General features: G+C 72.2%; 48 protein-coding genes, 5 tRNA genes and 2 pseudogenes (2 of these 55 only partly in view). 38 read left to right on the top strand and 17 right to left on the bottom strand.

Annotated elements, in window-relative coordinates; translation table 11 throughout:
• From AB0G56_RS29890 to AB0G56_RS29870, 5 genes are all read right to left on the bottom strand, one after another.
• Positions 1–1,093 carry the start of a nitrate- and nitrite sensing domain-containing protein gene (locus AB0G56_RS29890; RefSeq protein ID WP_360975111.1) on the bottom strand. 2,210 nt of this gene lie to the left of the window's left edge, so only the first 1,093 of its 3,303 coding nucleotides appear in the window; its start codon is at positions 1,091–1,093; the stop codon falls past the left edge of the window.
• Positions 1,094–1,523: 430 nt separating this feature from the next.
• Positions 1,524–2,099: an ATP/GTP-binding protein gene (locus AB0G56_RS29885; protein WP_018567895.1), complete on the bottom strand. Its 576-nt coding sequence runs from the start codon at positions 2,097–2,099 to the stop codon at positions 1,524–1,526.
• The gene (locus AB0G56_RS29880; RefSeq protein WP_009190816.1) at positions 2,080–2,478 is read right to left on the bottom strand and encodes a DUF742 domain-containing protein; all 399 of its coding nucleotides are present in this window, start codon (positions 2,476–2,478) and stop codon (positions 2,080–2,082) included. The genes AB0G56_RS29885 and AB0G56_RS29880 overlap by 20 nt, the downstream gene beginning before the upstream one ends.
• Before the next feature lie 111 nt (positions 2,479–2,589).
• Positions 2,590–3,003 (bottom strand): roadblock/LC7 domain-containing protein, encoded by a 414-nt coding sequence (locus AB0G56_RS29875; protein WP_030382516.1) that lies wholly within the window; start codon positions 3,001–3,003, stop codon positions 2,590–2,592.
• Positions 3,004–3,012: 9 nt separating this feature from the next.
• On the bottom strand, positions 3,013–7,209 hold the full coding sequence (locus AB0G56_RS29870; RefSeq protein ID WP_360975108.1) for a nitrate- and nitrite sensing domain-containing protein: 4,197 nt from the start codon (positions 7,207–7,209) through the stop codon (positions 3,013–3,015).
• 602 nt (positions 7,210–7,811) lie between these two features.
• Here AB0G56_RS29870 and AB0G56_RS29865 point away from each other — a divergent pair.
• From AB0G56_RS29865 to AB0G56_RS29825, 9 genes are all read left to right on the top strand, one after another.
• Positions 7,812–8,000 (top strand): hypothetical protein, encoded by a 189-nt coding sequence (locus tag AB0G56_RS29865; protein ID WP_360975105.1) that lies wholly within the window; start codon positions 7,812–7,814, stop codon positions 7,998–8,000.
• Between the two features lie 244 nt (positions 8,001–8,244).
• Positions 8,245–9,030 carry a fumarylacetoacetate hydrolase family protein gene (locus AB0G56_RS29860; RefSeq protein WP_360975102.1) on the top strand — a complete coding sequence of 262 codons (786 nt, stop codon included), beginning with the start codon at positions 8,245–8,247 and terminating at the stop codon, positions 9,028–9,030.
• Entirely contained in the window at positions 9,014–10,498 is a 1,485-nt protein-coding gene (gene gltX, locus AB0G56_RS29855) for a glutamate--tRNA ligase (protein WP_360975099.1), read from the top strand. Before AB0G56_RS29860 ends, gltX begins: the two co-directional genes overlap by 17 nt.
• A 122-nt stretch (positions 10,499–10,620) precedes the next feature.
• A complete protein-coding gene (locus tag AB0G56_RS29850) occupies positions 10,621–11,352 on the top strand; it encodes an HAD family hydrolase (protein WP_360975096.1) in 732 nt (243 codons plus the stop codon).
• A gap of 92 nt (positions 11,353–11,444) precedes the next feature.
• Positions 11,445–11,516 (top strand) — tRNA-Gln (locus tag AB0G56_RS29845).
• A 42-nt stretch (positions 11,517–11,558) separates the two neighbouring features.
• Positions 11,559–11,631: transfer RNA gene (locus tag AB0G56_RS29840), tRNA-Glu, on the top strand.
• A gap of 62 nt (positions 11,632–11,693) precedes the next feature.
• Positions 11,694–11,766, top strand: a tRNA-Glu gene (locus AB0G56_RS29835).
• 21 nt (positions 11,767–11,787) lie between these two features.
• A tRNA-Gln gene (locus tag AB0G56_RS29830) sits at positions 11,788–11,859 on the top strand.
• Between the two features lie 44 nt (positions 11,860–11,903).
• A tRNA-Glu gene (locus AB0G56_RS29825) sits at positions 11,904–11,976 on the top strand.
• A 253-nt stretch (positions 11,977–12,229) separates the two neighbouring features.
• Here the strand turns inward: AB0G56_RS29825 and ndgR are convergent.
• On the bottom strand, positions 12,230–12,946 hold the full coding sequence (gene ndgR / locus AB0G56_RS29820) for an IclR family transcriptional regulator NdgR (protein WP_028425251.1): 717 nt from the start codon (positions 12,944–12,946) through the stop codon (positions 12,230–12,232).
• A gap of 188 nt (positions 12,947–13,134) precedes the next feature.
• On the opposite strand from ndgR, the gene leuC reads away from it, so the two are divergent.
• The 4 genes from leuC to AB0G56_RS29800 all read left to right on the top strand — a co-directional run bounded on the left by leuC (position 13,135) and on the right by AB0G56_RS29800 (position 16,444).
• Positions 13,135–14,565 (top strand): 3-isopropylmalate dehydratase large subunit, encoded by a 1,431-nt coding sequence (gene leuC, locus AB0G56_RS29815; protein WP_360975093.1) that lies wholly within the window; start codon positions 13,135–13,137, stop codon positions 14,563–14,565.
• 6 nt (positions 14,566–14,571) lie between these two features.
• Positions 14,572–15,165 carry a 3-isopropylmalate dehydratase small subunit gene (leuD, locus tag AB0G56_RS29810; RefSeq protein ID WP_360975091.1) on the top strand — a complete coding sequence of 198 codons (594 nt, stop codon included), beginning with the start codon at positions 14,572–14,574 and terminating at the stop codon, positions 15,163–15,165.
• 276 nt (positions 15,166–15,441) lie between these two features.
• Positions 15,442–15,672, top strand: a complete 231-nt coding sequence (locus tag AB0G56_RS29805; RefSeq protein WP_360975088.1) for a hypothetical protein — start codon at positions 15,442–15,444, stop codon at positions 15,670–15,672.
• A 136-nt stretch (positions 15,673–15,808) separates the two neighbouring features.
• Positions 15,809–16,444, top strand: a complete 636-nt coding sequence (locus AB0G56_RS29800; RefSeq protein ID WP_360975085.1) for an HU family DNA-binding protein — start codon at positions 15,809–15,811, stop codon at positions 16,442–16,444.
• Between the two features lie 108 nt (positions 16,445–16,552).
• Here the strand turns inward: AB0G56_RS29800 and AB0G56_RS29795 are convergent, their stop codons facing one another.
• Both AB0G56_RS29795 and cofC read right to left on the bottom strand, forming a co-directional pair.
• Entirely contained in the window at positions 16,553–16,756 is a 204-nt protein-coding gene (locus AB0G56_RS29795; protein WP_360975082.1) for a hypothetical protein, read from the bottom strand.
• 9 nt (positions 16,757–16,765) lie between these two features.
• Entirely contained in the window at positions 16,766–17,431 is a 666-nt protein-coding gene (gene cofC, locus AB0G56_RS29790) for a 2-phospho-L-lactate guanylyltransferase (protein ID WP_360975079.1), read from the bottom strand.
• Positions 17,432–17,585: 154 nt separating this feature from the next.
• Between cofC and AB0G56_RS29785 the strand changes: the two genes are divergently transcribed.
• Genes AB0G56_RS29785 through AB0G56_RS29775 form a run of 3 tightly spaced genes read left to right on the top strand, consistent with a single transcriptional unit; the run spans position 17,586 to position 20,678 of the window.
• Entirely contained in the window at positions 17,586–18,446 is an 861-nt protein-coding gene (locus AB0G56_RS29785; RefSeq protein ID WP_360975076.1) for a lysophospholipid acyltransferase family protein, read from the top strand.
• Positions 18,443–19,462: an NAD(P)H-dependent glycerol-3-phosphate dehydrogenase gene (locus AB0G56_RS29780; RefSeq protein ID WP_360975073.1), complete on the top strand. Its 1,020-nt coding sequence runs from the start codon at positions 18,443–18,445 to the stop codon at positions 19,460–19,462. The genes AB0G56_RS29785 and AB0G56_RS29780 overlap by 4 nt, the downstream gene beginning before the upstream one ends.
• A 58-nt stretch (positions 19,463–19,520) precedes the next feature.
• Positions 19,521–20,678: a D-alanine--D-alanine ligase family protein gene (locus AB0G56_RS29775; RefSeq protein WP_360975070.1), complete on the top strand. Its 1,158-nt coding sequence runs from the start codon at positions 19,521–19,523 to the stop codon at positions 20,676–20,678.
• Positions 20,679–20,843: 165 nt separating this feature from the next.
• On the opposite strand, the gene AB0G56_RS29770 is transcribed toward AB0G56_RS29775, so the two are convergent.
• Positions 20,844–21,329 carry a DUF3515 domain-containing protein gene (locus AB0G56_RS29770; protein ID WP_360975067.1) on the bottom strand — a complete coding sequence of 162 codons (486 nt, stop codon included), beginning with the start codon at positions 21,327–21,329 and terminating at the stop codon, positions 20,844–20,846.
• 21 nt (positions 21,330–21,350) lie between these two features.
• On the bottom strand, positions 21,351–21,584 hold the full coding sequence (locus tag AB0G56_RS29765) for an Lrp/AsnC ligand binding domain-containing protein (RefSeq protein ID WP_360975064.1): 234 nt from the start codon (positions 21,582–21,584) through the stop codon (positions 21,351–21,353).
• A gap of 218 nt (positions 21,585–21,802) precedes the next feature.
• Between AB0G56_RS29765 and AB0G56_RS29760 the strand changes: the two genes are divergently transcribed.
• Together AB0G56_RS29760 and thiD are read left to right on the top strand one after the other, a co-directional pair.
• Positions 21,803–22,768, top strand: a complete 966-nt coding sequence (locus AB0G56_RS29760) for a thiamine-phosphate kinase (protein WP_360975061.1) — start codon at positions 21,803–21,805, stop codon at positions 22,766–22,768.
• Positions 22,765–23,574 carry a bifunctional hydroxymethylpyrimidine kinase/phosphomethylpyrimidine kinase gene (gene thiD, locus AB0G56_RS29755; protein ID WP_360975058.1) on the top strand — a complete coding sequence of 270 codons (810 nt, stop codon included), beginning with the start codon at positions 22,765–22,767 and terminating at the stop codon, positions 23,572–23,574. The genes AB0G56_RS29760 and thiD overlap by 4 nt, the downstream gene beginning before the upstream one ends.
• Here the strand turns inward: thiD and AB0G56_RS29750 are convergent.
• The 3 genes and pseudogenes from AB0G56_RS29750 to rpmB all read right to left on the bottom strand — a co-directional run.
• Positions 23,559–24,012, bottom strand: a pseudogene (locus AB0G56_RS29750) (FAD-dependent oxidoreductase); the annotation flags it as partial. The gene thiD and the pseudogene AB0G56_RS29750 overlap by 16 nt on opposite strands.
• A gap of 3 nt (positions 24,013–24,015) precedes the next feature.
• Positions 24,016–25,866 (bottom strand): annotated as a pseudogene (locus AB0G56_RS29745) (BTAD domain-containing putative transcriptional regulator); the annotation flags it as partial.
• 120 nt (positions 25,867–25,986) lie between these two features.
• A complete protein-coding gene (rpmB, locus tag AB0G56_RS29740) occupies positions 25,987–26,172 on the bottom strand; it encodes a 50S ribosomal protein L28 (RefSeq protein ID WP_003993230.1) in 186 nt (61 codons plus the stop codon).
• A 267-nt stretch (positions 26,173–26,439) separates the two neighbouring features.
• Between rpmB and AB0G56_RS29735 the strand changes: the two genes are divergently transcribed.
• The 9 genes from AB0G56_RS29735 to mutM all read left to right on the top strand — a co-directional run bounded on the left by AB0G56_RS29735 (position 26,440) and on the right by mutM (position 35,978).
• Positions 26,440–28,311: a DAK2 domain-containing protein gene (locus tag AB0G56_RS29735; protein ID WP_360975138.1), complete on the top strand. Its 1,872-nt coding sequence runs from the start codon at positions 26,440–26,442 to the stop codon at positions 28,309–28,311.
• 114 nt (positions 28,312–28,425) lie between these two features.
• The gene (recG, locus tag AB0G56_RS29730; protein ID WP_360975055.1) at positions 28,426–30,678 is read left to right on the top strand and encodes an ATP-dependent DNA helicase RecG; all 2,253 of its coding nucleotides are present in this window, start codon (positions 28,426–28,428) and stop codon (positions 30,676–30,678) included.
• Positions 30,679–30,757: 79 nt separating this feature from the next.
• A complete protein-coding gene (rsmD, locus tag AB0G56_RS29725) occupies positions 30,758–31,345 on the top strand; it encodes a 16S rRNA (guanine(966)-N(2))-methyltransferase RsmD (RefSeq protein ID WP_360975052.1) in 588 nt (195 codons plus the stop codon).
• A gap of 26 nt (positions 31,346–31,371) precedes the next feature.
• Entirely contained in the window at positions 31,372–31,851 is a 480-nt protein-coding gene (gene coaD, locus AB0G56_RS29720; RefSeq protein WP_360975135.1) for a pantetheine-phosphate adenylyltransferase, read from the top strand.
• A gap of 99 nt (positions 31,852–31,950) precedes the next feature.
• A complete protein-coding gene (locus tag AB0G56_RS29715) occupies positions 31,951–33,096 on the top strand; it encodes a cell division initiation protein (protein WP_360975049.1) in 1,146 nt (381 codons plus the stop codon).
• Between the two features lie 179 nt (positions 33,097–33,275).
• A complete protein-coding gene (locus AB0G56_RS29710; protein ID WP_360975046.1) occupies positions 33,276–33,926 on the top strand; it encodes a DUF177 domain-containing protein in 651 nt (216 codons plus the stop codon).
• 2 nt (positions 33,927–33,928) lie between these two features.
• A complete protein-coding gene (gene rpmF, locus AB0G56_RS29705) occupies positions 33,929–34,102 on the top strand; it encodes a 50S ribosomal protein L32 (RefSeq protein WP_007493396.1) in 174 nt (57 codons plus the stop codon).
• A gap of 7 nt (positions 34,103–34,109) precedes the next feature.
• Positions 34,110–34,949 carry a ribonuclease III gene (gene rnc / locus AB0G56_RS29700; RefSeq protein WP_360975043.1) on the top strand — a complete coding sequence of 280 codons (840 nt, stop codon included), beginning with the start codon at positions 34,110–34,112 and terminating at the stop codon, positions 34,947–34,949.
• A gap of 123 nt (positions 34,950–35,072) precedes the next feature.
• A complete protein-coding gene (mutM, locus tag AB0G56_RS29695; RefSeq protein ID WP_360975040.1) occupies positions 35,073–35,978 on the top strand; it encodes a bifunctional DNA-formamidopyrimidine glycosylase/DNA-(apurinic or apyrimidinic site) lyase in 906 nt (301 codons plus the stop codon).
• On the opposite strand, the gene AB0G56_RS29690 is transcribed toward mutM, so the two are convergent.
• Complete coding sequence (locus AB0G56_RS29690) at positions 35,957–36,352, bottom strand: helix-turn-helix domain-containing protein (RefSeq protein ID WP_360975037.1); 396 nt, start codon at positions 36,350–36,352, stop codon at positions 35,957–35,959. The genes mutM and AB0G56_RS29690 overlap by 22 nt on opposite strands.
• 409 nt (positions 36,353–36,761) lie before the next feature.
• Between AB0G56_RS29690 and AB0G56_RS29685 the strand changes: the two genes are divergently transcribed.
• The 4 genes from AB0G56_RS29685 (at position 36,762) to AB0G56_RS29670 (ending at position 43,361) form a co-directional block, all read left to right on the top strand.
• On the top strand, positions 36,762–37,043 hold the full coding sequence (locus AB0G56_RS29685; protein WP_360975034.1) for an acylphosphatase: 282 nt from the start codon (positions 36,762–36,764) through the stop codon (positions 37,041–37,043).
• Between the two features lie 379 nt (positions 37,044–37,422).
• Positions 37,423–37,626, top strand: a complete 204-nt coding sequence (locus AB0G56_RS29680) for a hypothetical protein (protein ID WP_018567931.1) — start codon at positions 37,423–37,425, stop codon at positions 37,624–37,626.
• Positions 37,627–37,916: 290 nt separating this feature from the next.
• Positions 37,917–41,687, top strand: a complete 3,771-nt coding sequence (locus AB0G56_RS29675) for an AAA family ATPase (RefSeq protein WP_360975031.1) — start codon at positions 37,917–37,919, stop codon at positions 41,685–41,687.
• Between the two features lie 255 nt (positions 41,688–41,942).
• Positions 41,943–43,361 (top strand): sugar porter family MFS transporter, encoded by a 1,419-nt coding sequence (locus tag AB0G56_RS29670; RefSeq protein WP_360975028.1) that lies wholly within the window; start codon positions 41,943–41,945, stop codon positions 43,359–43,361.
• Positions 43,362–43,937: 576 nt separating this feature from the next.
• On the opposite strand, the gene AB0G56_RS29665 is transcribed toward AB0G56_RS29670, so the two are convergent.
• A complete protein-coding gene (locus AB0G56_RS29665) occupies positions 43,938–45,392 on the bottom strand; it encodes a cytosine permease (RefSeq protein ID WP_360975025.1) in 1,455 nt (484 codons plus the stop codon).
• Positions 45,393–45,608: 216 nt separating this feature from the next.
• Between AB0G56_RS29665 and ftsY the strand changes: the two genes are divergently transcribed.
• The gene (gene ftsY / locus AB0G56_RS29660) at positions 45,609–46,820 is read left to right on the top strand and encodes a signal recognition particle-docking protein FtsY (protein WP_360975022.1); all 1,212 of its coding nucleotides are present in this window, start codon (positions 45,609–45,611) and stop codon (positions 46,818–46,820) included.
• A gap of 120 nt (positions 46,821–46,940) precedes the next feature.
• On the opposite strand, the gene AB0G56_RS29655 is transcribed toward ftsY, so the two are convergent.
• Positions 46,941–47,336 carry a GNAT family N-acetyltransferase gene (locus tag AB0G56_RS29655; RefSeq protein ID WP_360975019.1) on the bottom strand — a complete coding sequence of 132 codons (396 nt, stop codon included), beginning with the start codon at positions 47,334–47,336 and terminating at the stop codon, positions 46,941–46,943.
• Positions 47,337–47,549: 213 nt separating this feature from the next.
• Positions 47,550–48,212, bottom strand: coding sequence for a bifunctional DNA primase/polymerase (locus tag AB0G56_RS29650; protein WP_360975016.1), 663 nt, complete (start codon positions 48,210–48,212; stop codon positions 47,550–47,552).
• A 447-nt stretch (positions 48,213–48,659) separates the two neighbouring features.
• Here AB0G56_RS29650 and AB0G56_RS29645 point away from each other — a divergent pair, with 447 nt between their 5' ends.
• The 6 genes from AB0G56_RS29645 to ftsH form a co-directional block, all read left to right on the top strand.
• Entirely contained in the window at positions 48,660–50,144 is a 1,485-nt protein-coding gene (locus AB0G56_RS29645) for a hypothetical protein (RefSeq protein WP_360975013.1), read from the top strand.
• Between the two features lie 330 nt (positions 50,145–50,474).
• A complete protein-coding gene (locus tag AB0G56_RS29640) occupies positions 50,475–51,833 on the top strand; it encodes an ammonium transporter (RefSeq protein WP_360975010.1) in 1,359 nt (452 codons plus the stop codon).
• Positions 51,830–52,168 carry a P-II family nitrogen regulator gene (locus AB0G56_RS29635; protein ID WP_360975007.1) on the top strand — a complete coding sequence of 113 codons (339 nt, stop codon included), beginning with the start codon at positions 51,830–51,832 and terminating at the stop codon, positions 52,166–52,168. The genes AB0G56_RS29640 and AB0G56_RS29635 overlap by 4 nt, the downstream gene beginning before the upstream one ends.
• Positions 52,169–52,226: 58 nt before the next feature.
• On the top strand, positions 52,227–54,902 hold the full coding sequence (locus AB0G56_RS29630) for a [protein-PII] uridylyltransferase (RefSeq protein ID WP_360975004.1): 2,676 nt from the start codon (positions 52,227–52,229) through the stop codon (positions 54,900–54,902).
• Positions 54,903–55,119: 217 nt separating this feature from the next.
• Positions 55,120–56,667, top strand: coding sequence for a signal recognition particle protein (gene ffh, locus AB0G56_RS29625; RefSeq protein WP_360975001.1), 1,548 nt, complete (start codon positions 55,120–55,122; stop codon positions 56,665–56,667).
• Positions 56,668–56,769: 102 nt separating this feature from the next.
• A protein-coding gene (gene ftsH / locus AB0G56_RS29620; protein WP_360974998.1) for an ATP-dependent zinc metalloprotease FtsH crosses the window boundary here: on the top strand, positions 56,770–57,671 show its 5' end (the start). 1,045 nt of this gene lie beyond the right edge of the window; 902 of the gene's 1,947 nt are visible here — the first part of the coding sequence; it begins with the start codon at positions 56,770–56,772; the stop codon falls past the right edge of the window.

The raw sequence follows: 57,671 nt of genomic DNA, 5'->3' as shown, positions 1-57,671 counted from the left end.
CGGTGTCGGCCATGTCCGACTCGATCTTGCGGTAGGCGTCGAACTTGAGGGTGTTGACGGCCCACCAGTTCTGGGCCGTGATGCCCTTGGCGGCGAGTTCCTGGCGGGTGGCGGGGTCGGTGCCCTTCAGCGTGGCGAGGGCCGTGACCATCTTCTGCGGGTCGGCCGGCGGGGCCACGTACTGCGGGTCCTTGCCCTTGGCCTCCTGCGCCATGGCCGCGGCCTTGGACTGGATGTCCTTCTTCTGCGCGTCCAGCTTGTCCGCGTCGGCCTGGGTGCCGCCGCCGAGGTACTCCTCGACGGCGATGTTCTCCAGGTAGGCGTAGGAGGAGAGGGCGATGCGCTGGCTGGCCAGGTTGCCGTCGTCCGGGCCCGGCTTGATCAGCAGGTGCATGCCGATCGAGCGTTCCAGCGACAGGGCGGCCTTGGTCAGCGAGATGGCGTAGACCGTACGGCCGTAGGAGGTGATGTTGCCGGTGCCCAGGCCCAGTTCGTTGGCGAACTCCATCAGCGGGTGCGCGACCTGGACGTAGCCCTCCTCGGTCTGCACGCCGTTCAGCTTGGAGGTGTAGGCGGCGGCGCGCAGCGACCGGAGCTGGGGCTCGGCCTGTCGGAACAGCTTCAGCCGGCGCTCCAGGCCGGCCTTGTGCGGCATGCTCTCGGCGGCCTGGTCGAAGGCGTCGGCGGCCTGGTCGGTGAGGTGCCGGGCCTGGGTGACGGTCGAGTCGTTCGGGCCCTTGCCCTGGAGCAGGGGAGCGGCGCTGGTGTCACGCTCGTTGTAGAGGGCGTTGGCGTAGGTCAGGGAGGCCCGGACCAGGCGCGCGGTGTTCTCGGCGTCCTGGGCGTCCTGCCAGGTGTCGATGGAGCCCTTGACCTGGAAGCCGCCCATGACGAGCCCGACCAGCACGGGTATGAGCAGGATCGCGTTCAGCCGGGTGGGCACCCGCCAGTTGCGCGGGGAGAGGCGTCCGCCGCTCGGAGCGGGAGCGGCCGCCGGCTCCGAACCGGGCACGTGCGTCGGCGCCGCACCGCGCTGCGGCGGGGTGAAGTTGCCCCGTGCCGACGGCTCGGGGCCGTTCTTGCTTCGCCTCACTCGACCAACAACCTCTCGGCGGTCGGCACCTACGTCTGTGCCGCAGTGTCTCGTAGCCCCGTCCGGCGCGGACGGACATCAGAACCGGAGGGAACCGGAGCGCTGAGGAGTACGTCTTCGACCATGGGGCAGTTCAGGCATTCCAGCACGCCGACATGCGCTCTTCCAAACAGTGGAAACCACTGATTCGAAGTGATGTAAGTCCCAGATAAAACGGTCATAAAGAGCGAGCCGCGTCAAAAAGCGGGAGAGTCATGCGCGCAGCGACACCGAATGTGCGCGACGCGTGGTGGCACCACCCGATTCCTCTGCCGAAACGTTATGAACACCGGGGCCGGCCGTGTCAAACGACACAGCCGGCTCCGGCGCTTCTACGGCAACTGCCGTACGACCCTGCCGACTTGGGCGCTATGCGAAGTGTGTCCCGGTGTTACCTCAGGCGGGCCATGAGCGCGTGCTCGACCAGCGTGATGAGCGTGGACTTGGCGTCCGTGCGGTGCCGGGCGTCGGTGGTGATGATCGGGGCGTCGGGACCGATCTGCAGCGCCTCGCGCACCTCGTCCGGCGTGTACGGCTGCTGGCCGTCGAAGCCGTTGAGGGCGATGACGAACGGCAGCCCGCTGTTCTCGAAGTAGTCGACCGCCGGGAAGCAGTCGGCCAGGCGCCGGGTGTCCACGAGCACCACCGCGCCGATGGCGCCGCGGACCAGGTCGTCCCACATGAACCAGAAGCGGTCCTGGCCGGGCGTGCCGAACAGGTACAGGATCAGGTCCTGGTCGAGCGTGATGCGGCCGAAGTCCATGGCCACCGTCGTGGTGGTCTTGTCCCCGGTGTGCGTGAGGTCGTCGATCCCCGCCGAAGCGGACGTCATCACGGCCTCGGTGCGCAGCGGGTTGATCTCCGAGACGGCACCGACGAAGGTCGTCTTGCCGACGCCGAAGCCGCCCGCCACCACGATCTTCGCGGAGGTGGTGGCCCGGCCCCCGTCAGAGCTTGCGAAGTCCACTGAGCACCCTTTCGAGCAGCGTCACATCCGGTGCGCCGCCGTTGTTCTCGTCGCCGCCCGGCTGGTGGATGGCCACCAGACCGGCCTCGGCCAGGTCCGCGACGAGGATCCGGGCCACCCCCAGCGGCATCGCCAGGAGGGCCGACACCTCGGCCACGGATTTCACCTCGCGGCACAGATGGCAGATCCGCTGGTGCTCCGGGAGCAGTCCCATCAGCGCTGCCGGGTCGGCCGTGGTGCTGATCAGCGCCTCGATGGCGAGCTGGTAGCGCGGCCGGGTCCGGCCGCCGGTCATCGCGTACGGACGAACCAGCGGCTGGTCGCCCTCGTCCCCGTACGGCTCGGCGTACGGATCATGATGGGCGGTGGGCGGGGTCATGAATCCTCCGGGCGGGACAGCAAGTCGGTCGGGCAAGCCGTCGGACGAGGCCGGTGGGGGGATTGTGGCGGCCGGACGGTGATTTGGTGACGCGGGTGGTGCCGGGGCCGGTCAGTGGAGCAGACTGCCCTGTAGTTCGGCGCGCAGGTCGGGCGTGAGGACGGCCCCCGCGCGGTCGACGAGCAGCGCCATCTCGTAGCCGACGAGGCCGATGTCGCACTCCGGGTGGGCCAGTACCGCGAGGGACGACCCGTCCGAGATGGACATCAGGAAGAGAAAGCCTCGCTCCATCTCCACGACCGTCTGCGCCACGTTGCCGCCCTCGAAGATCCGGGACGCCCCGGCGGTCAGCGAGGTCAGGCCGGACGCGACGGCCGCGAGCTGGTCCGCGCGGTCACGCGGGAAGCCTTCGGACATCGCCAGAAGGAGTCCGTCCGCGGACACCACGACGGTGTGGGACACCCCGGGGGTGTTGTCCACGAAGTTGGTGATCAACCAGTTCAGGTTCTGTGCCGCCTGGCTCATCGGGCTCAACTAACGCTCCTGCTGGTGAGTGGGGCTCGGGAAGCTGCCCGTCTGGCCGGTGCCGGCCTGACGACCCTGTGCGATGCCCCGACGGAGATTGGTCAGCCGGCCGCGTACCTCGTCGGGCGAACGCGAGACCTGCGGACCGTTCTGGTGCTGTTGCTGCTGAGCCGTGCCCGGGACGAGGTTCGCCCGGGGCACCCGGCGCGGCAGGCCGGAGGTGGTGACCCCGCCCGCGGCCGGCTGCCGTACGCGCTCGGCCTGCCGGACGAGTTCGTCGTTCGGCGAGCTGCGCCAGGCGGAGGCGGGACGCTGGGGGGCGGCGGGAGCCGGGGAGGCGGCGGACGCCTCGGCGGCCTGCGGCGCCTGCTGCTGTGGGGCCGCGGGCTGACCGCCTGCCTGCTGCTGTTCGCCGCGGAACCAGTTGGTCTCCAGCGTGTCGTACAGCGGCGTGCGGCCGTCGCCGGGCCCCGTGGCCGGCGGCAGCGCCCAACCGTCGCCCTGGCCGCGCCCCTCGTCGGGCCGCTGTTGCTGCGACTGCTGCTGCGACTGCTCGGGGGCCTGCGGGCGCGGGGCGCCGAAGTCGGCGGGGCCGGACGGCTGGGGCCGCTCGAACTGACCGGTGGACGACGGGTCCTGACGGCTCGGCAGCGAGTGCCGGCCCGGGGCAAAAGCGTCGTGGCCCGGCTGTGCGAACTGGCCGGTGGTGCCGTTGTCGTAGCCCTGGGGGGCCGGGAACTGGCCGGTGGAGCCGTTGTCGTAGCCCTGCGGTGCGGCGAACTGGCCGGTGGAGCCGTTGTCGTAGCCCTGCGGTGCGGCGAACTGGCCGGTGGAGCCGTTGTCGTAGCCCTGCGGTGCGGCGAACTGGCCTGTGGAACCGCTGTCGTAGTCCTGCGGGCCGGTGAACCGGCCCGGGTCCGAGGGGTTGTCCTGCGCGGCGCCCGGCGCGTCGTGGCGGGCCGGGTCGTGCGGGGTGTTCGGCGTGCGGGCCGCCGGGCCGAAGATGTCCGAGCGGACGAACGAGCCCGCGTTCTGGCCGGCGTCCGCCGCCGGGAACTGCCCGGTGGTCTGCGGGTCGTCGCCCTGCGGTCGCGGCGCCTCGAAGTCGGGCCGCGGGAAGGCCGACGGGCCCGCCGCCGCGCCGGGGCCCTGACGGCCGTCGGGGCGGGGCAGCACCGGCATCTCGGCCGTGGCGCCCGGTCCCTGGTGCTCCTCGATCCGCGGCATGCGGGAGGTCTGCGCCTGCTCGGCCTCGTCGTGGCCGCGCGGGGCGTCGAGGGCGGCCGGTTGCGTCGCGTTGTCGTTGCCCCAACTCGGGGTACGCGGCCGCGGGTTGCCGCCCGGCAGCTCCGCACGCGGACCACCGCGCGAGGGCAGCTGCGGCTGCCGGCCCTGCTCGCCGCCGTCCGGCCGGCGCGGGGGAAGCCCACCGCGTCCGCCGCCGAAGGCGTCCGGCCGACCGCCGTCGGCGAAGCCCTGCTGTTCACCGGTGCGCTGTCCGTCGCCGAAGGCGGGCCGGCCACCGCGCCGGCCGTCGGCGTAGCCCTGCGGGCCGCCCGCGCCGGTTCGCGCGTCGTCGCCGAAGCCCGGCCGGCCGGCGCCGGTGCGCTGTCCGTCGCCGAAGGCCTGCCGCCCGTCACCCTGCTGTCCGTCGCCGAAGCCCTGGGGCGCACCCGGCCCCCGGCCGCCGAACGCGGACCCGGCTCCTGCCGGTTCCGGACGGCCCTGCTGCGGCTGGCCCTGCTGCGGCCGGCCCGGACCCTGCGGCCCGCGCGCTCCGCCCGGCCCCGCCGGTCCGCCCGGCCTGCCGCCCGTACCGGGCAGCGCGGCCCGCGGGCCCTGACCGGCACCGACCTGGCCGCGCTGAGCGGGCCCGGGGCCGAGCCGGCCCGCACCGCCCGCGGGTGCGCCCGCGCCGAGGGGGCCGCCGCCCGCCTGGCCGTTCTGTCCGTTCTGGCGCCGCGCGGCCGCCGCGCCCGCGGCCGCGGCGGCAGCCGCCGGACCGCCCGCGGAGGGGGCACCGGGCTTGCCGGGGGCCGGCTTCTTGCCGCCCTGGGCGACGTCCACCGGCAGCATGACCAGGGCCGTCGTACCGCCGGAGTCCGACGGACGCAGCTGGATGCGGATGCCGTGCCGCTGGGAGAGCCGGCCGACCACGAAGAGACCCATGCGGCGGGAGACCGAGACGTCCACGGTGGGCGGCGAGGCGAGCCGCTCGTTGATCGCGGCGAGGTCCTCGGGGGAGAGGCCGATGCCGGTGTCGTGGATCTCGATCAGGACCCGGCCGTCGGGCAACGCGTGACCGGTGACCTTGACCTTGGTCTGCGGCGAGGAGAACGAGGTCGCGTTCTCCAGCAGCTCGGCCAGCAGGTGCACGAGGTCGTTGACGACGCGGCCGGCGACCTCGGTGGTCGGCACGGAGGCCAGCTCGATGCGCTCGTACTGCTCCACCTCGGAGGCCGCGGCGCGCAGCACGTCGACGAGCGGGACCGGGCGGGTCCAGCGCCGGCCCGGCTCCTCGCCCGCGAGGACGAGGAGGTTCTCGCCGTTGCGGCGCATACGGGTGGCGAGGTGGTCGAGCTTGAACAGCGAGGACAGCTGGTCGGGGTCGGCCTCGCGGGACTCCAGTTCGGAGATGAGCGACAGCTGGCGCTGGATCAGGCCCTGGGAGCGGCGCGAGAGGTTGGTGAACATCGCGTTGACGTTGCCCCGCAGCAGGGCCTGCTCGGCGGCGAGGCGGACCGCCTCGCGGTGCACCTCGTCGAAGGCCGCGGCCACCTGGCCGATCTCGTCCCGGGAGTGCACACCGACCGACTCCACCGACGTGTCGACGTCCTGCGGGTCGGACTCGGAGAGCTGCTTGACCAGCTCGGGCAGGCGGTCCTGGGCGACCTTGGTCGCGGTGTCCTGGAGCCGGCGCAGCGAGCGGATCATGGAGCGGGCCACGACGAAGGCACCGACCAGCGACACACCGAGGACGAGCAGGATCAGCGCACCGGAGATGATGGCGTCGCGCTCGGTGGCGCTGCGCAGCTCACGGGCCTTCTGTTCCATCTCCTCGAGCAGCGTGTGCTCGATCTTCTTCATCTGCTCGATCTTCGTCGAGCTGTCGTCCACCCAGTCGCGGTAGGAGCGCTTGGTCTGCTGGTCCAGGCCGCTGCTGCTGTCCAGGCCGCGCTTGGCGTAGGTGTCCGCCGACTGGATGGTCGGGTTGCCCTCCTCCATGGGCTTGATCAGCTCTTCCGCGCCGTCGCCGTAGATGTTGCGGAAGCTGTTGATCTCGGAGGTCTGGCTGTCGAGCGCCGACTGCGCGTACAGCCGGTCGTTCTCGGAGAGGTTGGCCGCCGAGGTGTTGTTGGCGGGCAGCGCGGCGGCGATGACGGCGCGCTGGATGGAGGCGTACTCCTTGGCGGAGGAGAACGCGGACAGCGCGCGGGTGCGCTGGATCATCTCCGGGTTGCTGGTCGCCTCGGCCATGTCCTGGGAGAGGCTGAGCAGCTCGGTGATGAGCCGGTGGTAGGCCTCGACGGTCTGGGTCGAGTTCTTCTCGTGCGCGTACGCCGTCTTGCGGATGCTGCCGAGGTGGTTCAGCTCGCTGGCGAGGCCGACCAGGGTCTCGCGGACCCCCTGGAGGTTGCCGCCCTTGCTGGCGCTGTCGATCTCCTCGGAGGCGGAGAGGAAGTTCTCCGTGGCCCGGTCGGTCTTGTCCCTGAAGCCCTTGACGGTGATGGCGCTCGCGCTGGAGGGGTGGGACAGCGGGCCGGCGGACTGGTCGCGCTCCTCCTGGAGCGCGGCGGCCAGCTCGGTGGCCTGCTTGGTCATGTCCGTCAGCAGCTTCATGTTGTCGAGCTGCTGGATGTCGTCCAGGTTCTGGTTGATGCGCAGCGCGCCGAGCGTGGTGGCCGCGATCACGGGGAGGGCGAGCAGGGACACCAGGCGGGTGGAGATGCGCCAGTTGCGCAGGGCCACGCGCGAGCCGGGGCCGACCGGGGCGGGGCTCTTGGCGGGCTTGGCCGCCGGGGCGGCGGCCGGCTTGGCCGAGGCCGAAGGGGCGGGGCCGCCGGAGCGCGCGGCGCTGCCACCGGACGGCGCCGGGCCCTGGTTCTGGGCGTGCTGGGGCGAGGAACTGACGGCCTTGGGGCCAGTCCCGCCGTGCGGCTCCGGCTCCGCCGAAGCGCTGCCATCCCTCTTGAAACGTCCCTGCACTAGCGTCGCAACCTCTGGACCAGGCGCCTTCCCACGTGAGCGGAAAGGCGGTGTCGGCGTCGTGGGAAGCGCCCTGAAAACGCTCCCCGGTGGTCGTGAGTGACCGGCGCTGGTTCCCCCTTACTCGCCGCCCACTCGGCGCTGCGTTGCGCCCCCTGCGCGCCGGTTCGATCCCGCGGCGGTCCGTGGCATTCCAGCACAGTGCAGGATCTCCAACAAGGCATGTGGGCCAGGCTGTGACCTCTGTGACAGCGCGTGAGGAGCGAGTTACGAGACGTGGAAAGTGACCTCCCCCATACCGGACATATCTCTACGAGCCGATGAGCCGCCACAGGTGTCCCAGTCGCCATGATCGGGAGCGGAATGACGGCTTCAGGGGGTTAATGTCCGTTTCTCGGGGGCGTTGGTCGGCCAGAAATTGTCCGGATTGTCGATGACGTCGTGAGCAAACTCACATGGAGATCACGGTCTCTCCACGTCTTCGGCCGGGAATTGCACGTTTAGCCTGACGCTTTACATAAGGCGTGCAACTGCCCACCCGCGCCCGCGCGGGGGTCCCGCGGCCCTCCAGGCGCCTGTACACGACAAGGTCTGCTACCACCGTGAAGACGACGATGATGTTCCGCACCATAGCCAACCCCCGACGGACCACGCTGGCGCACCTGGAGGACGCCGAAGCGCTGGAGACGCCGGAACTGCCGGAGCACTCCGTCTCCCTGCCCGCCCAGACCGCCAACCCGCGGCGCACCGTCCTCATGGTGGCCCCGGTCGCGGCCCCGGTCGCCGAGTAGCCCGCCCCCGGGCCGGCGGACGGCCCCCGCAGCGGACCGCCGCCCCCGCCGGAGAGCCCCGCGAAGGCACCGCACAGCCACCGCCCGGACACCGCAGAAGCAGGGGCGCCCCACCACGCGGGGGCGCCCCTGCGTCACGTCCGCACCTGCCGTGCCGAAGGCCGATGCGCGAGGCGCGGGCCGCCTGCCGCGTTAGCCTGGAGCGTCAGACTCCAGCCAGCTCAGTCAAGGGGCCAAGCAACCCGTGCGCATCGCCAGGTTCTCCATCGACGGGAACGTCGCCTTCGGCGCGGTCGAGGGCGACCAGCCGGACCAGCTCGTCCTCGACATCATCAAGGGCATCCCGTTCGCGGACCACGAGCTCTCCGGCACCAAGGTGCCGCTGAGCAAGGTGCGGCTGCTGCCGCCGGTGCTGCCCAACAAGGTCGTCGCCTTCGGCCGCAACTACGCCGAGCACGCCCGTGAACTCGGCAACGAGGTGCCCGACGCCCCGTTCGCCTTCTTCAAGCCCTCCACCTCGGTCGTCGGCCCCGGAGACCCCATCCAGTACCCCTCCTTCACCGAGGAACTGCACCACGAGGCCGAGCTGGCCGTCGTCATCGGCCGCATGTGCCGCGAGGTCCCGCGCGACCGCGTCAAGGACGTGATCTTCGGCTACACCTGCGCCAACGACGTCACCGCCCGCGACGTCCAGCGCCGCGAGAAGCAGTGGGCCCGGGCCAAGGGCTTCGACAGCTCCTGCCCGCTCGGCCCCTGGGTGGAGACGGACCTCGACCTCGCCGCCGCGGCCGACCTGACCATCCAGCTCACCGTCAACGGCGAGCAGCGGCAACTGGGCCGCACCAGCGAGATGATCCACCCCATCGAGGATCTGATCGTCAACATCTCCGAGGCCATGACGCTGCTGCCCGGCGACGTGATCCTCACGGGCACCCCGGCAGGGGTCGGCCCCCTCAGCGTCGGCGACGAGGTCGCCGTCACCATCGAAGGCATCGGCACTCTCACCAACAAGGTTGTCAAGCGTGGCTAGCGCACCCGTACGCGTCCGTTTCTGCCCCTCGCCCACCGGTAACCCCCACGTGGGCCTGGTCCGCACCGCCCTGTTCAACTGGGCGTTCGCCCGGCACCACCAGGGCACTCTGGTCTTCCGCATCGAGGACACCGACGCGGCCCGCGACTCCGAGGAGTCGTACCAGCAGCTGCTGGAGGCGATGCGCTGGCTGGGCTTCGACTGGGACGAGGGCCCCGAGGTCGGCGGCCCGCACGCGCCGTACCGCCAGTCGCAGCGCATGGACCTCTACAAGGACGTCGCCCAGAAGCTGCTCGACGCCGGCCACGCCTACCGCTGCTACTGCTCCCAGGAGGAGCTGGACAGCCGCCGCGAGGCCGCCCGCGCCGCCGGCAAGCCCTCCGGCTACGACGGCCACTGCCGCGACCTGAGTGCCGAGCAGGTCGAGCGGTACGAGGCCGAGGGCCGCGCCCCCATCGTCCGCTTCCGGATGCCCGACGAGACGATCACCTTCGACGACCTGGTCCGCGGCGAGCTGACGTTCACCCCGGAGAACGTCCCGGACTACGGCATCGTCCGCGCCAACGGCGCCCCGCTGTACACGCTCGTCAACCCGGTCGACGACGCCCTCATGGAGATCACCCACGTCCTGCGCGGCGAGGACCTGCTCTCCTCCACCCCGCGCCAGATCGCCCTGTACAAGGCGCTGATCGAGCTGGGCATCGCCAAGGAGACCCCCGCCTTCGGCCACCTGCCCTACGTCATGGGCGAGGGCAACAAGAAGCTCTCCAAGCGCGACCCGCAGTCCTCGCTGAACCTCTACCGCGAGCGCGGCTTCCTGCCCGAGGGCCTGCTCAACTACCTCTCCCTGCTGGGCTGGTCGCTCTCCGCCGACCAGGACGTCTTCTCGATCGAGGAGATGGTGGCGGCCTTCGACGTCAAGGACGTCAACCCCAACCCGGCCCGCTTCGACCTCAAGAAGTGCGAGGCGATCAACGCCGACCACATCCGCATGCTCGACGTGAAGGACTTCACGGAGCGCTGCGCGCCCTGGCTGACGGCCCCCTTCGCCCCCTGGGCGCCCGAGGACTTCGACCAGGCCAAGTGGCAGGCCATCGCCCCGCACGCGCAGACCCGCCTGAAGGTGCTCTCCGAGATCACCGACAACGTCGACTTCCTCTTCCTGCCCGAGCCCGTCTTCGACGAGGCGAGCTGGACGAAGGCGATGAAGGAGGGCAGCGACGCGCTGCTGCGCACGGCCCGCGAGAAGCTGGAGGCGGCCGACTGGACGTCCCCGGACTCCCTCAAGGAGGCCGTCCTGGCCGCCGGTGAGGCCCACGGACTCAAGCTCGGCAAGGCGCAGGCCCCGGTCCGCGTCGCCGTCACCGGCCGGACGGTCGGCCTGCCCCTCTTCGAGTCCCTGGAGGTCCTGGGCAAGGAGAAGACGCTGGCCCGCGTCGACGCGGCGCTGGCGAGGCTCGCGGCCTGACGCGCGTATAGGCGTGAGGGGCGGCACCCGGTCCGGGTTGCCGCCCCTTCGCCGTTCCCTCTCGCCGTTTCCCTTCGCCGTTCCGGCGGACGCGGGCGGCCCTGGGGCGCTACCGTCGGATCATGAGCATTCGCGCCGTGGTCTGGGACGTGGACGACACCCTCTTCGACTACACCACCGCGGACCGCGAGGGCATGCGCGCCCATCTGGTGGCCGAGGGCCTGCTCGCCGGGTACGGCACCGCCGAGGAGGCCCTGGCGCGCTGGCGGGAGATCACCGACCGGCAGTGGGCCCGCTTCGCGGCCGGCGAGGTCGACTTCGTCACACAGCGGCGCGACCGCACCCGCGTCTTCCTGGACCGGGACCTCACGGACGCCGAGGCCGACGAGTGGTTCGACCGGTACGTGGCGCACTACGAGGCGGCCTGGGCGCTCTTCCCGGACGTCCTGCCCGTCCTCGACGCCCTGGCCGCCAGCCACCGCCACGCGGTGCTGTCCAACTCCGCCCTCACCGTCCAGGACCGCAAGCTGCGCGTGCTCGGCGTACGCGACCGCTTCGAGGTCCTGCTGTGCGCAGCCGAGCTGGGCGTCTCCAAGCCCGAGGCCGGCGCTTTCCTCGCGGCGTGCGACGCCCTGCGCCTGGCCCCGCACGAGGTGGCGTACGTCGGCGACCACCCGGAGATCGACGGACGCGGCGCCGCCGACGCCGGGTTGCTCTCGGTGTGGATCGACCGCGGCGGCGCCCGTGCGACGCTGGACCCGCCCGCCGGGCCGCGCCGCATCGCCTCCCTGTCCGAACTGCCCGCGCTCCTCGGCGCCGATACTCGTTTTGGAGCCCCGTCCACCTTCAGGTAATGTTCTTCCTGCGCCGCGGGGAGCGGGCCGAAAGGCCGGAAACCCAAGGACGCAGTACTAGAACAAGAACCCCTCAGGGGCTTGCGTTCCAGTGGCCTATGGTGTAATTGGCAGCACGACTGATTCTGGTTCAGTTAGTCTTGGTTCGAGTCCAGGTAGGCCAGCTCGCAGACGCTTCAGTCTGCAACCGCGGATCTCATCCGCGAGCCCCCGTTGTGTAGCGGCCTAGCACGCCGCCCTCTCAAGGCGGTAGCGCCGGTTCGAATCCGGTCGGGGGTACAGATCCTTCCCGCGAGGACAGCCAGGGTAGCTCCCACTGACTTCGATGCAGGATCGCTAGGGCCCCCGTTGTGTAGCGGCCTAGCACGCCGCCCTCTCAAGGCGGTAGCGCCGGTTCGAATCCGGTCGGGGGTACTGACTGGTCTAAACCATCATTGGTCTATGGTGTAATTGGCAGCACGACTGATTCTGGTTCAGTTAGTCTTGGTTCGAGTCCAGGTAGACCAGCTCGGACCTGCGGCGATGCAGTATGAAACGCTTGCAGTGTCCACGCCCCCGTTGTGTAGCGGCCTAGCACGCCGCCCTCTCAAGGCGGTAGCGCCGGTTCGAATCCGGTCGGGGGTACATCACAGAAGAAGGGCCCTCCCGGAGGAGGGCCCTTCTTCTGTTGCTTCCGCCGCCGGTCATCACGCCGGCCACACCCGCCACGTCTGCCACGTCACGTCTGCCCCCGCTGCCGCAGAAAGGCGGCGGCGGGGGCAGACCGGGCTCGGGCCGGCCGGGAGGGGCGGGCGGGGCGAGGAACGTACGGCGTCCGGGGAAGGGCCTGCCGCGGCGTTGAGGCCGGTCCTTCACGGAGGCACGGGGCGGAGCAGGGTCAGCCGGAGCGGCGCAGGGCCTCGGAGAGCCGGGCGGCGGCGTCGATGACGGCCTGGGCGTGCATCCGCCCCGGGTGGCGCGTCAGGCGCTCGATCGGGCCGGAGACGGACACGGCGGCCACCACGCGGTTCGACGGGCCGCGCACCGGCGCGGAGACGGACGCGACGCCCGGCTCGCGCTCGCCGATCGACTGGGCCCAGCCCCGGCGCCGTACGCCCGACAGGGCCGTCGCCGTGAAACGGGCGCCCTGGAGGCCGCGGTGCAGCCGCTCCGGCTCCTCCCAGGCCATCAGGACCTGGGCCGACGAACCCGCCTTCATGGTCAGCGTCGAGCCGACCGGGACCGTGTCCCGCAGGCCGGACAGCCGCTCCGCGGCCGCCACGCAGATGCGCATGTCGCCCTGGCGGCGGTAGAGCTGCGCGCTCTCGCCCGTGACGTCGCGGAGGTGGGTGAGCACCGGGCCGGCCGTGGCGAGGAGGCGGTCCTCACCGGCCGCCGCGGCCAGTTCCGCGAGGCGGGGGCCGAGAATGAAACGGCCCTGCATGTCGCGCGCGACCATGCGGTGGTGTTCCAGGGCCACGGCCAGCCGGTGGGCCGTGGGTCGTGCCAGTCCGGTCGCCGCGACCAGACCCGCGAGGGTGGCCGGACCGGACTCCAGGGCGCTCAGGACAAGGGCTGCCTTGTCCAGGACGCCGACGCCGCTACTGTTGTCCATGAAACGATACTCGCGTCTCACTCTGTGAAACGCAAGTTCAATTTTCCGTGGAACACGCCACCCTGGAAGACACAACGGCCCGTGGACCGGCGGGCCAGGCGGCGGCTGCCCTGAGGGGGACGCGGGCGCCGCCACCACAAGATCTCTAGTTGGGCCGGTGCCCCGTGCGCCAGGCCGGAGGGAAAGCGATGGGTAGGACACTCGCGGAGAAGGTCTGGGACGACCACGTCGTCCGGCGCGCCGAGGGCGAGCCCGACCTCCTCTTCATCGATCTGCACCTGCTGCACGAGGTGACCAGCCCCCAGGCCTTCGACGGCCTCCGCAAGAGCGGGCGCGGTGTGCGCCGCCTCGACCTGACCATCGCCACCGAGGACCACAACACCCCCACCCTCGACATCGACAAGCCCATCGCGGACCCGGTCTCCCGCGCCCAGCTGGAGACCCTGCGCAAGAACTGCGCCGACTTCGGCGTCCGCCTGCACCCGCTGGGCGACGTCGAGCAGGGCGTCGTGCACGTGGTCGGCCCCCAGCTCGGCCTGACCCAGCCCGGGACCACCGTCGTCTGCGGCGACTCGCACACCTCCACGCACGGCGCGTTCGGCGCGCTGGCGTTCGGCATCGGCACCTCCCAGGTGGAGCACGTGCTGGCCACCCAGACGCTGCCGATGGCCCGCCCGAAGACCATGGCGATCACCGTCGACGGCGAACTGCCCGAGGGGGTCACCGCCAAGGACCTGATCCTGGCGATCATCGCGCGGATCGGCACGGGCGGCGGTCAGGGCTACATCCTGGAGTACCGGGGCTCCGCCATCGAGAAGCTCTCGATGGAGGCCCGCATGACCGTCTGCAACATGTCCATCGAGGCCGGCGCCCGCGCGGGCATGATCGCCCCGGACGAGACCACCTTCGCCTACCTCCAGGGCCGCCCGCACGCCCCGGAGGGCGAGGACTGGGACGCGGCGGTCGCGTACTGGAAGACGCTGCGCACGGACGACGACGCCGAGTTCGACGCCGAGGTGGTCATCGACGCCGCCGAGCTGTCCCCGTTCGTCACCTGGGGCACCAACCCCGGCCAGGGCGCCCCGCTTTCGGCGCGGGTCCCCGACCCGGCTTCGTACGAAGACGCTTCGGAGCGCTTCGCCGCCGAAAAGGCCCTGGAGTACATGGGGTTGGACGCTGGCCAGCCGCTGCGCTCCATCGTGGTGGACACCGTCTTCGTAGGTTCCTGCACCAACGGCCGCATCGAGGACCTGCGCGCCGCCGCCGACATCGTGCGGGGCCGCAAAGTCGCCGAGGGCGTACGGATGCTGGTCGTCCCGGGTTCCGCCCGGGTGGGCCTGCAGGCCGTCTCGGAGGGCCTGGACGTGGTCTTCAAGGAGGCCGGCGCCGAGTGGCGGCACGCGGGCTGCTCGATGTGCCTGGGCATGAACCCGGACCAGCTGGCCCCCGGCGAGCGCTCCGCCTCCACCTCCAACCGCAACTTCGAGGGCAGGCAGGGCAAGGGCGGCCGTACGCACCTGGTGTCGCCGCAGGTCGCCGCCGCCACCGCGGTCCTCGGCCACCTGGCCTCCCCGGCCGACCTGTCCGACGCCGACGTTCGCACGCCCGCTGGAGTCTGATCAGTCATGGAAGCATTCACCACGCACACCGGCCGGGCCGTCCCGCTGCGCCGCAGCAACGTCGACACCGACCAGATCATCCCCGCCCACTGGCTCAAGAAGGTCACCCGGGACGGCTTCGAGGACGGGCTGTTCGAGGCCTGGCGCAAGGACCCCGAGTTCGTGCTCAACCGCCCCGAGCGGCGGGGCGCCACGGTCCTGGTCGCCGGCCCCGACTTCGGCACCGGCTCCTCCCGCGAGCACGCCGTCTGGGCGCTGCAGAACTACGGCTTCAAGACCGTGATCTCCTCCCGTTTCGCCGACATCTTCCGGGGCAACTCGCTGAAGAACGGGCTGCTCACGGTGGTGCTGGAGCAGAAGATCGTGGACGCGCTGTGGGAGCTGACCGAGAAGGACCCGACGGCCGAGGTCACGGTCGACCTCCAGGCCCGTGAGGTGCGCGCCGAGGGGATCACCGCCTCCTTCGAGCTGGACGAGAACTCCCGCTGGCGGCTGCTGAACGGGCTGGACGACATCTCGATCACCCTCCGGAACGAGGACGAGATCGCCGCCTACGAGGCGAAGCGTCCGTCGTTCAAGCCGCGGACCCTCCAGGTCTGACCCGGCGGGCCTCCCAGGTCCGCCCCGGACGTCGGGTTTCGGCCACACCGAGACCCCGCTGTACCCCCGATCGCCTCGATCGGGGGTACAGCCGTTTCCGGGCCCTTCCCCCTCTGCGCGCCGCCGTGCGACGCGCCAACGTCCCACGTTAGAACGGTTGTTGCCGGGGTACGCGAAGGTCGTGTCTCCGGAGGGCGGGTGCGCCAGGAAGCCCGCCGACGGCGGCAGTTGCCCCCTGCGCAGGCGACAACTCGCCCCAGATGGCACAATCTGTGCATGGACAACGACGGCCAACTCGAGCTCTATACGGCGGTCGCGGCCCAACTCAAGGAAGCGCACGCAAGAGTGCGCGCACTGCAAGTCCCGGAGGGCGTACGGATGGCGCTGACCCGGAAGCTGCTGGTCATTACGGCCGCGGCCAAGCACGATCTCGCCGGTGCGACAAGGCGTCTGGAGCGGTTCACCACGGACCTCGACGAGGGCCGAATCCCCGGTGGGGAAGGCTGAACAGCCCGAGACCGCCGAGTCCGTTGCGGCACAAGGGTGATTAGCCCGTTTCGTGTTTGATTTGCGGTATATATCTGCCTAACGTGCGAAAAAGCTTGAACACTTTCGTTCCGGCCAGGTCTCCGAAGGGGAAGACGTGAACAAGGCGCAGCTCGTAGAAGCGATTGCCGACAAGATGGGTGGCCGGCAGCAGGCCGCCGACGCCGTCGACGCGGTACTGGACGCCATCGTCCGCGCGGTCGTCGCGGGAGACCGGGTCTCGGTCACCGGCTTCGGGTCCTTCGAGAAGGTGGACCGGCCGGCCCGCTACGCCCGCAACCCGCAGACGGGTGAGCGGGTGCGGGTCAAGAAGACCTCCGTTCCCCGTTTCCGGGCCGGTCAGGGCTTCAAGGACCTGGTGAGCGGCTCCAAGAAGCTGCCGAAGAACGACATCGCGGTCAAGAAGGCCCCCAAGGGCAGCCTGTCGGGCCCGCCGGCCACCATCGCCAAGGCCGTCGGCAAGAAGGCAGCGGCGAAGAAGACGACGGCCGCCGCCAAGAAGTCCGCCGCCAAGAAGACGACGGCGGGCGCCGCGAAGAAGACCACCGCCAAGAAGACGACGCCCACCGCCAAGAAGACGACGGCCGCCGCCAAGAAGGCCACGGCCGCGGGCGCCGCGAAGAAGACCGCCGCCAAGAAGGCCCCGGCGAAGAAGGCGACGGCGAAGAAGGCCCCGGCCAAGAAGTCGACCGCCCGCAAGACCGCCGCCAAGAAGACCGCCCGCAGCAAGTAGGGGCGGCCGGGTACTCACGCGCCGGGCCGGACTCCCGAGGGAGTCCGGCCCGCGGCGTGTCCGGCGGCCGTTCGCCCGCTCACGGGGGGCCGACGGCGTCCGGCGAGGTCAGAAGGTCTGCAACGTCACCAGCGTGATGCGCAGCCCGGTGCCCTCGCCCTCGGTCTCGATCCGCACCCGCTGCCCCGGGCGCAGCAGCCGAAGGCCTCCCGCGTCGAACGCCACCGCGTCGAAGGGCACCGGCGTGCCGTCGTCCAGGAGCACCTGCCCGCTGCGGCTTTCGGGGTCGTACGTGTATGCGGTGGCCTGCATGACGGCAGCCTACTGCCCCGGTCCGTCAGCCGCCCCTTGCTGCCCAGGGACCAGCAGCCGCGCGGCCGCGCGCGCCGTGCGGGGTCCCACGCCCAGGGCGAGCGCCGCGCGCAGGTCGTCGCCGGTGTCCACGTCCTGGCGTACGGAAAGCACCGCGTCGAGCCGTAGTTCCACCGCGCCGGATTCCCGGTGGCGGATCCGGGAGGCGGTGCCGAAAGCAGGGCGCAATTCCTGATCCGGTGCGGCCGCGAGCAGGGTGGTGCCGATCCCCGCGGCGTCCGCGAGAAATGCCCGCGGGAATTCCGCCGCGGCGTCGAGGACCCGGGTCAGTTCCGCGGGCCGCAGTGCCGGGAGATCGGCGTTCAGGGCCGCCAGGCGACGGGCGGGACCCGCTGCCCGTACGGCCGCCGCCCCGTGTGCGAGCGCGGCGTTCAGACCGGCGCGCGGGGAGTCGGGGACGATCCGGGCGCCCAGCGCCGCCAGCTCCCGCCCGGCCAGGGGATCGTCCGTGACGACCACCACATCCGCGACCGCGGGGCAGGCCAGCGCCGCCGCCACGGTGTCCTGGGCGAAAGCGAGGGCCAGGCCTGGCCGCACGCCGTCGTGGGCGGTGTCCGAGAGTCTGCTCTTGGCCCGCGCCAGGGGCTTCAGGGGGATCACCAAGGTCCACTGCACGCGCGTTCGTCCCTCTCTCGTCGCGGACATTCTCCCTGGCCCATCGGGCCGTACGGGGGCCGGGGCGTACGGTGTCCCTCGACAGACCGGCGGCCTGGGGCGACACTTGTGCGGCCCCCCGGCCCCTCGTTCGGCCCTAGAGGAAGGTGTTCGTGTGCCCCGCCGCAGAATCGGCTTCTGGTACCGCTTCGCAGCGGTGATCTGCAAACCGCCGCTGGTGGTTCTGATCAAGCGGGACTGGCGCGGAATGGAGAACATGCCGGCCGAGGGTGGGTTTATCACGGCGGTGAACCACAATTCGCATGTCGACCCCTTCGCCTACGCTCACTTTCAGTACAACACCGGGCGCGTGCCGCGATTCCTCGCCAAGAGCGGACTTTTCAAGAAGGGATTCGTGGGCGCCGCGATGCGCGGCACCGGGCAGATTCCCGTCTACCGCGAGAGCACGGACGCGCTGAGCGCCTTCCGTGCCGCGATCGACGCGGTCGAGCGCGGCGAGTGCGTCGCGTTCTACCCCGAGGGCACCCTCACCCGCGACCCGGACGGCTGGCCGATGACCGCCAAGACCGGCGCCGCGCGGGTCGCGCTGCAGACCAAGTGCCCGGTGATCCCGGTCGCCCAGTGGGGCGCCAACGAACTCCTGCCGCCCTACGCCAAGAAGCCGAACCTGCTGCCCCGCAAGACCCACCACGTGCTGGCCGGTCCGCCCGTGGACCTCTCGCGCTTCTACGGCCGCGAGATGACCCCGGACGTGCTGAAGGAGGCCACCGAGGTCATCATGGCGGCGGTCACGCGCCAGCTGGAGCACATCCGCGGTGAGAAGGCGCCCGCCGTGCCGTACGACCCGCGCCGCGAGCGGATCGAACAGCGCCGCAGGACCCAGGCGCAGGGACGGACGCAGTCCCGGCCCGAGGCCGCGCCCGCGGCCGGTCGGCCCGCGCAGGAAGCAGCGCACGAGGAAGCGCAGGAAGTGCAGCAAGTGCAGGAAGTGCAGGAAGAGGGGCAGGGCACGTGAGCAAGCCGGACCAGCCGGTCAGGGCGGCCGTCTTCGGTACCGGATCGTGGGGCACCGCCTTCGCCGTGGTCCTCGCCGACGCCGGCTGCGACGTCACCCTGTGGGCCCGCCGCCCGGAGGTGGCCGAGGCGGTCAACTCCACCCGCACCAATCCCGGCTACCTGCCCGGCGTGGAACTCCCGCCGACCGTGCGGGCCACGACGGACCCCGCCGAGGCCGCCCGCGACGCCGACTTCACCGTCCTCGCCATCCCCTCCCAGACCATGCGCGCCAACCTCGCCGCATGGCGGCCGCTGCTCGCCCCGGACACCGTCGTGGTCTCGCTGATGAAGGGCGTCGAACTCGGTTCCGCGATGCGCATGAGCGAGGTCATCGAGGACGTCGCGAAGGTCGGGACCGACCGCATCGCCGTGGTCACCGGGCCCAACCTCGCCCGGGAGATCGCGGCCCGCATGCCGGCCGCCGCCGTGGTGGCCTGCACCGACGAAGCGGTCGCCCGCCGGCTCCAGGCCGCCTGCCACACCCCGTACTTCCGGCCGTACACCAACACCGACGTCATCGGCTGCGAACTGGGCGGCGCCGTCAAGAACGTCATCGGCCTGGCCGTCGGCATCGCGGACGGCATGGGGCTCGGCGACAACGCCAAGGGCTCGCTCATCACGCGCGGTCTCGCCGAGACCACCCGCCTGGGCATGGCCCTGGGCGCCGACCCGCTGACCTTCGCCGGCCTGGCCGGCCTCGGCGACCTGGTGGCCACCTGCTCCTCGCCCCTGTCGCGCAACCACACCTTCGGCACCAACCTCGGCAAGGGCATGACCCTCCAGGAGACCATCGCGGTCACCAAGCAGACCGCCGAGGGCGTCAAGTCCTGCGAGTCGGTGCTGGATCTGGCCCGCCGGCACGGCGTCGACATGCCCCTCACCGAGACGGTCGTCGGCATCGTGCACGAAGGCAAATCCCCGGTGGACGCCCTCAAGGAGCTGATGTCGCGCAGCGCGAAGCCCGAACGACGCTGAGCGACCCGCGTTTCCCACGCTGCCCCGGGGCCCTACCACCGGGTACTCTCATCGCGATATGAGCACCGAGAACCTCTCCCAGAGCCCCGGGCAGCCGCCTCGCAAGCCGCGCGTGGCCGTCGTCTGCGGCGGCCGCAGCTCCGAACACGGGATCTCCGTCGTCACCGCAGGAGCGGTGCTGCGCGCCATCGACCGGACCAAGTACGAGGTCCTGCCGATCGGCATCACCCGCGACGGCCGCTGGGCCCTGACCGCGGACGACCCGGACCGCATGGCGATCACGGACCGGCGCACGCCCAGCGTCGACGACGTCGCCGAGACCGGCGAGGGCGGCGTGGTGCTCCCCGTCGACCCCGGCAACCGCGAAGTCGTCTACAGCGAACCCGGCTCGGTGCCCAAGGCGCTCGGCGAGGTCGACGTCGTCTTCCCGGTGCTGCACGGCCCCTACGGCGAGGACGGCACCCTCCAGGGCCTGCTGGAGCTGTCCGGCGTGCCCTACGTCGGCTCGGGCGTGCTCGCCTCGGCCGTCGGCCAGGACAAGGAGTACATGAAGCGGGTGTTCACCTCCTTCGGGCTCAAGGTGGGCCCGTACGTGGTGATCCGGCCGCGCGAGTGGGCGCGGGACCAGGCGGCGGCCCGCAAGAAGATCGTGGACTTCGCGGGCGAGCACGGCTGGCCGCTGTTCGTGAAGCCCGCGCGCGCGGGCTCGTCCATCGGCATCACCAAGGTCGAGGACCTCTCCGGCCTGGACGAGGCCGTCGCCGAGGCCCAGCGGCACGACCCGAAGGTGCTGGTGGAGGCCGCGGTGCGCGGCCGGGAGATCGAGTGCGGGGTGCTGGAGTTCGAGGACGGCCCGCGCGCCTCCGTACCGGCCGAGATCCCGCCGCCGCAGGAGCACGCGTACTACGACTTCGAGGCCAAGTACATCGACTCCACGCCCGGCCTCGTGCCCGCGCCGCTGACCGAGGAGCAGACGGCCGAGGTGCGGCGGCTGGCGGTGGAGGCGTTCGAGGCGGCCTCCTGCGAGGGCCTGGTCCGCGCGGACTTCTTCCTCGACGAGGACGGCGAGTTCGTGATCAACGAGATCAACACCATGCCCGGCTTCACGCCCATCTCGATGTACCCGAAGATGTGGCAGGCCACGGGAGTCTCCTACGAGGAACTGGTCGACCGCCTCATCCAGGCAGCGCTGGACCGTTCGACCGGCCTGCGCTGAAAGCGCCCCCCGAAGGGGCGCGGGGCGGTATCCACATGCGGCTCCGCCGCGTGGGCGCGACCAGCCGGACACGACCCGCACCCGGCAGCCGGACACGGACCCGCACCCGGCAGCCGGCCCGAACCGCCACGGCGCCGCCCCGCCCCCCGCGCCCCGGCGGAGCGCTCAGTCGGCGATCCCTTCGGGGATCGCCTTCTTGACGGCCGGGGCCAGGGAGACCAGGGGGGCCACGCCGTTGCCGGTACGGCTTGCGGGGAGGCTGACCTCGACGTACGCCTTGCGCAGCGTCGTGGTGAAGAGGAACGATCCGTCCGGCTGCTTCCGGAGCAGCCAGCCGACCCCGTTCACCTCGGCGCCGTCGGCCTCCGGGTCGTTCATCTCGGCGGGCCGGGGGACACCGCAGCGCAGTATGATCGCCGGGCTTCCCCACCCCGCGGTGAGCGCGGAGTCGGGCCGGGGGTCCGCGCGGCTCAGCCCGTCCACTTTCCGCGGCAGTGCTGCGTCCAGGTTCCCGCACAGCTTCGTGACCGCCGCGTCGGGGCTGGGAACCGCAGCGGTGGCACGGTCGTCGCTCGAGGAGCACCCCGCTGCGGTGATCAGCGCGGCGAGGACGACGGGCAGGCCGAGCAGCCGGTGACGGAAGGAACTCACCGGCCCAAGGGTAGACGGGGGCTACAGATGCACGACCGGGCAGGTCAGGGTGCGTGTGATGCCGTCCACTTGCTGGACCTTCGCGACCACCATGCGTCCGAGGTCGTCGACGGTGTCGGCCTGCGCGCGCACGATGACGTCGTACGGACCGGTCACGTCCTCGGCCTGGATCACTCCGGGCAGCGCGCCGATCGTCTCGGCGACGGTCGAGGCCTTGCCGACCTCCGTCTGGATCAGGATGTACGCCTGTACCACGGAACCTCCAGGGCGGCCACGAGGATCATGTGGGGAAAAGGAACGCCACGGTATCGCGTCGCCGCACGCCGCGGGGAGACCCCCGACCGACGTGGCCCGCGCGCCGGGGCGCAGGTAGGACTGAAGTTGACGGACACCACGACCGTAACGAGGCCCGCGCGCACGCGCGAGTGGGAACCCGACCGGGAACGCACAGGGACAGAAGGGGCGTAAGGGCAATGAAGGGCACTGTTGGTGAGCTCGGGGAGTTCGGGCTCATCAGGGAGCTCACCTCCCGTCTCACCACCACCCCGGCGGTCCGGGTCGGCCCCGGCGACGACGCCGCGGTGGTCGCCGCCCCCGACCGCAGGGTCGTGGCGAGCACCGACATACTCCTGGAGGGGCGGCACTTCCGCCGCGACTGGTCCACGGCGTACGACGTGGGCCGCAAGGCCGCCGCGCAGAACCTCGCCGACATCGCCGCCATGGGCGCCGTACCGACCGCGCTGCTGCTCGGCCTGGTCGTCCCCGCCGAACTGCCGGTCACCTGGCCCACCGAGATGATGGACGGCCTGCGCGACGAGTGCCAGGTCGCCGGGGCCTCCGTGGTCGGCGGCGACGTGGTCCGCGGGGACACGATCATGGTGTCGATCACCGCCCTCGGTGATCTGCGCAACCACGAGCCGGTGACCCGCGCGGGCGCCCAGCCCGGCGACCTGGTCGCCGTCACCGGCTGGCTGGGCTGGTCCGCCGCCGGATACGCCGTGCTCTCCCGCGGCTTCCGCTCGCCGCGCGCCTTCGTCGAGGCCCACCGCAGGCCCGAACCGCCGTACCACGCCGGACCCGCCGCCGCCGGGCTCGGCGCGACCGCGATGTGCGACGTCAGCGACGGACTCATCGCGGACCTCGGCCACATCGCGGAGGCCAGCAAGGTCCGCATCGACGTCCGCTCCGGCGCCATCGACATCCCCTCGCAGATGAACGACATCGGGCAGGCCGTCGGCGTCGACCCGCTGCAGTGGGTGCTGACCGGGGGAGAGGACCACGCGATCGTGGCGACCTTCCCCCCGGACGTGAAGCTGCCGGCCCGCTGGAAGGTGATCGGCGAGGTGCTCAACCCCTCGGCCCTGCCCCAGGTCACGGTCGACGGCGCCCCCTGGACGAAAAAGGGCGGCTGGGACCACTTCGGGGACATCGAGTCATGAGCGCCGCGATCCCTCGTGTGCTCACCGTGGCCGGCTCCGACTCCGGCGGCGGCGCCGGCATCCAGGCCGACCTGAAGACGATGCTCGCCCTCGGCGTGCACGGCATGAGCGTGATCACCGCGGTCACCGCGCAGAACTCGCTCGGCGTGCAGGGCGCCTGGGAACTGCCCGCGGCGGCCGTCCGTGCCCAGTACCGCAGCGTCGTCGACGACATCGGCGTCCAGGCGGTCAAGACCGGGATGCTGTCCTCGGCGGAACTGGTCGAGACGGTCGCCGCGTTGCTCGCCGGGACGGACGCGCCGGTGGTCGTCGACCCCGTCGGCGTCTCCAAGCACGGAGATCCGCTGCTGGCCGCCTCCGCCCTGGAGTCGGTCCGCGCCAAGCTGCTGCCGACGGCCACCGTGGCCACCCCGAACCTGGACGAGGTCGCCCAACTGACCGGCGTCGAGGTCACGTCGGAGGAGCAGCTGCGCGAGGCGGCCGCGGCCGTACTGGAGTACGGGCCGGCATGGGTGCTGATCAAGGGCGGCCACCTTGCCGGCGACGCCGTCGACCTGCTCACCGACGGCCGTGAGGAGCACTGGCTGCGCGCTCCGCGCCACGACAACCGGCACACCCACGGCACGGGCTGCACCCTGGCCTCCGCGATCGCCTCGCAGCTCGCCAAGGGGCAGTCCGTGCCCGAGGCGGTGACGGCCGCCAAGGCCTACGTCACCGGGGCGATCGCGGCCGGGTTCGCCCTCGGCGGCGGAATCGGCCCCGTGGACCACGGCTGGAGGTTCCGGGAGCCTCACGCCGCCGGGTAGTCCGGCAGCTCGATCGCGGTGGCCGCCTTCTCGGTGAGCCGCTTGAAGAAGCCGCCCAGCATCCGCGAGGCGAGCAGCCGGTACATCCGGTCCCGGCTGCGGATGCGCCGCGCGGTGGGCGGCGCGAAGAACGGGCCCGCGTTGCCCGAGGTCTTCTGGCAGCCCCTGGCGAAGTCCCCTATCCGGCGCTCGTACGCGGCGAACGCCACCCGGTGATCGCCGCCCGCGAGGGCCAGTTCACCGGCCAGCACATGGGCGCCGACGACCGCCACACCCGTGCCCATGCCGCCCATGGTGGCGCCGTACCCGGCGTCCCCGAGCAGCGCCACCCGCCCCTCGGTGAGCCGGTCGACATGGATCTGCGCGATCGCGTCGAAGTACAGGTCGTCGGTCTCGCCGAGCGCCTCCAGGACGCGCGGAGTCTCCCAGCCCCCCCGCGTGGTCCCGGCGGGCGAGGTGGCGCAGCGCCGTGTCCAGGTCGGCGTGCTCGGCGGTCAGCCCGGCCAGCCAGGGCAACTGCCCGGCCCCGCGCAGACAGGGCTCGGCCCGCTCGGCCAGCCGCAGGAAGTACGCGGCGTGCGCGTCCCGCAGCCCGGTCGGCTCCCCGCCGGCCGCGGCCCGCTCCGCGGCGAACGCGCGGATGGTCTCCAGCATCCGGTAACGCCCGCCGGACACCTCGCAGAACGACTTCTCCACCAACGAGGCCAGCAGGTCCTCCGGGTACGGCACCTGGCAGACGGCCTGGACGGCCTCGACCGTGGCGCCGCCGGAGAACACGCTGAGCCGCGCGGCCAGCTCCCGCTCCTCGGCGTCCAGCAGGTCCCAGCTCCACTCCACGACGCCCCGCAGGGTGCGGTGCCGGGGCGCCTTGGTGCGGTCACCGCGGTTCAGCAGCCGGAACCGGTCGTCCAGGCGGTCGGCCAGCTCCTGCGGCTCCAGCGTCCGCAGCCGGGCCGCCGCCAGCTCGATGGCCAGCGGCAGCCCGTCCAGGGCACGGCAGATGTCGGGCAGGCGCGGGTGGCCCGTGAAACCGGGCCGCACGGCCCGCGCCCGGTCCAGGAACAGCCGCTCGGCCGGCTCCGGCGGCAGCGACGCCACCGCGACCAGCACCTCACCGGTGATGCCGAGGGCCTCCCGGCTGGTGGCGAGGATCCGCACCCCGGGGCAGGAGCCCAGCAGCAGTCCGGCGATCCGGGCCGCGTCCTCGATCACGTGTTCGCAGTTGTCCAGTACCAGCAGCACCTCGCGCTCCTCCAGGGCGGTCAGCAGCCGGTCCGTGACGTCGGTCGTGGGGGTGCGGAAGCCCTCCCGTATCCCGAGGGCCGTCAGCACGGCGTACGGGATCCGGGCGCCCTCGGCCAGCGGGGCCAGCTCGACCAGGCACGCCTCGCCGTGGGTCCGGGCCGCCTCGATCGCGAGCCGCGTCTTGCCCGCCCCGCCGGGACCGGTGAGGGTGACCAGGCGCGAACCGGGGTCGGTGAGGTGGGCGGCGATACGGGCCAGTTCGGCGTCCCGGCCGACGAACCGCGTCAGCTGCGCGGGCAGCCCCCTCGCGCGCGGCTCGGGGTCCTGCCCGCGCAGCAGGTCCAGGTGCAGGGCGGACAGCTCCGGCGACGGGTCCGCACCCAGCTCGTCGGCGAGGATGCGCCGGGCCCGCTCGTACGCCGTCAGCGCCTCGGCGGGCCGCCCGGCCAGGTGCAGGGCCCGCATCAGCTGTCCGTGCAGCCGCTCGCTCAGCGGGTGCGCGGCCAGCAGCGCGCGCAGCTCCGGCACCAGCGCGGGACCGCCGCCGAGCGCGAGGTCCGCCTCGACGCGGTCCTGTACGGCGGCCAGCCGCAGCTCCTCCAGACGGGCCGTCTCGGCGTGCGCGTCGGGCAGGTCCGGCAGGGCCGGGCCACGCCACAGGGCGAGCGCCTCGCGCAGCACGCCGGCGGCGCGCGCGGGGTCCCCCGAGGTGAGGGCGGTACGGCCCGCACCGGCCAGGAACTCGAAGCGGTGGGCGTCGACGGTGTCGGCGGCGGCGGCGATCCGGTAGCCGGCGGCGACGGCCTCGACACTCGTGTGCGGGGCGAGGCGCCTGCGCAGCCGGGAGATCTGCGACTGGAGGGCGTTGGCCGCGCCCGCGGGCGGCTCGGCGCCGTAGAGGCCGTCGGTCAGGCGCTCCGTGGTGACCGCGCGGCCCGCGTCCAGGAGCAGCAGCGTGAGCAGCGCGCGGGGGCGCGGGCCGCCGGGGTCGAGGGGGGTCCCGTCGTCGGTGCGGATGTCCAGCGGGCCCAGGATGCCGAAGCGCATTCCCCGGATTCTGGCAGGCGGGCGGGGTGCCGGGCGCCCGGGTACGGCAAAAAGCCGGCCCACCTGAGGTGGACCGGCTCAGTGCAGCGAACCGGCAGTGGCCGCGCGCTCAGCTGAGCGTCAGCGCGAGACCTTGCCGGCCTTGATGCACGAGGTGCAAGCGTTCACGCGCTTCGGCGTCCCGCCCACCACGGTACGCACACGCTGGATGTTCGGGTTCCAGCGACGGGACGTACGGCGGTGCGAGTGCGAGATGTTGTTGCCGAAGCCCGGCCCCTTGCCGCAGACGTCGCAGTTGGCAGCCACGGGTCACTCCAAAGACTTCAGATGCACTTACGGTTGATCCCGGCATGCCGGGATCAGGATCCGGAGGCTCGGAGAGCACGCTGAATCTGAGTGGCGGTGCCAGGGGGAAGAGCCCGATCGGGATCGGGCAACCGGAGCAGCATACAACGCCTGCTCCCGTACAACGAAACTACCATGGCGGCTCAGGGGCCCGCCCCGGCCCTCTTCCGGCGGACGCCGCCCCTGGGTCTACGCTGCCGTCCGGCCCAGCAGATCGAGGAGGCGCAGGTGGCGCAGGTGGCGCAGACGTTCGACGCGCCGGCGGTGCGCACCTGGTGCGGCCTGGCCCTGCGCGCCCTGGGACGGGCGCGCGAGGAGATCGACGCGATCAACGTCTATCCCGTGGCCGACGGCGACACCGGCACCAACCTCTACCTGACCGCCGAGTCCGCCGCCGCCGCGGTCGAGGCCGTCTTCGCGGGCCACGAGACGGGCGGCGCCGCCCCCGGCGGCCCCTCGCTCGCCGAGGCCGCGCGGGCGATGGCGCACGGGGCGCTCATCGGCGCGCGCGGCAACTCCGGGACGATCCTCGCCCAGCTGCTGCGCGGCATGGCGGAGGTGCTCGCCGCCGACGGCGCCAGTGCCCGCACCGACGGGCACGGGCTGCGGCTCGCCCTGCGACGCGCCGCCGACTCCGCCCGGCAGGCCGTGGCCCACCCCGTGGAGGGCACGGTCCTGTCGGTCGCCTCGGCCGCCGCCGACGCGGCCACCGGCACGGAGGGTGACTGCGGGGCGGTCGCACGGGCCGCCTACGAAGGCGCGCGCACCGCCCTGGCCGCGACCCCCGGCCAGCTGGCCGTCCTGGAGCGCGCCGGGGTGGTCGACGCGGGCGGACGCGGGCTGGTGGCCGTCCTCGCGGCCCTGGTGGAGACGTTCACGGGCGAGACGCCCGCCGGCCGGGGGGCGGCGCGGGCGGCCGGGCAGCATCCGGGGGCGGGAGGCGCCGGACAGGCGCCGGCCAGGGCGCACGGGGACCGCCCGGCGGTGCCGCACGCGCGCGCGACGGAAACCGCCCCGGCCCCGTCGTCCCCGGCTTCGGCGCCTTCCGTGACGCCGGGACCGTCCGATTCGCCCGCCCTGCCCGATCCGTCCGGTCGGCCGGTTTCCGCCGTGCCGTCCGCCCCCTGCCCGCCCCCCGCCGGCGGGCCCACCGGCTCCGCCTCCGGCAGCGGCGGCCCGGCCTTCGAGGTGATCTACCTCCTGGAGGCCGAGGACTGCGCCGTCGCCCGGCTGCGGCAGCGGCTCGACGCACTAGGGGACTCCCTGGTCGTGGTCGGCGGCGACGGTCTGTGGAACGTCCACGTGCACGTGGACGACGCCGGCGCCGCCGTGGAGGCGGGCGTGGAGGCCGGCCGCCCGCACCGGATCCGGATCACCCACTTCGGCGCGGGCGACGTGCACACCGCGGGCGCCGCCGAGCGTCCGCCGCGCGAGCCCGCCCAGCGTGCCGTGGTGGCCGTCGTCCCCGGCGAGGGCCTGGCCGCGCTGTGCACCGAGGCCGGGGCGACCACGGTGCTCGCCCGCCCCGGGGAGCCGCCGGCCAGCGGCGAGCTGGTGGAGGCGCTGCGGCGGGCCCACGCGCGCGAGGTGGTCCTGCTGCCCAACGACGCCGAACTGCGCGACACCGCCGCCGCGGCGGCCGAGCAGGCCCGCGGCGAGGGCATCCGCGTCGCCCTCATCCCGACCCGCTCGGCGGTCCAGGGCATCGCCGCCCTGGCTGTGCACGAGCCCGGCCGCCGCTTCGACGAGGACGTCGTCGCCATGACCTCGGCGGCCGGCGCCACCCGCCACGCCGAGGTCACCGTCGCCGAGCACCGGTCGTGGACCAGCGCCGGCATCTGCCAGGCCGGTGACGTCCTCGGACTCGTCGACGGCGACGTGGCCGTGATCGGCCCCGACGTCACCGCCACCGCCCGCACCGTCCTGGACCGGATGCTCGCGGCCGGCGGCGAACTGGTCACCCTCGTCCTGGGCGACGAGGTCCCGGACACCGTCGCCGACCATCTGGAAGCCCACGTCCGCGAGACCTGCCTGGCCGTCGACACGGTCGTCTACCGGGGCGGCCGGCAGGGCGCGCTGCTGCTCGTCGGCGTCGAGTAGCGGCACGCTCCGACGGCCGGGGCCCTGGCTCGGCCCCGGCGGCCGGGGTCCTGCCAGGACCTGCACGGCCCCGAGGCCAGGAGGTCTACGGCATTGTCAGTGCCGTGGTGTGCAATGGATCTCGTGCCCGCGCTGAAAGAACCCCTGCGACAACCGCTGAAGTCGGTGCTCGGCCCCGCCACCGCGAAGGTGATGGCCGAGCACCTCGGCCTGCACTCCGTGGGCGACCTGCTCCACCACTACCCCCGCAGATACGAGGAGCGGGGCCAGCTCACCCACCTCGCCGACCTCCCCATGGACGAGCACGTCACGGTGGTCGCCCAGGTCGCCGACGCCCGACTGCACACGTTCGCCTCCTCGCGGGCGCCGCGCGGCAAGGGCCAGCGCCTGGAGGTGACGATCACCGACGGCAGCGGCCGGATCCAGCTGGTCTTCTTCGGCAACGGCGTGCACAAACCCCACAAGGACCTCCTGCCGGGCACGCGCGCGATGTTCGCCGGCAAGGTCTCCGTCTTCAACCGGCGGCTCCAGCTGGCCCACCCGGCCTACGAACTGCTCAAGGGCGACACCGAGGAGGCCGTCGAGTCCTGGGCGGGCGCCCTCATCCCGATCTACCCGGCCACCGCCAAACTGGAGTCCTGGAAGATCGGCAAGGCCGTCCAGACCGTCCTGCCCAGCGCCCAGGAGGCCGTCGACCCGCTGCCCGGCACCCTTCGCGCCGGGCGCGGCCTGGTCACCCTCCCCGAGGCCCTGCTCAAGATCCACCGCCCGCACACCAAGGCGGACGTCGCCGACGCCCGCGCCCGCCTGAAGTGGGACGAGGCCTTCGTCCTCCAGGTCGCCCTGGCCCGCAGGCGGCACGCGGACGCCCAGCTCCCGGCCGTCGCCCGCCGCCCCCGCCCCGACGGTCTCCTCGCCGCCTTCGACGACCGGCTGCCGTTCACCCTCACCGACGGCCAGCAGAAGGTCTCCCGGGAGATCTTCGACGACCTCGCCACCGACCACCCGATGCACCGGCTGCTCCAGGGCGAGGTGGGTTCGGGCAAGACCCTGGTCGCCCTGCGCGCCATGCTCGCCGTCGTCGACGCGGGCGGGCAGGCCGCGATGCTCGCGCCCACCGAAGTGCTCGCCCAGCAGCACCACCGGTCGGTCACCGAGATGATGGGCGAGCTGGCCGAAGGGGGCATGCTGGGCGGGGCCGAGGACGCCACCAAAGTGGTGCTGCTCACCGGGTCCATGGGTGCCGCCGCCCGCCGGCGGGCGCTGCTGGACCTGGCCACCGGCGAGGCCGGCCTCGTGATCGGCACGCATGCGCTGATCGAGGACAAGGTCCAGTTCCACGACCTGGGACTCGTCGTCGTGGACGAGCAGCACCGCTTCGGCGTCGAGCAGCGCGACGCCCTGCGCGGCAAGGGGAAGCAGCCGCCGCACCTGCTGGTCATGACCGCCACACCCATCCCGCGTACGGTCGCGATGACCGTCTTCGGCGACCTGGAGACCTCCGTCCTGGACCAGCTCCCGGCCGGCCGCTCGCCCATCGCCAGCCATGTCGTCCCGGCCGCCGACAAACCGCACTTCCTCGCGCGCGCCTGGGAGCGGGTGCGCGAGGAGGTGGCCGCCGGCCACCAGGCGTACGTCGTCTGCCCGCGCATCGGGGACGAGGAGGACGACCCGAAGAGGACCGCCGGGAAGAAGCCGGGGAAGTCCGCGGAGGCGGGGGAGTCCGCCGAGTCCGCGGAGACGGCCGACAGACGCCCGCCGCTCGCCGTCCTGGACGTGGCCGACCAGCTCGCGAAGGGCCCCCTGGAGGGCCTGCGGGTCGAGGTGCTGCACGGCAGGATGCAACCCGACGACAAGGACGCGGTCATGCGCCGCTTCGCCGCGGGCGACACCGACGTCCTGGTCGCCACCACCGTCATCGAGGTCGGCGTCAACGTCCCCAACGCCACCGTGATGGTGATCACGGACGCCGACCGCTTCGGCGTCTCCCAGCTGCACCAGCTGCGCGGACGTGTCGGCCGCGGCTCGGCGCCCGGCCTGTGCCTGCTGGTCACCGAGATGCCCGAGGCGAGCGCCGCCCGCCAGCGGCTGAACGCGGTGGCGGCCACCCTCGACGGCTTCGAACTGTCCCGCATCGACCTCGAACAGCGTCGCGAGGGCGACGTCCTCGGCCAGGCCCAGTCCGGCGCCCGCACCAGCCTGCGGGTGCTCGCCGTCATCGAGGACGAGGAGATCATCGCCGAGGCGCGCGAGGAGGCCGCCGCGGTGGTCGCCGCCGACCCCGGCCTGGAGCACCTGCCGGGCCTGCGCACGGCCCTGGACGCCCTGCTGGACGAGGAGAGGGAGCAGTACCTGGAGAAGGGCTGAACACCACCGACCCAGGGACGCGCCGAACGGCGCGACCAGCCACACTGAACGCAAAGCCGCTCACAACCAAGGACCTCAGATGACCCGCGTGATCGCCGGCAGGGCCGGCGGACGTCGACTGGCCGTCCCGCAGGGAGGCCGCACCCGGCCCACCTCCGACCGCGCACGCGAAGGCCTGCTCTCCACCTGGCAGTCCCTGCTCGGCGGCCCGCTCGACGGTGAACGGGTCCTCGACCTCTACGCGGGCTCGGGCGCCGTCGGCCTGGAGGCCCTGTCCCGCGGCGCCGGCCACACCCTCCTCGTCGAGGCCGACGCCCGCGCCGCCCGCACCGTCCGGGAGAACGTGAAGTCCCTCGCCCTGCCCGGCGCCGAGGTGAGGGCGGCCCGGGCGGAGCAGGTCGTCCAGTCACCGCCCCCGGCCGACCCGTACGACATCGTCTTCCTCGACCCGCCGTACACCGTCTCCGACGACGATCTTCGGGAGATCCTGCTCACACTCCGTTCGCAGGGGTGGCTCGTCGCGGGGGCCCTCGTCACCGTGGAGCGCAGCACCAGAGGCGGCGAGTTCGGGTGGCCGCCCGGCTTCGACGCCATCCGGTCCCGCCGCTACGGCGAGGGAACGTTTTGGTACGGTCGCGCCGCCTCTACGTGCGAAGACGCACGATGACCGGACCGGAGAGCGAGGGATCTCAAGTGCGCCGCGCCGTCTGTCCCGGGTCGTTCGACCCGATCACCAACGGACACCTCGACATCATTGCCCGCGCCTCCCGCCTGTACGACGAGGTCTACGTGGCGGTGATGATCAACCAGTCCAAGAAGGGCCTGTTCGAGATCGAGGAGCGCATCGACCTCATCCGCCAGGTCACCGCCGACTACGGCAACGTCCGCGTCGAGTCCTTCCACGGCCTCCTCGTCGACTTCTGCAAGCAGCGCGACATCCCCGCCATCGTCAAGGGCCTGCGCGCGGTCAGCGACTTCGACTACGAGCTGCAGATGGCCCAGATGAACAACGGCCTCTCCGGCGTCGAGACGCTCTTCGTGCCGACCAACCCCACCTACAGCTTCCTGTCGTCCTCCCTGGTCAAGGAGGTCGCGGCCTGGGGCGGCGACGTCGCCCACCTGGTGCCCGACGTCGTCCTGGCGGCGCTGACCGCGCGGCTGGAGGAGAAGTGACGTCCTGACGGCCCGTCACCCGGTGTCCGGCGGCTGCCCCATGGTCGTACAGTCGTCCCGTCCGTTACCCGCACATCGGTAGGGAGTGGCGAGCACACCGTGGACGTGCAGAAGAAGCTCGACGAGATCGTGACCACGGTCTCCGGCGCCCGGTCCATGCCCATGTCGGCGTCGTGCGTGGTCAACCGCGCCGATCTGCTCGCGCTGCTCGACCAGGTGCGCCAGGCGCTGCCCGGCTCGCTCGCGCAGGCCCAGGAGCTGATCGGCGACCGCGAGCAGATGGTCGAGGAGGCCCGGCGCGAGGCCGAGCGGATCATCGAGACCGCACACGCCGAGCGCGGCTCGCTGATCTCCGACACCGAGGTCGCCCGCCGCTCCCAGGCCGAGGCCGACCGGATCCTCACCGAGGCCCGGCGCGAGGCCGAGGAGGTCCGCGCCGAGGCCGACGACTACGTCGACTCCAAGCTCGCCAACTTCGAGGTGGTCCTCACCAAGACCCTCGGCTCGGTCGGGCGCGGCCGGGAGAAGCTGCTCGGCACCGGCCCCGGCCTGAACGAGGACGGCTACGAGGACGAGGACGCCCCCGAGCGCAGCCACGACCCCGAGACGCTGCGCCGCGACGCCGACGCCTACGTCGACGCCAAGCTGGGCGCCTTCGAGGCCGTGCTCGCCAAGACGCTGGAGGCCGTCGGCCGCGGACGGCAGAAGCTGCACGGCCGGATCGCCACCGACGACCTCGGCGCCCTCGCCGACGACACATCCACCGTGCAGCACTCCAGCGACGCCGACTACCTCGCGGGCCTCGCGGACCTCACCGAGAGCCCCGCCGCCCCCGCCGCCGAGCGACCGCAGCAGCCGGCGTACGAGCCGCAGCCGGCCTACGGCTACCAGCAGCAGCCCGCGCAGCCCGACCCCTACGGCGGCGGCTACCAGCAGGGCTACGGCGGCCAGCAGGCCGACCCCTACGGCTACCAGCAGGCCGATCCCTACTCCTCCGCCCCCGGCTACGCTCCGGCGGGAGGCGCCGCCTTCCAGGGCTACGACGCCCAGCAGACCGGCGCCTACGACCCGCACCAGCCCCAGCAGGCGCACGAGGTGCACCAGGCTCACCAGCCCCAGCAGCCCCAGCAGCCCCAGCAGGACCAGCCCCACCAGGGGTACGCGCTCGACGAGACCAGCCTCTTCGACACCGGCATGATCAGCGCCGAACAGCTGCGGGCCTACGAGCAGGGCCGCGGCCTGTAGCTCCCGGCCGCCTCCACCCGTGCTGCCCGTTCGCCCCGGTCCGCCCGCCGGGGCCGGATTGGGCCGAGAGCCAAAGGTCAAGTATCCTGGCTCTTCGGTCGCGCGTAAGTGCGCGGTCAGCGCTGCCCGGGTACACCACCGAGGCGGCGTCCCTCCGAGTTCGGAAACCGAAAGCAGGAATGGCTCACAGCTCCCGCCTCGACCACCGCAACCCTCTCGTGTTCGACACGCATGAGCTGGGGCGGCGGCCTGGCGCGCTGCAGCGCCTCACCCGTGAGGTCCCGGCCCCCCGGGACTTCGGTATCCACGGAGTGATCGGAGTGCCGGAAGGCGCCCCGATGGAGCTCGAACTCCGACTCGAGTCGGTCATGGAAGGTGTGCTCGTCACAGGCACCGCCCGTGCACAGGCCGAGGGGGAGTGCGTAAGGTGTCTGGAGCCGGTCGGGCTGGAGCTCGAAGCGGACTTCCAGGAGATGTTCTCGTACCCTGACGCCGACGACCGGGGCCGCGTGATCGCGGAACCGGGCGACGACGCCGAGGACGACGAGGACAGGCTCCTCCTCGAGGACGGACTCTTCGACCTCGAACCTCTGCTGCGCGATGCGGTGGTGCTCGCACTGCCGATGCAGCCGGTGTGCCAGGAAGACTGTCCGGGCCTGTGTTCCCAGTGCGGAGCGCGGCTCGCGGACGACCCGGACCACCATCACGACGCCGTCGACATCCGTTGGGCGGCTTTGCAGGGACTCGCCGGCACCACGTCGGACGGCGAGAAGGACGAGATGAGCGGCGCTGACGCGGAAGCGGGCGTCGACGAGAAGCAGGAGAAGTAGCCGTGGCTGTTCCGAAGCGGAAGATGTCGCGCAGCAACACGCGCCACCGCCGGTCGCAGTGGAAGGCTGCGGTCCCCACCCTGGTTGCGTGCGAGCGCTGCCACGAGCCCAAGCTGCAGCACATCGCGTGCCCGTCTTGCGGCACCTACAACAAGCGCCAGGTCCTCGAGGTCTGAGCGGCTGGTGAGAGGCACCGTGTCCACTGCCAAGAAGGCGGCTGACGCCGACGCCATCGCTCCCCGCCGACGCGGGGGCGCTCCGTCGGACAACACGACCTCGTCCCACACGCTTCTGGAAGGGCGGCTCGGCTACCAGCTCGAGTCCGCCCTTCTGGTGCGCGCGCTGACCCACCGTTCCTACGCGTACGAGAACGGCGGCCTGCCGACGAACGAGCGGCTGGAGTTCCTCGGTGACTCCGTCCTCGGTCTCGTCGTCACGGACACGCTGTACCGCACCCACCCCGACCTGCCCGAAGGCCAGCTGGCCAAGTTGCGGGCCGCGGTGGTCAACTCGCGTGCGCTGGCGGAAGTGGGCCGCGGACTCGACCTGGGTTCCTTCATCCGGCTCGGCCGCGGTGAAGAGGGCACGGGCGGCCGGGACAAGGCATCCATCCTCGCCGACACCCTCGAAGCGGTGATCGGTGCGGTCTATCTCGACCAGGGCCTCGACGCGGCCTCCGAACTGGTGCACCGCCTGTTCGACCCGCTGATCGAGAAGTCCTCCAACCTCGGAGCCGGCCTGGACTGGAAGACGTCACTCCAGGAGCTGACCGCGACCGAAGGACTCGGCGTCCCCGAGTACCTGGTCACGGAAACCGGCCCCGACCACGAGAAGACCTTCACTGCTGCCGCCCGCGTCGGAGGCGTCTCGTACGGCACCGGCACCGGCCGCAGCAAGAAGGAGGCGGAACAGCAGGCCGCCGAGTCCGCCTGGCGGGCCATCCAGGCCGCCGCGGACGAGCGCGCCAAGGCGTCCGAACAGGCCGCCGCCCAGGACGGCAACACGTCGTCCGCCCCCGCCTGACCGTCAGAACCAGCGGCACAAGCCGCACAGCGTGACCGAGCGCCCGCCCTGAGCCCCCGGCTCGGGACGGGCGCTCGGATTCGTCCACCGGACCGTACGGTCACGGTCCTTACGGGGGTCCCGATGCCCGAGTTGCCCGAGGTCGAGGTCGTCCGCCGCGGACTGGAGCGGTGGGTCGCCCACCGCACCGTCGCCGAGGTCGAGGTGCTGCACCCGCGTGCCGTCCGCCGGCACCTCGCGGGCGCCGACGACTTCGCGCACCGCCTCAAGGGCCATCACATCGCCGCGCCGCGCCGGCGCGGCAAGTACCTGTGGCTGCCGCTGGAGGAGACCAACCAGTCGGTCCTCGCCCATCTCGGCATGAGCGGCCAGCTGCTGGTGCAGCCGCACGAGGCGCCCGACGAGAAGCACCTGCGCATCCGCGTCCGGTTCGCCGACTCCCTCGGCACCGAACTGCGCTTCGTGGACCAGCGCACCTTCGGCGGTCTCTCGTTGCACGACAACACCCCGGACGGCCTGCCCGACGTCATCGCGCACATCGCCCGTGACCCCCTCGATCCACTGTTCGACGACGAGGCCTTCCACCAGGCCCTGCGCCGCAAGCGCACCACCGTGAAACGCGCCCTGCTCGACCAGTCGCTGATCAGCGGCGTCGGCAACATCTACGCCGACGAGGCCCTGTGGCGCTCACGCCTGCACTACGAACGCCCCACCGCCGGTTTCACCCGCCCCCGCACGGCCGAACTCCTCGGCCACATCAGGGACGTGATGAACGAGGCCCTCGCCGTCGGCGGCACCAGCTTCGACAGCCTCTACGTCAACGTCAACGGCGAGTCCGGCTACTTCGACCGCTCCCTGGACGCCTACGGCCGCGAGGGCCTGCCCTGCCGTCGCTGCGGCACCCCGATGCGCCGCCGTCCCTGGATGAACCGCTCCAGCTACTACTGCCCCACGTGCCAGCCCGCCCCGCGCAACCGCCCCGCGCCCGGTCCGTCAGGGGCCGCGCGTCAGGCCCGGCGGGCGTCGTAGGCCTCGCGCGCCGCCAGCACCTCGTCCATCCGGTCCTCCACGCAGTGGATGAGGTCCAGCAACCGTCCGGCCACCTCGCGGCCGAGGGGGGTCAGCTCGTAGTCAACGCGCGGCGGGTTCGTCGGCTGGGCCTCGCGGTGCACCAGCCCGTCCCGCTCCAGCGCCTGAAGGGTCTGCGACAGCATCTTCTCGCTCACCCCGTCGACGCGGCGGCGCAGCTCGTTGAAGCGGAGAGAACCCTGGTGAAGGGCGCCGAGGGCGAGCGCTCCCCAGCGTCCGGTGACGTGCTCCAGCGTGCCGCGCGACGGGCACAGCCTGGCGAACACGTTGTACGGGAGGTCCTGCTCCTCGGTGCGCTCCTGTGTGGCGGTCATGTCTCGAGCGTACGCGAGCACAGCGCATACCGGCAGGTTGCGCTAACCCGGAGTAAGTGCACGGACGCGACCACTCCGAGGGCGGCCGCCGCCCAGACCCCGAGCGCCCGGTGCGCCCCGGGCCGACGCGATCCGTGGCGGCGTGGCCTGCGTCCGAGCGTCGGTGGCGTCCCAGATGCCGCGGCCTTCCTCCCCTGGTCCCGGCTCCGCGGCGGGCGCGCGCACCGGGCCGCCCGCGCGCACCGGGCCGCCCGCGGGCACCTCGCGCGGCGTCCCTTCGGCCGTCACGCTCAGTCCGTGTCACTCGATCGAGTGAGTTTCATATGAGATGCATCCGCGGGCGGGGCGGTACCCCACGGCCCCGGGGGCGGATGTGCCCGGTACGACCTCGCCCGGTTAGGTTGCAGTCATGAGCGAGGATGTCCGACTGGTCGCCTGGGTGCGAGGACACGTCCAGGGCGTGGGTTTCCGCTGGTTCACACGGGCCACGGCCCTGGAGATCGGCGACCTGAGCGGCTTTGCTCTCAATCTGGCCGACGGGCGCGTGCAGGTGGTCGCGGAGGGGCCCCGCACAGCCTGCCAGACCCTTCTCGACTGGCTGGAGGGCAGCGACACGCCCGGCCATGTCGACGGCGTCACCGAGATCTGGGACACACCGCGCGGCGGCTACGACGGCTTCGCGATCCGCTGAGCCGACCGGCCCGCCGCTTCGGCAAGCGGCACGCGGAATCTGCCACCGGTATCCGCCCGAAGGGAAAACGGCAGGTGATTGCGGAGAGGCACTTGCCGCGGCACGCTCCGCACGGCAGGATGATCGACACGCCCCCCGGGGCCCGCAGGAGGCGCAGTCCCACCGATTTCCGGTCGCGCGCCCCCGGGACACCCGTCGATACGGGGCGTGATCGTGTTGACCGTCAAACTTTTTGGTGAGACGCTGAAAGCCCGCGCACCTCAGCTGTTTGGCATGGAAGAACGGCACGAAAAACTGAACAGTGCCAAGCACCAAGGGTGCGAATCCCTCACGACCCACACCGCTTCGGTCGGTCACTCATTGTGGAGGACCATCCATCATGGCAAAGGCGCTTCTCGGTTACGTCGGCGGCTCCGACCCTCGACTCCTCGCCGAGATGCGACGGCTCCAGCAGCGCGTCCAGGACCTGGAATCCGAGCTCGTACGAATCCAGGCGGAGAACGACGCGCTGGCGGCTGCCGCTTCTCACGACAGGATCATGGAGCGCGTCGACGCACACCAGGCGGAGCCTGCGCTCACCTGATCACTGCATCGGCACAGCGACACAGTGGTTGGGCTGCCCGTATCAACCGCTCAGTTGCCAGAGTTGCAAGGGACGCTTCGGCGTCCCTTCCTTCTTTCCTGCCCCCGCTCTTCCCCCCGGCCCCGCCGGCTCTCAGCGCCCCGGTCCTCGGCCCGCGCTCGGCCTTCCTTGCCCCCGCGCATCCTTTCAGCCTCTTCAACGTCTGGTGTGCCCTGCGTGTACATGGGTGAAACCGCGCGGTTGCGAGGGTTCACGAAGTGAGATAGCGGCGGCGGGTAGAGTCCGACGGCGTGCACCTCAAAGCCCTGACCCTGAGAGGGTTCAAGTCGTTCGCCTCGGCCACCACGCTCCGGTTCGAACCGGGGATCACGTGCGTCGTCGGCCCGAACGGCTCGGGCAAGTCCAACGTGGTGGACGCGCTCAGCTGGGTCATGGGCGAGCAGGGCGCCAAGTCGCTGCGCGGCGGCAAGATGGAGGACGTCATCTTCGCCGGCACCACCGGCCGCCCGCCGCTCGGCCGCGCCGAGGTGTCCCTGACCATCGACAACTCCGACGGGGCCCTGCCCATCGAGTACGCCGAGGTCACCATCACGCGGATCATGTTCCGCAACGGCGGCAGCGAGTACCAGATCAACGGCGACACCTGCCGCCTCCTCGACATCCAGGAACTGCTCTCCGACTCCGGCATCGGCCGCGAGATGCACGTCATCGTCGGCCAGGGCCAGCTCGACTCCGTCCTGCACGCCGACCCCATGGGCCGCCGCGCCTTCATCGAGGAGGCCGCGGGCGTCCTCAAACACCGCAAGCGCAAGGAGAAGGCCCTCAGGAAACTGGACGCGATGCAGGCGAACCTCGCCCGCGTCCAGGACCTCACCGACGAACTGCGCCGCCAGCTCAAGCCGCTGGGCCGCCAGGCGGCGGTCGCCCGCCGCGCCGCCGTCATCCAGGCCGACCTGCGCGACGCCCGCCTGCGCCTGCTCGCCGACGACCTCGTACGCCTCCAGGAGGCCCTGAAGGCCGAAGTCGCCGACGAGGCCGCCCTGAAGGAGCGCAAGGAGAGTGCCGAGCGTGAACTGCGCAGGGCGGCCCAGCGGGAGGCGCTCCTGGAGGACGAGGTCCGCCGGCTCGCCCCGTGCCTGACCCGCGCCCAGCAGACCTGGTACGAGCTGTCCCGGCTGGCCGAACGCGTCCGCGGCACCGTCTCGCTCGCCGACGCCCGGGTGAAGAGCGCGACCTTTGCCCCCGTCGAGGAGCGGCGCGGACGCGACCCCGAGGACCTGGAGCGCGAAGCCGCCCGAGTCCGCGAACAGGAGGCCGAGCTGGAAGCGGCCCTGGAGGCGGCGCAGCGGGCCCTCGACGACACCGTCGCCCACCGCGCCGAACTGGAACGCGAACTCGCCGCGGAGGAACGCCGCCTGAAGGACGCCGCCCGCGCCATCGCCGACCGCCGCGAGGGCCTGGCCCGGCTCAGCGGCCAGGTGAACGCGGCCCGTTCCCGCGCCGCCTCGGCCCAGGCCGAGATCGACCGCCTGGCCACCGCCCGGGACGAGGCCCAGGAGCGGGCCGTCCACGCCCAGGAGGAGTACGAGGCACTCCAGGCGGAGGTCGACGGCCTGGACGCCGAGGACCACGAACTCGGCGAACGCCACGAGTCGGCCAAGGCCGCCCTGGCCGAGGCGGACGCGGCCCTCACCGCCGCCCGCGAGGCCGCCACCGCCACCGAACGCCGGCGGGCGGCGACCCAGGCCCGCCACGACGCCCTGGCCCTCGGACTGCGCCGCAAGGACGGCACGGGCGCCCTGCTCGACGCCACGGACCGGCTCACCGGCCTGCTGGGCCCGGCGGCGGAGGTCCTGACGATCACCCCGGGCTACGAAACACCCCTGGCCGCGGCCCTCGGAGCAGCCGCCGACGCCCTGGCCGTCGCCACTCCCGCGGCGGCGGCCGACGCCCTCCGCCTGCTGCGCAAGCAGGACGCGGGCCGGGCGGCACTGCTGCTCGCCGGTGCACCGGAGGACCCCGCCGCGCATATGGAGGGGCGTGCCACCGCCGCCGCCGCCGAGAGCGGCACGGCTGTTCCCTCCGCCGTCGCTACCGGCTCCGCCGTCGCTACCGGCTCCGCCGTCGCTACCGGCTCCACCGGCTCCACCGGCGCTTCCGCCGGACCCGACCCCGACACGGAGGGACCGACCGGCGGGCACGGCGGAAACAGCAGGCCCGGCGGAAACAGCCGGACCGGCGGACACAGCGGGCCCGGCGGGCACCCTTTCGCCGCCGACCTCGTCCGCGGACCCGCCGACCTCATGCCCGCCGTTCGCCGGCTGCTGCGCGACATCGTCGTGGTCGGCACGCTGGAGGACGCCGAGGACCTGGTCTACGCGCACCCCGCTCTCACAGCCGTCACCGCAGAGGGCGACCTGCTCGGGGCGCACTTCGCGCAGGGCGGCTCGGCCGGGGCGCCCAGCCTGCTCGAAGTGCAGGCCTCCGTGGACGAGGCCGCCGCCGAGCTGGCGGAACTCGCCGGGCGCTGCGCCGAGTCGGCCGACGTCCAGCAGCGCGCCGGTGAACGACGCAAGGAGTGTGCCGCGCTCGTCGAGGAACTGGGCGAGCGGCGCCGGGCGGCCGACCGGGAGAAGTCGGCGGTGGCGCAGCGGCTCGGGCGGCTCGCCGGCCAGGCGCGTGGTGCCGCGGGGGAGGCCGAGCGGTCCACGGCCGCCGCGGCCCGCGCCCAGGAGGCCCTGGACCAGGCCCGCCAGGAGGTGGAGGAACTCGCCGAACGGCTCGCCGTCGCCGAGGAGGCCCCGGTCGAGGAGGAGCCCGACACCTACGTACGGGACCGGCTCGCAGCCGACGGCGCCAACGCCCGGCAGACCGAGATGGAAGCCCGCCTCCAGGTCCGTACCCACGAGGAACGGGTCAGGGGACTGGCCGGCCGGGCCGACTCGCTGGACCGGGCCGCCCGCGCCGAACGCGAGGCACGCGCGCGGGCCGAACAGCGGCACGCACGTCTGCGCCACGAGGCCGCCGTCGCCGCGGCCGTCGCCGCCGGCGCGCGGCAGTTGCTGGCGCACGTAGAGGTCTCCCTGACCCGCGCGGACCAGGAGCGGGCCGCCGCCGAGACCGCCAAGGCGCACCGGGAGCAGGAGCTGACCGCGGCCCGTGCCGAGGGGCGCGACCTCAAGGCCGAACTCGACAAGCTGACCGACTCCGTCCACCGGGGCGAGGTGCTCGGCGCCGAGAAGCGGCTGCGCATCGAGCAGCTGGAGGCGAGGGCGCTGGAGGAACTGGGTGTCGAACCGGCGGGCCTGGTGACGGAGTACGGGCCGCACCAGCCGGTGCCGCCCTCGTTGCCCGCCGAGGGCGAGCAACTGCCCGAGGACCCCGCCCACCCCCGCAACAGGCCCCGTCCCTTCGTCCGCGCGGAGCAGGAGAAGCGGCTCAAGGCCGCCGAGCGCGCCTACCAGCAGCTCGGCAAGGTCAACCCGCTGGCCCTCGAGGAGTTCGCCGCGCTGGAGGAGCGCCACAAGTTCCTCAGCGAGCAGCTGGAGGACCTGAAGAAGACCCGCGCCGATCTCCTCCAGGTGGTCAAGGAGGTCGACGAGCGCGTGGAGCAGGTCTTCACCGAGGCCTACCGCGACACCGCACGCGAGTTCGAGGGCGTCTTCGGAAGGCTCTTCCCGGGCGGCGAGGGCCGCCTCGTGCTCACCGACCCCGAGAACATGCTCACCACGGGCGTGGACGTCGAGGCACGCCCGCCCGGCAAGAAGGTGAAGCGGCTGTCGCTGCTCTCCGGCGGTGAGCGGTCGCTGACGGCCGTGGCGCTGCTGGTGTCGATCTTCAAGGCCCGCCCGAGCCCGTTCTACGTCATGGACGAGGTGGAGGCGGCCCTGGACGACACCAACCTCCAGCGGCTCATCCGCATCATGCAGGAGCTGCAGGAGGCCTCGCAGCTGATCGTGATCACGCACCAGAAGCGCACCATGGAGGTGGCCGACGCCCTGTACGGCGTCTCCATGCAGGGCGACGGTGTGTCGAAGGTCATCAGCCAGCGGCTCCGCTAGACCCGCGCCGCGTTCCCGCCTCCCCCCGTCGCGTGTCCTCGCGACTTCGGGGTAGTCGAAGCGTGTCCCGATACTTGATTACAACACTTGAACTCAAGCTCGCCACGCGGGTGGGTCAAACTCACAGCAGAAGAAGTATTGACTTCGAAACTTGAAGGCATAGTCTCTGCAACGTTGCTTTTACCTTCAGGGTCTCAAGGCCCGGGAGGGCTGACCCCACCCCGGCAGCGCTGCCGGAGTGCCCGAGGAGTACACGTGACCAGCACAGCGCAGGCGCCGAAGCCAGGAGCCGGTACGGCTCATCCCGATCATCTCGGGCACGTCATCTTCATCGCGGCGGCGGCCGCCATGGGCGGTTTCCTCTTCGGCTACGACAGCTCCGTGATCAACGGCGCCGTCGAGGCCATCCGGGACCGCTACGACATCGGCCCCGCCGCGCTGGCCCAGGTCATCGCCATCGCGCTGATCGGCTGCGCCGTCGGCGCAGCCACCGCGGGCCGCATCGCCGACCGCATCGGCCGCATCCGCTGCATGCAGATCGCCGCCGTCCTCTTCACCATCAGCGCCATCGGTTCGGCCCTGCCGTTCGCGCTGTGGGACCTCGCACTCTGGCGCATCATCGGCGGGTTCGCCATCGGCATGGCCTCCGTCATCGGCCCCGCTTACATCGCCGAGGTCGCCCCGCCCGCGTACCGCGGCCGCCTCGGCTCCTTCCAGCAGGCCGCGATCGTCGTCGGCATCGCCATCTCGCAGCTGGTCAACTGGGGCCTGCTGAACGCCGCCGGCGGCAACCAGCGCGGCAAGCTGATGGGCCTGGAGGCCTGGCAGGTCATGCTCGGCGTGATGGTCGTCCCGGCCGTCCTGTACGGACTGCTCTCCTTCGCCATCCCCGAGTCCCCGCGCTTCCTGCTCTCCGTCGGCCGCCGCGACAAGGCCCGCCAGATCCTCGCGGAGGTCGAGGGCGAGAACACCGACCTCGACGCCCGCGTCTCCGAGATCGAGAACGCCATGCGGCGCGAGCACAAGTCCACCTTCAAGGACCTGCTCGGCGGCGGCTTCTTCTTCAAGCCGATCGTCTGGATCGGCATCGGCCTGTCGGTCTTCCAGCAGTTCGTCGGCATCAACGTCGCCTTCTACTACTCCTCGACGCTGTGGCAGTCGGTCGGTGTCGACCCCTCGCAGTCGTTCTTCTACTCCTTCACGACGTCGATCATCAACATCGTCGGCACCGTGATCGCGATGATCTTCGTCGACCGCATCGGCCGCAAGCCGCTCGCCCTCATCGGCTCGGTCGGCATGGTCGTCGGTCTCGCCCTGGAGGCCTGGGCGTTCTCGTACCACCTGGTCGACGGCAAGCTGCCCGCCACCCAGGGCTGGGTCGCCCTCGTCGCCGCCCACGTGTTCGTGCTCTTCTTCGCCCTGTCCTGGGGCGTGGTCGTGTGGGTCTTCCTCGGCGAGATGTTCCCGAACCGGATCCGCGCCGCCGCCCTCGGTGTGGCCGCCTCCGCCCAGTGGATCGCCAACTGGGCCATCACCGCGAGCTTCCCGTCGCTGGCCGACTGGAACCTCTCCGGTACGTACATGATCTACACGGTCTTCGCCGCGCTCTCCATCCCGTTCGTCCTGAAGTTCGTCAAGGAGACGAAGGGCAAGGCGCTGGAGGAGATGGGCTGAGCCTCCCCGGAGGCCCCCGATCCCGAGGAGACGGGCCAAGTCCCCGCTGCCCTTCTCCTCGTACCGTCCGCCGCCCCCACTCGGTCACCACCGAGTGGGGGCGGCGGTTTCTCGTACGTCACTGATTCCCCGGCCGATTTCCTGGCCGCACCTTCGGCCGCACCGGTGGCCGCTCCCGTGGCCGGTGGTGTGGACGGCGGTGTCGTCGGTTCTGCGGTCGGCGGTCGGCGGTGGGGGGACGGTTCTGCGTACGGCGGTGTAGACGGTTCCGCGGACGGCGGCGTGGGGACGGCGGTGCGGATGGCGGCGCAGGCGGCGCGGCGGAGCGGATGGCGGTGCCGATGGCGCGGCGGGACGGTGGTGCGGAGAGCGCGGCCGGACCGTGGTGCCCGCCGGCCGGTGGGCGCGTCCCCGGTGCGGGAAGGGGACGGGCCCGGCCTCCCCCCGGCATGCGCGAGGCGAGGGGATACGAGAAGTCCCCCTCCCGCGCCACGCGGTGAGGGGGACGGCGGCCGTTCGCTCCTGCCGGGACGGGACGGGACGGGAGGCCGGGGCCCGGGGGACCGGCGCGGTCTGTCAGGCGCTCACGGTCTCGGCCCGCTCGGCGGAGGCCGTGGTGGACGGGGCCGCAGGGGTGACCGCCGGCTTGGGCAGGACCAGGTACAGCAGACCGGAGATCACGATGGTGGCCACCCAGCCGAGGCCGTACTCGCCGATCACGTTGTTGTGGGCGAGCGGGCCGGTGAACCAGTCGGACGTGGTGAACAGCAGACCGCCGACCAGGCCGATCGCCCAGGCGGCGACCGCGGCGGGGGAGAAGCCGCCCTTGTACCAGTAGGCGCTCGTGCGGGTGGTGTCGGCCATGGCCGCGCCGTCGTACTCCGTGCGCCGCAGCATGTCCGCGCCGAAGACGCCGACCCAGGCGGAGAAGGCCACCGCGAGCAGCGACAGGAAGGCGATGAAGGAGCCCATGAAGCTCGTCGCCACCAGCATCAGCACACCGCCGAAGGCCAGCGAGATCACGGCGTTGACCGAGACCGCCCAGTGGCGCGGCACCTTGAAGCCGAGGGTCTGCGCGGTGAAGCCCGCCGAGTACATCGACATCGAGTTGATCAGCAGCATGCCGATCAGCGCGATCAGCAGGTACGGCACCGCGATCCAGGTCGGCAGGATCTCGCCGAGGAAGGAGACCGGGTCGGAGGCCGAGGCCAGGTCGGGCGTGGAGACCGCCATCACCGCACCCATCAGCACCATCGGCAGCACGACGATGCCGGCCCCGCCCACCGACGTGCCCACGATCGCCTTGGAAGAGGCGGTACGCGGCAGGTAGCGGGTGAAGTCCGGCGCGGTCGGGATCCAGCTGACACCGCCCGCCGCGATCATGCCGATCCCGGTGATCACCGCGGCCGTGGAGCCCGCGGAGTGTGCGAACACCTTCGACCAGTCGGTGTCGACGATCAGATAGACCAGCACCAGCACGGAGAAGAGGCCGAACAGGTAGGTCGCGTACTTGTTGCACTTCTGGACGGCGTTGATGCCGAGACCGGAGATCGCGAAGGTGGCGACGACGAAGATCAGCAGCGCCACCATGTCCAGCACGCTGTTGGCCTTCAGGCCGAACACGATGTCCAGCACGCTGAGCATCGCGTAGGCTCCGGTCACCGCGTTGATCGTCTCCCAGCCCCAGCGGGCGACCCAGATCAGCGAACCGGGCAGCAGGTTGCCGCGCTGACCGAAGACCGCGCGGGACAGCGCCATGCCGGGCGCGCCGCCGCGCTTGCCCGCGATGCCGATGAGGCCGACCAGGCCGTACGACACGACGGGCGCGGCGGCGGCACAGACGAGCGCCTGCCAGAAGTTGAGGTGGTACGCCACCACGAGACTCGCGCCCATGGTGAGCAGCAGCACGCTGATGTTGGCGCCGACCCAGGTGGGGAACAGCTCGCGGGTCCGCGCGGTGCGCTCATGGTCGGGCACCTGTTCGATGCCGCGGGTCTCCAGGGCGCCTTCGCCCTCGGCGGTCTTGCTCATGAAGAAGGGTCCGTGCCTCGTTCGTGGGGGTGGGGTGCGGCTCGCGGGGGGAGCGGCGGACGCCGTCGGGGGGCGGCGATGTCGGGACTCTACGCGTGTTGACCCGCACGCCACCATCGTACTTTGATACTACTCATGTCTTTAGGTGGCGTTTGTCTCTTGGGTGAAGCCACAAGCCACCTCCAGCCGGGGCCCATGGCCGATACTGGACGCGTTATGGAAACCATCATCCTTGCTGTAGTCATCGCCGTGGTGGTGCTCGGTGCGCTCGGCGGGCTCGTCGTCGGCAGCCGGCGGAGGAAGCCGCTGCCCCCGCCACCGCCCAGCCCGCCCGACATCACCGCCCCTCCGACCGAACCGCACGTCGGCGACGAGGCCGAGACGCCGCGCGAGGAGCCGCGGCGGACGATCGAGGAGGTGGACCTTCCGGGCGGCTCGGCCCCCACCGCCGTGGAGGAGCCGCCCGTCGTCGAGGAACTCCCGGCCCCCGAGATCGAGGTCCCGGAGCCCACCGCCGGCCGCCTGATCCGGCTGCGCGCCCGCCTCTCCCGGTCGCAGAACGCCCTGGGCAAGGGCCTGCTCACGCTGCTGTCCCGCGAGCACCTCGACGAGGACACCTGGGAGGAGATCGAGGACACCCTGCTGACCGCCGACGTCGGCGTGCAGCCCACCCAGGAACTGGTCGACCGGCTGCGCGAACGCGTCCGCGTGCTCGGCACCCGCACCCCCGAGGAGCTGCGCGCCCTGCTGCGCGAGGAGCTGCTCACCCTGGTCGGCCCCGACCTGGACCGCACCGTGAAGACCGAGCCGGCCACCAGCAAGCCCGGCATCGTGATGGTCGTCGGCGTCAACGGCACCGGCAAGACCACCACCACCGGCAAGCTCGCCCGCGTCCTGGTCGCCGACGGCCGCAGCGTCGTGCTCGGTGCCGCCGACACCTTCCGCGCCGCCGCCGCCGACCAGCTCCAGACCTGGGGCGAGCGGGTCGGCGCCTACACCGTGCGCGGGCCGGAGGGCGGCGACCCCGCCTCCGTGGCCTTCGACGCGGTGAAGGAGGGCAAGGAGATGGGCTCCGACGTGGTGCTCATCGACACCGCCGGCCGGCTGCACACCAAGACCGGTCTCATGGACGAGCTGGGCAAGGTCAAGCGCGTCGTCGAGAAGCACGCCCCGCTGGACGAGATCCTGCTCGTGCTCGACGCCACCACCGGACAGAACGGGCTGGTCCAGGCCCGGGTCTTCGCCGAGGTCGTCGACATCAGCGGCATCGTGCTGACCAAGCTGGACGGCACCGCCAAGGGCGGCATCGTCGTCGCGGTCCAGCGCGAGCTGGGCGTCCCGGTCAAGCTGATCGGCCTCGGCGAGGGAGCGGACGACCTGGCGCCGTTCGAGCCGGAGGCGTTCGTCGACGCCCTGATCGGCGACTGACGGCCGACGCTACCGCAGACCGCCCTCCTCCTCAGCCCGCACCCGACAGCGGCGCCCGCCCCCGGATCCCGGTGGGAACGGGCGCCGCTGCCGTACGCGCAGGACGGCGCCGCGTCCCCCTCACAGCGCGAGGAGGCCGGCCGCCGTCTCCCGGAAACCGCAGCTTTCGAGGTAGAAGCGGCGCAGGTCCGGCTCGTAGTCGACGTGCAGCCACGCGCACCCGGCGGCGCGCGCCTGCCGGGCGGCGGTCGCGACCAGCTCGGCCCCGACCCCGTGCGACCGGTGCTCCCGGGCCACCACCGTGTCCAGTACGAACGCGTGGTCGCCCCCGTCCCAGGCGACGTTGACGAACCCGATCAGACAGCCCTCCCGCCGGGCGCAGACCCAGCCGAGGCTGTGCCGCAGCAACCGCGCCCGCCACTCGCCGTGCCCGGCCGGATACCCGAAGCCCTCGGCGTGCAGCGCGTCGAGCGCGGCATCCTCGACCTCGCCCCGCCACTCGTACGTGATCGTCATCCCGCGATCGTAAGGGGACCGCTCCGTCCACCGGCCGGAATTACGGCCCGCGCGAGCACTCCACGCGGGGGTGCCGAACAGGCCGACGCGTGCTGAACGGACCGAGGCGCGCCCCGCACGCCGACGTGTCCTGAACGGCCGGGCCGACGAGGGCCGACCAGCGCCGGTCAGGACGCGCGCACTCCGCCCCGCCGTCCCGCGGCCCCGTCGCCCCTAACCCCGGGACCGGTGCGCCACGTACGCCAGTGTGCCCAGCAGCAGGCGGGCCTCCGGGGGGTCGGCCGTGTCGAGGGCGGGGGAGCGCAGCCAGCGGGCGGGGCCCCGGCCGCCGCGGTCGGAGGGCGGGGCCGTGAGGTACGTACCCGGGCCGAGGCCGCGCAGGTCGAGGGAGGCCGGGTCGTCCCAGCCCATGCGGTAGAGCAGACCGGGCAGTTCCGCGGCGGCGCCGGGCGCGACGAAGAAGTGGACGCGGCCGTCCGGGGTCGCGGTCACCGGGCCGAGGGGGAGCCCCATGCGCTCCATCCGGGCGAGCGCGCTGCGCCCCGCCGACTCGGCGACCTCGATCGCGTCGAACGCGCGCCCGACGGCCAGCATCACCGCGGCCCCCGGCAGCTCGGCCCACGCCCGGCTCACCTCGTCCAGCGTGGCCCCGGCCGGGATCCCCGGCGCGAACGGGAGCGGGTGGGCGCCCGGTGCCGGGCAGTCGGCGCGCCCGCAGGAGCACGCGCCGCCGACGGCCCGCGCGCCCCGCACCACGTCCCAGCCCCACAGCCCCGTGTACTCGGCCACCGCGGTGCATTCCGACGAGCGGTACGACCGGCCGCGCCGTCGCGCGCCGGAGCGGATCTCGCGCATGCCGCCGATCGTGAACCCCATGCCCCCTCCAACGGATCCGTCCCCCCGATGGTTACGAGGTGGATGCGGAACGTGACGCTCTGTTCTTGTCGCCCCGTGGCGCCGCCCGGTTCGGGTGGCGCACGGAAGGTTCACGGGTGGTGCGCGTGACGACACGCGCCTCCTGGTGCACCGCTCCACCCGCTCGCGGTCGTCCTGTGTCAAGTGAATCGCGACAAGGCCACCGAGAGTTCATTCGAAGAGGTGGCGAATGGTGGCGTTTCCGAATTCCCCATGGCTGCACCGGTGATCGTAGGATTACTGTGAGTGTGCGAGTCCCGGGGGCACATGCGCTCGTGGGTATGCCGGAGGCAAGTCGGCAGTCCGTTCGAAGGGTGGCAACCGCCGGACGGCGGTCGGTCTCGACCGGCATTCTGATAGGGCTTGGCGCACTCGGTGACAAGTGGTCTCAGGAATGGGGGCGTTCCAGTGAGCGGCAACGGCGGTGGCGGGACGAACGCGGCGAGTGCGGACAAACGCCCGAACGAGCTGCTCGCCTCGTGGTTCGTGCGCAGCGGCTGGTCCAAGGGTGAGCTGGCCCGCCAGGTCAACCGCCGGGCCCGCCAGCTCGGGGCGAACCACATCTCCACCGACACCTCGCGCGTGCGCCGCTGGCTGGACGGGGAGAACCCGCGCGAGCCGATCCCCAGGATCCTGTCCGAGCTGTTCTCCGAGCGCTTCGGCTGCGTCGTCTCCGTGGAGGACCTCGGCCTGCGCACGGCCCGCCAGACACCCTCCGCCACCGGCGTGGACCTGCCCTGGACCGGCCCCCAGACCGTCGCCCTGCTCAGCGAGTTCTCCCGCAGCGACCTGATGCTGGCCCGGCGCGGCTTCCTCGGCAGCTCACTGGTGCTGTCCGCCGGCCCCTCCCTCATCGAACCGCTCCAGCGCTGGCTCGTCCCCTCGCCCCCGGCCCCGCTCGCGCCCCCCGAGCCGGCCGCCGCGGCCCGCCGCCCCGGCCGTCTCTCCCGCCCCGAGCTGGAGCTGCTGGAGAGCACCACCGTGATGTTCCGCAAGTGGGATGCCCAGTGCGGCGGCGGCCTGCGCCGCAAGGCCGTCGTCGGTCAGCTGCACGAGGTGACGGACCTCCTCCAGGAGCCCCAGTCCGAGGGCACCACCCGGCGCCTGTTCAAGGTCGCCGCGGAACTGGCGGAGCTGGCCGGCTGGATGAGCTACGACGTCGGGCTGCAGCCGACCGCCCAGAAGTACTTCGTGCTCGCCCTGCACGCCGCGAAGGAGGCCGGTGACAAGCCGCTCGGCTCCTACGTGCTGTCCAGCATGAGCCGCCAGATGATCCACCTCGGCCGTCCCGACGACGCCCTGGAGCTGATCCACCTCGCCCAGTACGGCAGCCGCGACTGCGCGAGTCCGCGCACCCAGTCCATGCTGTATGCGATGGAGGCCCGCGCGTACGCCAACATGGGCCAGCCCGGCAAGTGCAAACGGGCGGTGCGGATGGCCGAGGACGCCTTCACCGACGTCGACGACCGGGACGAGCCCGACCCCGACTGGATCCGCTTCTTCTCCGAGGCCGAGCTGTACGGCGAGAACTCCCACTCCTTCCGCGACCTCGCCTACGTCGCGGGCCGCAGCCCCACCTACGCGTCGCTGGCCGAGCCGCTGATGGAGAAGGCCGTGCAGCTCTTCGCCGAGGACGCGGAACACCAGCGCTCCTATGCGCTGAACCTGATCGGCATGGCCACCGTCCACCTCCTCCAGCGCGAGCCCGAGCAGAGCACGCGCCATGCCGCCCACGCGATGGAGGTGGCCAAGAAGGTCCGTTCCGAGCGCGTGAACACCCGTATCCGCAAGACCGTCGACAACGCCGTACGCGACTACGGCGACCTCGGAGAGGTCATCGACCTGACCGAGCAGCTCGCCGCCGAACTCCCCGAGACCGCCGAGGCGGTCTGAGGCCCCGGCCCAGGGCCCGCACCCCCAGGAACGCCGGCCGCGGCCGGCCCTCCCGAACCGCCCGACTCGGCTCCCCCCATGCCAGGTCATCGGAAGGCCGCCGCGGCCGGTCCGCTGTCCGCACGCAATTCACCGACGCACGCAATTCACCGACGCGTAACACACCAGGCGTCTTCGTCACCCCGGCGAAACAACGAGGGGCGTCCACCGAAACCGCGCTGCGCGAATCTCATGGCGCAGGACCGGCCCACCCCTCATCCCCCGGTATCGCTGCCGGGGGCCGCCAGGCTTCGCCCGCACGGGGCCGTACCACACGACGAGGAGACGCCGATGGCACCAGCCGTCACGCTCGCGGCGGAGGCACCGAAACTGTCGTCCGCCAACACAGGCTTCATGCTGATCTGTTCCGCCCTGGTGATGCTGATGACCCCGGGCCTGGCCTTCTTCTACGGAGGCATGGTCCGAGTCAAGAGCACCCTGAACATGCTGATGATGAGCTTCATCAGCCTCGGGATCGTCACCATCCTGTGGGTGCTGTACGGCTTCTCGATCGCCTTCGGCGCCGACAAGGGCTCGCTCATCGGCTGGACGTCCGACTTCGCCGGCTTCTCCGGGATCGGCAAGACCGACCTGTGGCCCGGCTACACCATCCCGGTCTTCGTCTTCGCCGTCTTCCAGCTGATGTTCGCGGTCATCACACCGGCCCTGATCAGCGGCGCCCTGGCGGACCGGGTGAAGTTCACGGCCTGGTCGCTGTTCGTGGTGCTGTGGGTCACGATCGTGTACTTCCCGGTCGCCCACTGGGTCTGGGGCAGCGGCGGCTGGGCCTTCAGGCTCGGCGTGATCGACTTCGCCGGCGGCACCGCGGTCCACATCAACGCCGGTGCGGCCGCGCTCGGCGTGATCCTCGTCATCGGCAAGCGGTCCGGCTTCAAGAAGGACCCGATGCGCCCGCACAGCCTCCCCCTGGTCATGCTCGGCGCGGGGCTGCTGTGGTTCGGCTGGTTCGGCTTCAACGCGGGCTCCTGGCTCGGCAACGACGACGGCGTGGGCCCGCTGATGTTCGTCAACACCCAGATCGCCACCGCCGCCGCCATGCTCGCCTGGCTCGCGTACGAGAAGATCCGCCACGGCGCGTGCACCACGCTGGGCGCCGCGTCCGGCGCGGTCGCGGGCCTGGTCGCCATCACCCCGTCCGGCGGCGCGGTCTCCCCGCTCGGCGCCATCGCGGTCGGCGCCGTCGCCGGTGTCCTGTGCGCCATGGCGGTCGGCCTGAAGTACCGGTTCGGCTACGACGACTCCCTCGACGTCGTCGGCGTCCACATGGTCGGCGGCATCATCGGCTCCCTCCTGGTCGGCCTCTTCGCCAGCGGTACGGGACAGTCCGACGTCAAGGGCCTCTTCTACGGCGGCGGCCTGGACCAGTTCTGGAAGCAGTGCGCCGGCGTGTTCGCCGTCCTCGCCTACTCCCTCCTCGCCTCCGCGGTCCTCGCCTTCCTCATCGACAGGACGATCGGGATGCGCGTCACCGAGGACGAGGAGGTCTCCGGCATCGACCAGGCCGAGCACGCGGAGACCGCCTACGACTTCAGCGGCGCGGGCGGCGGCGTCGCCGGCACCCTCACCGCCCTGGCCGCGGCCGCCGCCCCGGGCACACCGACCAAGCCGAGCAGGAAAGTGGACGCATGAAGCTCATCACCGCCGTCGTGAAGCCCCACCGGCTCGACGAGATCAAGGAAGCCCTCCAGTCCTTCGGCGTCCACGGGCTCACCGTCACCGAGGCCAGCGGTTACGGCAGGCAGCGCGGACACACCGAGGTCTACCGCGGTGCCGAGTACACCGTCGACCTGGTGCCCAAGATCCGGATCGAGGTGCTGGCCGAGGACGACGACGCCGAACAGCTCATCGAGATCGTGGTCAAGGCGGCCCGCACGGGCAAGATCGGTGACGGAAAGGTCTGGTCCCTGCCGGTCGACACGGCCGTCCGGGTCCGCACCGGCGAGCGCGGCCCGGACGCGCTCTGACGGCCCGGCGAGCGAGGCGGAGCGGGCGAGGCGGGCGATCGAGGACAGGAGCCACCACGTGAGGGACGAGGTCCAGAACGACGAGACCGTCAAGACCTGCGAGATCGTCGAGGCCGAGGAGATCGTCGAGGCCGTGAAGTCGGACGATGCCGGGAAGCCGGACGATGCCGATGAGGCTGTCGAAGCGGGGGAGAGCGTCAGGGCTGCCGAGACTGACGAGACCGGTGAGGCCCATGCGCCCGAGGAGGCGGACGAGTCCGACGAGGCCGTCGACACCGTCGAGGCGTTACAGCCGCGACCCGGCGGCTACGCGGCGGCCCGGCTGCGCCTGCTCACCGAGGACGCTCGGTCCGGCCCGCCGCGCCGGGCGGCACTCGCCCAGCTCACCGACGACTGGCTCGCACGGCTGTTCACCAAGGCCACCGGAGACGCCCAGGGCCCGCCGGGCCTGTCCCTCGTCTCCGTCGGCGGCTACGGCCGCGGCGAGCTGTCCCCGCGCAGCGACCTCGACCTGCTCCTGCTGCACGACGGCGCCGACCCGGCCGACGTCGCCGCCCTCGCCGACCGCCTCTGGTACCCCGTGTGGGACCTCGGGCTCGCCCTCGACCACTCCGTGCGCACACCGGCCGAGGCACGCAGGACGGCCGGCGACGACCTCAAGGTCCAGCTCGGCCTGCTGGACGCCCGGCACCTCGCAGGCGACCCCGCCCTCACCGCCCGCCTGCGCACGGCCGTCCTCGCCGACTGGCGCAACCAGGCCGCCCGGCGCCTGCCCGAACTCCGGGAGCTGTGCGCCGAGCGTGCCGAACGCCAGGGCGAACTCCAGTACCTGCTGGAACCCGACCTGAAGGAGGCGCGCGGCGGCCTGCGCGACGCCACCGCCCTGCGCGCCGTGGCCGCCTCCTGGCTGGCCGACGCCCCCCGCGAGGGCCTCGCCGACGCCCGCCGCCGGCTGCTCGACGTACGCGACGCCCTGCACCTGACCACCGGCCGCGCCACCGACCGCCTCGCGCTCCAGGAACAGGACCAGGTCGCCGCCGAGCTGGGCCTGCTCGACGCCGACACCCTGCTGCGCCAGGTGTACGAGGCGGCGCGCGTCATCTCGTACGCGAGCGATGTCACCTGGCGCGAAGTGGGGCGCGTACTCAAAGCCCGCGCCGTGCGGCCCCGGCTGCGCGCCCTGCTGGGCGGAGGCAGGCCAGGCGGCGGCAAGCCGGGCGCGGAGCGCTCCCCGCTCGCCGAAGGGGTGGTGGAACAGGAGGGCGAGGTGGTGCTCGCCCGCGCCGCACGCCCCGAACGCGACCCCGTCCTCCCCCTGCGTGCCGCGGCCGCCGCCGCGCAGGCCGGTCTCCCGCTCTCCCTGCACGCCGTACGCCGCCTGGCGGCCACCGCGCGCCCTCTGCCCACGCCCTGGCCCGCCGAGGCCCGCGAACAACTCGTCACCCTCCTCGGCTCCGGCCGCCCGACGGTGCAGGTCTGGGAGGCCCTGGAGGCGGAGGGCGTGGTCACCCGGCTGCTGCCCGACTGGGAGCGGGTGCGCTGCCGCCCGCAGCGCAATGCCGTCCACGTCTGGACCGTCGACCGCCACCTGATCGAGACGGCCGTCCGCGCCTCCTCGCTCACCCGCCGCGTCGGCCGCCCCGACCTGCTGCTGATCGCGGCGCTGCTGCACGACATCGGCAAGGGCTGGCCCGGCGACCACTCGCTGGCCGGGGAGACCATCGCCCGGGACGTGTCCGGCCGCATCGGCTTCGGCCGCGCCGACAGCGCTGTCCTCGCCACCCTCGTACGCCACCACCTGCTGCTCGCCGACACCGCCACCCGCCGCGACCTCGACGACCCGGCCACCGTCCGCGCCGTCGCCGACGCGGTCGGCACGCAGAGCACACTGGAGCTGCTGCACGCGCTGACGGAGGCGGACGCGCTGGCCACCGGCCCGGCCGCCTGGTCCTCCTGGCGCGCCTCGCTCGTCGCCGACCTGGTGCGCCGGGCCACCGCGCTCCTCGCCGGCGACGTACCCGACGGATCCGAACCCGCCGCCGCCGAACCCACCGCCGAGCAGGAACGCCTCGCCGTCGAGGCCCACCGCACGGTCGGTCCCGTCCTGGCGCTGCGCGCGCAGACCGGCCCGCCGGACGAGGAGCCGGCCCGGTCGGCGGAACCGCTGGGTGCGGAACTGCTCATCGCCGTCCCCGACCAGCCGGGCGTGCTGCCCGCGGTCGCCGGGGTGCTCGCCGTGCACCGCCTCACCGTCCGCACGGCCGAACTGCGGACCGCGGACCTGCCCGACGGTTTCGGCGACCGCCCGGTCCTCCTGCTGAACTGGCGGGTCGCCGCCGAGTACGGCGCGCTGCCCCAGGCCACCCGGCTGCGCGCCGACCTCGTCCGGGCCCTGGACGGCTCCCTCGCCATCGCCTCCCGCCTCGCCGAACGGGACGCCGCCTACCCCCGCCGCCGGGGCGTCCTGGCACCGCCGGCGCGCGTGAGCCTCGCCCTCGCCGCCTCCCGGCACGCCACCGTGATCGAGGTCCGCGCCCAGGACGCGCCGGGCCTGCTGTTCCGCATCGGGCGGGCCCTGGAGGAGGCCGGGGTACGGGTGCGGAGCATGCACGTGAGCACGCTGGGCTCCAACGCCGTGGACGCCTTCTACGTCACCGGCCCGGCAGGCGGCCCGCTCCCCGAGGAGGAGGCCGCCGCCGCGGCCCGGAGGCTGGAGGAGGCCCTGCGGGCGTGACCTCGCGGTCGGCCGGTGCGTCCACCGGGTGCCGTCCCCGCCGACGCGGGGACGGCCCACCGGCCCAGCGGGTGCTGAAGATCGTCAGGCCTTGTCCCCACTGCTGCGGGGCTCCGCCCGCACCGGCTGATCCCGGCGGTCGGGGGCGATTCCCTTGCGCGGCCGGATACTCTGGAAGGCGCTCAGACTGCTCCCGACTCCGAGGACCGACGCCGCCGTGTTCGACACTCTCTCCGATCGCCTCTCAGCGACCTTCAAGAACCTGCGCGGCAAGGGGCGCTTGAGCGAAGCGGACATCGACGCCACCGCGCGCGAGATCCGCATCGCCCTCCTCGAAGCGGACGTGGCCCTCCCTGTCGTCCGGGCGTTCATCAAGAACGTCAAGGAGCGCGCCCTCGGCGCCGAGGTCTCCCGGGCCCTGAACCCGGCCCAGCAGGTCCTGAAGATCGTCAACGACGAGCTGGTCACCATCCTCGGTGGCGAGACCCGCCGCCTCCGCTTCGCCAAGCAGCCGCCGACGGTCATCATGCTGGCCGGTCTGCAGGGCGCCGGTAAGACGACTCTCGCGGGCAAGCTCGGCCGGTGGCTCAAGGAGCAGGGCCACTCGCCGCTGCTGGTCGCCTGCGACCTCCAGCGGCCGAACGCCGTCAACCAGCTCAGCGTCGTCGCCGAGCGCGCGGGCGTCGCGGTCTACGCGCCCGAGCCGGGCAACGGCGTGGGCGACCCGGTCAAGGTCGCCGAGGACTCCATCGACTTCGCCAAGGCAAAGGTCCACGACATCGTGATCGTGGACACCGCCGGCCGCCTCGGCATCGACGCGGAGATGATGCAGCAGGCCGCGGACATCCGGGACGCGGTGCGCCCCGACGAGATCCTGTTCGTCGTCGACGCGATGATCGGTCAGGACGCCGTGAACACCGCGGAGTCCTTCCGCGACGGCGTCGGCTTCGACGGCGTCGTGCTCTCCAAGCTCGACGGCGACGCCCGCGGCGGTGCCGCCCTGTCGATCCGGCAGATCACCGGCAAGCCGATCATGTTCGCGTCCAACGGTGAGAAGCTCGACGACTTCGACGCCTTCCACCCGGACCGGATGGCCTCCCGCATCCTCGACATGGGTGACCTGCTCACCCTCATCGAGCAGGCGGAGAAGACGTTCAGCCAGGAAGAGGCCGAGAAGATGGCCTCCAAGCTGGCGTCGAAGAAGGGCCAGGACTTCACCCTGGACGACTTCCTGTCCCAGATGGAGCAGGTCAGGAAGATGGGCTCGATCTCCAAGCTGCTCGGCATGCTGCCGGGGATGGGCCAGATCAAGGACCAGATCAACAACCTCGACGAGCGCGACGTCGACCGCACCGCCGCGATCATCAAGTCGATGACCCCGGGTGAGCGCCAGGACCCGACGATCATCAACGGCTCGCGCCGCGCCCGTATCGCCAAGGGTTCCGGTGTCGAGGTCAGCGCCGTGAAGAACCTGGTGGAGCGGTTCTTCGAGGCCCGCAAGATGATGTCCCGCATGGCCCAGGGCGGCGGCATGCCCGGTATGCCGGGGATCCCGGGCATGGGCGGCGGCCCCGGCCGCAGCAAGAAGCAGCCGAAGAAGGCCAAGGGCAAGCAGCGCTCGGGCAACCCGATGAAGCGCAAGCAGCAGGAGCAGGAGGAGGCCGCCCGCCGCGCCGCCGCGGCCCAGGGCGGCGCCCTCGGCCTGCCGCAGCAGGGCGGCCAGGACTTCGAGCTGCCGGACGAGTTCAAGAAGTTCATGGGCTGAGCGGCCGTACGCCGTTCGTTCGTACGACGTTCGAGGGCGCTCCCGTCCGAGGGGGCGCCCTCAGCGCGTGCCGGGGCCCGTCAAGTGCCGTAACGTCCAGATATGAGCAATGCCGCGCCACCACGCAAGGCCCCTGACCAGCCGTGGCGCACCGAGGGCACGCCGGACGAGCCGCCCCGGCGGCCCGGTGACAGGCGGGCGCGCGGCCGGTGGTGGGGGCTGCTCGTCACCGCGGTGATCGTCTTCCTGCTGGCCTACGGGGGGCTGAGCTACTACAACACCGGCAACGAGCCGACCATCTCGTACACGGAGTTCAGCAGGCAGGTCGACGCGGGCCACGTCAGCAAGATCTACTCCAAGGGCGACGCGATCCAGGGGCAGCTCAAGAGCGCCCAGGCCAGGCCGGGCGGCGGCGGCACGTACACCAAGTTCAGGACCCAGCGCCCGGCCTTCGCCGACGACCGGCTCTGGCAGAGCCTGAGCAGCCACCACGTGACCGTGACCGCGCAGCCGGTGGTGCAGGAGCGCGGGTTCCTGTCCAACCTGCTGCTGTCGCTCGCGCCGATCGTCGTCATCGCCGCGCTGTGGGTCTTCTTCGCCCGGCGGATCGGCTCGGGACTGGGCGGGCCCGGCGGTCTGCTCGGCCGCAAGACGCCGCCGCGCCCGGTCGAGCTGCAACCGGGCACCCAGCGCACGACCTTCGCCGACGTGGCCGGCATCGACGAGGTCAAGGGCGAACTGGACGACGTCGTCGACTTCCTCAAGCATCCCGACGACTACCGCCGCATGGGCGCCAAGATGCCCCGCGGCGTGCTGCTCACCGGGCCGCCCGGCACCGGCAAGACGCTGCTCGCACGGGCCGTCGCCGGAGAGGCGGGAGTGCCCTTCTTCTCCGCCTCCGCCTCCGAGTTCATCGAGATGATCGTCGGGGTCGGCGCCTCCCGGGTGCGCGAGCTGTTCGCCGAGGCCCGCAAGGTGGCCCCCTCGATCGTCTTCATCGACGA

The sequence above is a fragment of the Streptomyces sp. NPDC021356 genome, assembly GCF_040641015.1.
In the GTDB taxonomy this organism is placed as follows: domain Bacteria; phylum Actinomycetota; class Actinomycetes; order Streptomycetales; family Streptomycetaceae; genus Streptomyces.
Note: the sequence above shows the minus strand (reverse complement) of the source record. Positions and strands in the feature narration are given on the sequence as shown.

Excerpts from the sequence above, each read along its gene's own strand:
- leuD (WP_360975091.1), top strand. The coding sequence starts at position 14,572 with ATGGAAGCATTCACCACGCACACCGGCCGGGCCGTCCCGCTGCGCCGC.
- mutM (WP_360975040.1), top strand. The coding sequence starts at position 35,073 with ATGCCCGAGTTGCCCGAGGTCGAGGTCGTCCGCCGCGGACTGGAGCGG.
- AB0G56_RS29635 (WP_360975007.1), top strand. The coding sequence starts at position 51,830 with ATGAAGCTCATCACCGCCGTCGTGAAGCCCCACCGGCTCGACGAGATC.
- AB0G56_RS29850 (WP_360975096.1), top strand. The coding sequence starts at position 10,621 with ATGAGCATTCGCGCCGTGGTCTGGGACGTGGACGACACCCTCTTCGAC.
- ndgR (WP_028425251.1), bottom strand. The coding sequence starts at position 12,946 with ATGGACAACAGTAGCGGCGTCGGCGTCCTGGACAAGGCAGCCCTTGTC.
- AB0G56_RS29710 (WP_360975046.1), top strand. The coding sequence starts at position 33,276 with ATGGCTCACAGCTCCCGCCTCGACCACCGCAACCCTCTCGTGTTCGAC.
- AB0G56_RS29760 (WP_360975061.1), top strand. The coding sequence starts at position 21,803 with ATGAAGGGCACTGTTGGTGAGCTCGGGGAGTTCGGGCTCATCAGGGAG.
- AB0G56_RS29805 (WP_360975088.1), top strand. The coding sequence starts at position 15,442 with ATGGACAACGACGGCCAACTCGAGCTCTATACGGCGGTCGCGGCCCAA.
- AB0G56_RS29640 (WP_360975010.1), top strand. The coding sequence starts at position 50,475 with ATGGCACCAGCCGTCACGCTCGCGGCGGAGGCACCGAAACTGTCGTCC.
- thiD (WP_360975058.1), top strand. The coding sequence starts at position 22,765 with ATGAGCGCCGCGATCCCTCGTGTGCTCACCGTGGCCGGCTCCGACTCC.
- AB0G56_RS29665 (WP_360975025.1), bottom strand. The coding sequence starts at position 45,392 with ATGAGCAAGACCGCCGAGGGCGAAGGCGCCCTGGAGACCCGCGGCATC.
- recG (WP_360975055.1), top strand. The coding sequence starts at position 28,426 with ATGGATCTCGTGCCCGCGCTGAAAGAACCCCTGCGACAACCGCTGAAG.
- AB0G56_RS29680 (WP_018567931.1), top strand. The coding sequence starts at position 37,423 with ATGGCAAAGGCGCTTCTCGGTTACGTCGGCGGCTCCGACCCTCGACTC.
- AB0G56_RS29685 (WP_360975034.1), top strand. The coding sequence starts at position 36,762 with ATGAGCGAGGATGTCCGACTGGTCGCCTGGGTGCGAGGACACGTCCAG.
- ftsY (WP_360975022.1), top strand. The coding sequence starts at position 45,609 with ATGGAAACCATCATCCTTGCTGTAGTCATCGCCGTGGTGGTGCTCGGT.
- rsmD (WP_360975052.1), top strand. The coding sequence starts at position 30,758 with ATGACCCGCGTGATCGCCGGCAGGGCCGGCGGACGTCGACTGGCCGTC.
- AB0G56_RS29650 (WP_360975016.1), bottom strand. The coding sequence starts at position 48,212 with ATGGGGTTCACGATCGGCGGCATGCGCGAGATCCGCTCCGGCGCGCGA.
- AB0G56_RS29690 (WP_360975037.1), bottom strand. The coding sequence starts at position 36,352 with ATGACCGCCACACAGGAGCGCACCGAGGAGCAGGACCTCCCGTACAAC.
- AB0G56_RS29655 (WP_360975019.1), bottom strand. The coding sequence starts at position 47,336 with ATGACGATCACGTACGAGTGGCGGGGCGAGGTCGAGGATGCCGCGCTC.
- AB0G56_RS29795 (WP_360975082.1), bottom strand. The coding sequence starts at position 16,756 with ATGCAGGCCACCGCATACACGTACGACCCCGAAAGCCGCAGCGGGCAG.
- AB0G56_RS29775 (WP_360975070.1), top strand. The coding sequence starts at position 19,521 with ATGAGCACCGAGAACCTCTCCCAGAGCCCCGGGCAGCCGCCTCGCAAG.
- AB0G56_RS29875 (WP_030382516.1), bottom strand. The coding sequence starts at position 3,003 with ATGAGCCAGGCGGCACAGAACCTGAACTGGTTGATCACCAACTTCGTG.
- AB0G56_RS29880 (WP_009190816.1), bottom strand. The coding sequence starts at position 2,478 with ATGACCCCGCCCACCGCCCATCATGATCCGTACGCCGAGCCGTACGGG.
- leuC (WP_360975093.1), top strand. The coding sequence starts at position 13,135 with ATGGGTAGGACACTCGCGGAGAAGGTCTGGGACGACCACGTCGTCCGG.